This window comes from Pseudoalteromonas sp. P1-30, assembly GCF_001400005.1.
In the GTDB taxonomy this organism is placed as follows: domain Bacteria; phylum Pseudomonadota; class Gammaproteobacteria; order Enterobacterales; family Alteromonadaceae; genus Pseudoalteromonas; species Pseudoalteromonas atlantica.
Genome location: NZ_LKBC01000010.1, coordinates 1 through 57671 on the forward strand (window position 1 = coordinate 1; position 57671 = coordinate 57671).

A 57671-nucleotide genomic window follows, 5' to 3' on the forward strand; every position below is an offset into this window, starting at 1 on the left:
CATGAGAACTGACTCCTAAATAGGTGTCTACTTTTATGGAGTCAGATCAGCTAGCAGTGAAGTGAAGCGCCGTAGCTTGGGTTGAGACTAGAACACTTGAGAAAAAAGCACGCCACGAATACGTAATAGTCCTAATACTAATCGAAAATAATACCAATCGTGTTAAGTGATGAGGCATTTATAGCGACAGATAAAAATTTCGATACACGACTGTATAGATGTTTAAGGTAGAGTAATACTGGAGTAATTGCCAAGAACAACTAAATAACAGCTCTATAATTTACCAAACCTATGCCTTTGCGAGAGTAAAGTTGCAACAATAGATATTAATATGCACACGGCAGAGCCTACCACTAGGAAGCGGTTCTCGATTCGACTGACTTGCCTTTCACCTACAATTTGATAGGTCACATCCCCCTCAATAAAGCGTTCGCCTTGGTATTGCTGAGTGACGTTAAATGCTAAAAAGTCACCTAGTTTTGCTTGATAGGTAAAGTAGGTTTGTGGATAAAAAATTTCATATGTTGCACATAACCACGCTATCAGCCCACATATAAATAAAGCCAAGCTCATAATTAAAGTGATGTTTGAGGGCTTATGTATCGCTGAACTTATAGGTAGGCATTTATCAATACAGCCTGCGCCATAGCAAAGTTTAAGCTTTTCAATTACCTCAGTTGAGGGGATAAACTGTCCATTTTCAAGCTTTGAAAGGTACGACTGTTGAATTCCAATTTCACGCGCTGCATAAGCCTGAGTCCACTTTTTATTTGCTCTAAGGCGTTTTAACTCCATTCCTAACGCTTGCATACCCTCTGCTCTTATTTGATTAGTTAAGCGTTTTATTATCGCTAAAATTAGTATTTATAAATAGTCTAAAAGCGTATATTCATGCTTATTAATATAAAGAATATTATGAATATTAATAGCTTATATTCAATTTAAGAAAATATAAGGTATGCTCAATTCGATTTTAATAAGGAGATATAATATGCCGAATAAATTTACTAGCGCTATTTTAGTGCTTATCAGTTCACTGTTTTTTATAAACCCCAGTTACGCAGAGCCTGTTTTTGCAATTAAGGCCAGTATTTATAAATTACAGAATGAGATTACCGTAGATAGTAAAATAGAGCAGGCTTTAAAAAATCTAAGCCCTACGCATCAACCTCAGCTACTCACGCTATTAAATAAAAGTGCAATGATAGAAATTGGTGATGATACGCAAATGACGGCGCTTGAAGTAAAGCCTAACGCAGAGGGGTCGCACTTTAACGCTAGCTTGAAGCTAAAAGAGCAGGTTGATGGCAAGTGGGAATCTATTTCTTCCTTTATGCCGCAAATACCAAATGGGCAAACAGTGTATTTAAGCCGCACCTTTACAGATAAAGTATGGCTGATAAAAATTACAGGCAAACGCTATGAATCAATAAAGCGTGCAGAGCAGGCCTTAAATCAAAAGTAACGCCTGTTAATTTACCGTACAGTGTGTGGCTGCAAAAAAAGTTTAATATAAGTTTGCTGGTAAAGTGTGGCGGGCACGTTAGTATGCGCTAATAAAGGTACAAGGAGCGTAGTATGGCTAAGCAAACAGTGTTAATTATAGGTAATGGCCCCGTCGAAAAGGATGTAAGTAAAGCCCTAAATAGCTTTGATAGAGTGGTGCGCTTTAATATGTGTGCAAACATGCCTGCATACTTAGGCCGTAAATGTACTGATTTATGGCTAGTAGGAAGAGGTAAGCAAGGCGCAATGCTTTGCGCAGCGTTTCCAGATATAGATATAACGCAGCTGAAAAATGTCATGATCACTGACCCAAAACCTAACTTATTTACTCAACCTTTTTATAAGTTAATTAACCGCAGGGGCTGTATTGACCATGGCGATGAAATAATACGTAAATATAGCCCGCATGCAAACGTGAGTCGAATCGCCCAGCACGATAAAACATTATTATTAAAACACTTATATACGTTTGGCAAACCTGCTTTTAAAGCTAAAACACCCAGTTCGGGAATGTTAGCTATTGAGCACTTTTTAAAGCAGCAAGCACAGGTGCATATTATCGGTTTTGGTTTTAAGGGCTGGAAGCGTCATCCGTGGGATTTAGAAAAGCAGTATGTAGCGTCACTTATTGCCAAACAAAAAGTACAGTTATTAATAAGCCCCAGTTAATGCTGGGGCTAAAAAGTTATAACCAAGCTATTACCAAATCATCTCAACAAATTCAGGGTGATCGATATACGGGTTACGATTACCTTGAAACTCATAAGCTGCTTGGTTACGGTCAAGCTCCATTTGGCTAACAGGGTCGGCGTTATGCCAGTTAAGTAGCATAGCTACCACCCAGTTTTCGAATACTTGATTGCTTGTGCCATTAAGGACTGCATTACTGGCAGTTGTGTTATTTTGCCACGAGCCTATTACATTCTCGTAGCGGGTTGCCATGTAAAAGTAAGCGCGGGCAAAGTCACCTTTAAACTCATCAATTGGCTCAAACACCGTACCTGAGTAATTAATAGAGCTTGCTGCTGAACCGACTTTACTACCGTTTGTTGATGTAAATGATGCGCTAGCCACTTCACCAAAAGGGTAGTTACTACGTTTTGAGTTTACATAACCGTCGGTTGCATAAATGTGGTGCACGTCTGAATTCATTGGCTCATTTGTGCCGCCAAACCAGCTTTTAGGGAACGAATGCTCGCGGTTATAGCAATCTGCTTCACTGTTATAAGTACCACACTGATCGCTCACCGCGGTGTAAGTATAGCTGTCGCTACCATTTGGCTTTTCACTATACATATCTAAAATACTGTTATCGTTTTCAAAGTATTTATCGCGTGCTGAAGAATCGTAAAAGCTCCAAATAGCCGAGTAACCTTGCGAGCTGTGATTTTTGATAATGTTATAAAGCTCAGTTTTTAATGCATAGCCAGATAAACCTTGAGTTGTTACGTAATAACCTGTTGGTGTTGGGTTAGTGCCACCGCCAGTATCACCACCAGAACCATCGCCTAATTCAAAAGTTGTACTATCTGTGTTATTAAAACTTGCGCCACTGGCAAGTGTGGTGCTGCCTTGAGTGAGCGCATAATTACCATTACCTACGTTACAGCACATACCGTCGCCATAGCTGTCACTTATAACTAGGGTGTATGCGCCATCAGTTAAACAGAGTTGCTCATTATATTGTGTGTTAGAGGCATAACCACTACCACTGGCTACGCTGCTACCTTGGCTGTTGTTAACCACCCAGCTGGTTTCGCTGCCGTAGTTATCGGTATTAAGGGTTAAAATAAGGCTATGGTCGTTACAGCTGCCTGAAGCGCCGCCGTCTGTATTAGGCAAAAAATTATCTACATAAACGGTTTCATTGCCATCAAAGCCGCTCATATCGTAAAAACGTAAACCAACATTAATGGTTTTATTACTGGTAGGCGTATAACTGTGGCTAATTGTTTGCCACTGGTTAGTTTGCGCTTGGTTAGAGTACCCTTGGTAGCCATCTACATACAGGCGGGCTCTTATGCTTCCTTCAGTGTGATATACATCCACTGAGAAATCATATGTTTTGCCAGCCTCCACACTAACTTGTTGTAATAAGTCGGTATTGCTTTGCGAGCCGGTGGTCACATTAATAGCCGCCGCGCTGTTTGCTTTATTTACGATACTGGTTGAGCGCGATACATTAATACCGCTATCAATTGTGGTCCACGCGTCAGGCGTATTGCCTGTCCACAGCTCAAATCCGCCATTTGCGACATTGGCCATTGCTGGGGTGGCGGCAATCAGTAATGCCGTGCTAAGTAACTTATTTTTGTATGTCCCGTGTGACATGATTTTTCCTATTTTTTATAGTTGAGTAAATAACATACACTATCTGCACAAGGTTACAAATTTGTTAAATACAAAATTAATAAAATGGCAATAATAAGCCTTTAAGCTGTTTTTGAAGGTCTTTATATAAATTAATAACTAAATGGAATAACAAAGCAGATTCTATTCTTTTTTTCTCACCGCATAGCCCGCTATCCTGCACACTAATAAAACCTCAGCAGAGTTACTCTGGGTGAGGTAAAACTCATTTTGAACAGCGCACCATGTGAGCTGTATGTAATTTTCAGGGTTATGGGGAACAAATTCATGTTGTTAGGTCAACTTAACGCAGCGGCAAGCCCGCTATCGCAAGAGCAAGTACAAAAGCTGCAAGGCTTAGTAGCAGAACTTAATCCGATTCAGCAAGCGTGGGTAAGTGGTTACTTAGCTGCAAATGCTAATTCTGCGGCTCTTGGTGGGCAAGCGCCTACAGCGGCTGCAAGCGATGCTGCGCCACTTACTATTTTGTATGGTTCGCAAACAGGTAATGCAAAAGGTGTGGCGACTAAGCTTAAAGAGCAAGCAGAGTCGCGCGGTTTAGCTGTAAAACTTGTGAGCATGTCTGACTACAAACCTACAGCCCTGAAAAAAGAAAAGTTTTTAACCGTTGTTGTATCTACCTACGGTGAAGGTGAACCACCTGAAGATGCTGAAACACTGTATGAATTTTTAACTACCAAAAAAGCCCCTAAGTTAGATGGCGTTAAAGTCGCGGTACTGGGTTTAGGCGACTCTAGCTATGAGTTTTTCTGCCAAACAGCAAAAGACTTTGAAGAGCGTTTAAACAAACTTGGCGCAGAAACTATTTTCCAACGTGCCGACCTAGATGTTGATTACGATGATGAAGCAGCCACTTGGATCACCGGTGCACTTGATGCATTCGAACCTGATTTAAAAGCGCAACAAGATGCTGCGGGCGGCCAAGTTGTATCAATGCCATTTGGCGCGCCAACAGCGGCAGCAAGCCAATACACTAAGCAAAACCCATTTGCGGCAGAGCTTGTTACCGTACAAAAAATTACAGGGCGCGACTCTACTAAAGATGTACGCCATGTTGAGATTTCGCTTGAAGGCTCAGACATCACCTACTTACCTGGTGATTCATTAGGCGTGTACTTTTTAAATGATGAAGCCCGCGTAGATGAGCTACTAACACACACGCAAATCGATTCAGGCACACTTGTAAAAGTGGGCGAAGAGTCACTGCCTATTCGCGATGCATTAATCGAAAAGTTAGAGCTGACTCAGTCATACCCAGGCTTTGTAGAAAAATACGCAGTTGCAACGGGCACGCCAGAGCTACTAAAGCTTGTAGAAGATAAAGCCGCGATGCGTGAGTACATTGAGCCTCGTCAAATTTTTGATGTAGTGGCACAAAATCCTGCAAAAATAGACGCACAAACCTTAGTTGATTGCCTACGTAAACTACAAGCGCGCTTATACTCAATCGCTTCAAGCCAAAGCGAGGTTGAAGAGGAAGTGCACTTAACGGTAGGTTTAGTTGAGTTTGACGCCTTTGGCAGCGAACATTTAGGTGGCTGCTCTGGTTATTTAGCACGCCGTGCTGAAGAAGGGTGTAAAGTTAAAGTATTTAGTGAGCACAACGACAACTTCCGTTTACCTAGCGATGATAATACCCCCATTATTATGGTTGGCCCAGGTACCGGTATTGCGCCATTCCGTGCATTTTTACAAGAGCGTGACTCGCGAGAAGCACAAGGCAAAAATTGGCTGTTTTTCGGTAACCCACACTTTACACAAGACTTCTTGTATCAAGTAGAAATTCAGGGTTATTTAAAATCAGGCCTATTAAGCAAAGTTGACGTTGCATTTAGCCGTGACCAAGCCGAAAAAGTATACGTACAAGACAAACTACGCAAAAATTCAAAAGAAATTTTTGAATGGCTAGAAGCAGGAGCGCATTTTTATGTGTGTGGTGATGCAAACCGCATGGCAAAAGATGTACACAACGCCTTAGTTGATATCATCAGCGAAAACACCGGTAAAAGCTACGAAGACGCAGAGCAATATTTAAAAGACTTACGTAGCGCTAACCGCTATCAGAAAGACGTGTATTAATCACGTTTCTTATTTTATTAACAGCTAGCAGCCGTCACTGTAACAAATTTAGGATTTAAAATGAGCGAACAAGATAAAAACGTAAAACTTTCTGATAACGAACGTTTGAAAAGAGAAAGTAACTTTTTACGTGGCACCATAGAGCAAGACTTAAAAGATGAAATTACCGGTGGTTTTACAGCCGATAACTTCCAACTTATACGTTTTCACGGTATGTACCAGCAAGATGACCGCGATATACGCCCTGAGCGCGCAAAGCAAAAGCTAGAGCCGCTGCACAATGTAATGCTACGTGCACGTATGCCTGGCGGTATTATCAAGCCTGAGCAATGGCTAGCAATTGATAAATTTGCCGATGAAAAAACAAGCTACGGCAGTATTCGTTTAACAACACGTCAAACGTTTCAATTTCATGGTGTATTAAAGCCAAATATTAAAGGCATGCACCAAATGCTTAATAGCGTTGGTATTGACTCTATTGCCACCGCAGGCGATGTAAACCGTAACGTACTATGTACGACTAACCCTGTTGAGTCAGAGTTACATCAAGAAGCGTATGAGTGGGCTGCAAAAATTTCTGAGCATTTACTTCCAAAAACGAAAGCATACGCTGAAATTTGGTTAAATGGCGAAAAAGCAGAAACCACAGAAGAGCCAATTTTAGGTTCTAACTACTTACCGCGTAAGTTTAAAACCACGGTTACTATTCCGCCTAACAACGAAGTTGATGTGCATGCGAATGACTTAAACTTTGTTGCTATTGCTGAAGATGGCAAGCTTGTTGGTTTTAACGTACTTGTAGGTGGTGGCCTTGCTATGACCCACGGTGATACGGCTACGTATCCGCGTAAAGCTGACGACTTTGGTTTTATTGCCCTAGAAGACACCTTAAAAATTGCTGAGCACGTTGTATCAGTGCAGCGCGATTGGGGTAACCGTTCTAACCGTAAAAATGCAAAAACTAAATACACACTAGACCGTGTTGGGTCTGACGTATTTAAAGCCGAAGTAGAAAAACGTGCCGGTGTAAGCTTTGCACCAAGCCGCCCTTATGAGTTTACTCACCGTGGCGATCGTATCGGTTGGGTAGAAGGCATTGATGGCAAGCACCACCTTACGCTATTTATACAAAGCGGCCGTATTTTAGACTACCCAGGTAAGCCATTAAAAACAGGTTGTCGTAAAATTGCAGAAGTGCACCAAGGCGATATGCGCATGACGGCTAACCAAAACTTAATTATTGCCGGTGTGCCTGCCGATCAAAAAGCTGTCATTGAAGAAATTGCCCGTAACCACGGCCTAATTGATGACAAAGACACTGAGCAACGTAAAAACTCAATGGCGTGTGTAGCATTGCCAACGTGTCCGCTTGCTATGGCCGAAGCTGAGCGTTACTTACCAAGCTTAATTGAAAAAACCGAAGCACTACTTGCTAAGCATGGCATACCTGATGACAGCATTATTATGCGTGTTGTAGGTTGTCCTAACGGTTGTGGCCGCGCAATGCTTGCAGAAGCTGGTTTAGTAGGTAAAGGCCCTGGTAAATACAACGTTTACCTAGGCGGTAATTTAGAAGGTACACGCATTCCTAAACTGTACCTAGAAAACGTAGGTGAAGATGTTTACCTAGACGCGTTTGATAAGCTAATTGGCCAGTGGGCAAGTGAGCGAAACGACGGTGAATGTTTTGGTGACTTTGTTATTCGCAAAGGCATTGTTGCTGAAGTAAAAGTATCAGTAACCGATTTTCACGCTTAATTAAATACCCACGCGGAGCGTGGGTGAGGTTTAAAATTGACCATGAGTGAATTTAAAAACATATTACAGCTTGATAAGCAAAGCCAAGCGGCATTGCTTGCAGATGCAAACGGCATACTTGCACCAATGAGTGCGGAGCAGCGTGTTGCATGGGCACTAGAGAACTTACCCGATACAGCTTTTTTATCATCAAGCTTTGGTATTCAAGCGGCGGTCATGCTGCATTTAGTAACATCTCAGCGTCCTGATATTCCTGTGGTATTAACCGATACGGGTTATTTATTTCCAGAAACGTATCAGTTTATTGAGCAAATGACAGCGCGCCTATCACTTAATTTACAGGTGTATAAAGCTGAGCTAAGCCCTGCATGGCAAGAAGCTAAATACGGTAAATTATGGGAACAAGGCGAGGACGGTATTAAGCAATATAATCAGCTTAATAAAGTAGAGCCCATGACCCGCGCATTAAAAGAAATTGGTGCCGGTACTTGGTTTAGTGGCCTGCGCCGTGACCAATCGTCGACCCGTGCAGATAAACAGTTTGTTGAGATAAGCCGAGGTACGGTAAAAGTGTACCCGATTATTGAATGGTCAAACCGCGATGTATATCAATACCTTACCAAGCATGATTTACCTTACCACCCATTATGGGAGCAAGGTTATGTGTCGATGGGTGATGTGCATACTACGCGTAAACTTGAGCCAGGTATGAGCGAAGAAGAAACGCGCTTTTTTGGTTTAAACCGCGAATGCGGACTGCATATTGACGGCGATGGTATTTAAAAAAAAGCGAATGCTAAACAACTATTTAAACGCAACTTAGGTTGCGTTTTTTATTGCAAAAAAATTGCCTGATTAAGTATTTTTTATTAGACTTGCCTTTCAAGGATTCATTTTTAAGCAGGAACGCTATGAAATACTTCACCTACTTGGCAATATCAGTCATGATCATTGCTGTTATCTCTTTGTTTTACCTAAAAAAGCCAGATGGCCAAACATGGCTTTCTAGTTCATCTATTAGTGCTGAATCTCACAAAATTAAAGAAAAAATGGTCGCGTTATCTACCAATACGCTTAATCAGGCAGTGCAAGGCGCAAAACAAGCGGGCGATAAAATTGCGCAGAGTGTAAACAATGATGCGGCGACAATTAAACCCGGTAGCAAAATTTATAAGTGGCAAGATAAAAACGGCCAATGGCATTTTTCAGATACGCCTAATGCAGATGGCAAAAGTATTGAGGTAAAACTTGATGCCCGCGATGTCACTGTTGTAGCCGCAGAAGACACCTCAATTTTGAGTAGCAGTGCAAGCACCTCAAAAAAGAGTATTCAACCACCTACACCTACCGTTTACAACGCTGAATCTATTCAAAAACTGTTTGAAGATGCCGAAAAGGCAAAGCAAAAATTAGAGCAGCGCAGTAAAGAGATGCAAAGTATAGGTGGGTACTAAATTTTATTGTGCGCTTAGTATTAAAACTTACTCAATATGAGGGGTTTTAATCGTGCGGGGTTTGTAATTAGTGAGCTGAGTTACTGCGCCTTCGTTAGGCTAAGGGCTTATAATCAGTTAAAAGCAATACCAAGCTGCAATACTCGTGAATTATTTAGCGCATAAAAAAGCCTAGCGACTGCTAGGCTTTTTAGTTTTAAGTATATGATTAGTCAAGCATGTTACGTAAAACGTATTGTAGAATACCGCCGTGCTTGTAGTAATCCCACTCTTTAGGGGTGTCTATACGTACATCGGCGCTAAAGCTGACTTTTTTGCCCTCAGCATTCGTGGCAATAATGCTCACTTCATTCGTTTTGTCGTACAAACCTTCAATATCAAACTGCTCTTGGCCAGTTAAATTTAATGATTCGTGGCTCTCACCCTCTTTAAACTGTAAAGGCAGCACACCCATACCAATAAGGTTAGAGCGGTGAATACGCTCATAACTTTGTGCAACCACCGCTTTTACACCTAATAAAAGTGAGCCTTTTGCTGCCCAGTCGCGTGATGAACCGGTACCGTATTCTTTACCAGCTAACACAATTAATGGTGTGTTACTCTTTTCATATTCCATTGCGGCATCGTAAATGCTGGCAAGCTTGTCATCAGGTTGGGTGCGAGTAACGCCACCTTCTGTACCTGGTGCGAGTAAGTTTTTAAGCCTAACGTTAGCAAATGTGCCTCGCATCATCACTTCGTGGTTACCACGGCGTGAACCGTACGAGTTAAACTGCGCTTTTTCTACGCCTTTTTCCTGTAAGTAAATACCGGCTGGCGCTTCAGCTTTAATGGCTCCCGCAGGAGAAATATGGTCAGTGGTTACTGAGTCGCCAAGTTTAGCTAAACAGCGCGCCCCTTCAATTGTTGGCACGCCTGGTGGTTCAACGCTCATGCCCTCAAAGAATGGTGCTTTTTTAATGTAAGTTGAGCCATCATCCCAATCGTAGAGCTTACCATCAGGAATTTGGATTTTTTGCCAACGGCTGTCGCCTTCGTATACGTTGGCATAGCTTTTTTCGAACATTTCTCTGGTTACCGTTTTTTGTACTAGTTCGCTGACTTCGCTCACGCTTGGCCAAATATTTTTTAGGTAAATATCGTTACCGTTTTCATCTTGCGCTAATGGCTCGTTGTATACATCTATGTCTGTACGCCCTGCAATGGCATACGCTACCACAAGTGGAGGCGAGGCTAAAAAGTTCATTTTAACGTCTTGGTGTATACGCCCTTCAAAATTACGGTTACCCGATAAAATAGAGCTTACAACTAGCTTATGCTTTTGAATAGCTTCGCTAATTTCATCTGCAAGCGGGCCTGAGTTACCTATACACGTGGTACAACCATAACCGACCAAGTTAAAGCCTAAGCTTTCTAGGTCATCCATTAGGCCTGCTTTTTCAAGGTAGTCGGTTACCACTTGCGAACCGGGTGCAAGCGATGTTTTAACCCACGGTTTTACATTAATACCCAGCTGTTTAGCTTTTTGAGCCACTAAGCCTGCGGCTAAAATAACACTGGGGTTAGAGGTATTTGTACAGCTTGTAATAGCGGCAATAACACAGGCGCCATCGTTTAGTTCAAATTCTTGGCCTTTAAACTTCACTTTGGCTGCACCCATAAACTGCGCTTCGTCTACCGGTTCATCAGGGTTGGTTGTTGGGCCTTCACTTTCAATGCGCGCTTCTTCAATATCGCTTTTATCACGACGAGCCATACGCTCATCTTGGAAACCTTTTAGGTGCTGGCCTATCACATCACCGGCTTTATCAAGTGTAATTCTGTCTTGTGGGCGTTTAGGACCTGCAAGGCTAGGTACTACATCGTCTAATTTAAGCTCAAGGGTGTCTGTGTAATGCGCTTCGTCGCCTTCATGGCGCCATAAGCCTTGGTGTTTAGCGTAGTCTTCAATCAGTTTGAGATGATCTTCATCGCGGTTCGTTAAACGCAGGTAGTTAATTGTTTCATCATCAATGGGGAAAATACCACATGTTGCACCGTACTCTGGCGCCATGTTGGCAATGGTCGCTCTATCGGCGAGCGGTAAATCAGCTAGGCCGTCACCATAAAACTCAACAAATTTACCCACTACGCCGTGGTTACGTAGCATTTCGGTAACGGTGAGCACTAAATCGGTAGCTGTGGTGCCCTCGGGTAAGCGGCCATTTAATTTAAAGCCCACTACCTGAGGAATAAGCAAGCTAATTGGTTGCCCAAGCATGGCTGCTTCGGCTTCAATACCACCTACGCCCCAGCCTAGCACACCTAAACCATTAATCATGGTGGTGTGCGAATCAGTCCCTACAAGGGTGTCTGGGTAGGCTATTGATTTTCCGTTTTCACTGTCGTTAAAAACAACACGCGCTAAAAACTCTAAGTTTACTTGGTGCACAATACCTGTAGCTGGTGGCACTACTTTTAAATTATCAAAAGCAGTTTGCCCCCAGCGTAAAAATTCGTAGCGCTCTTTATTTCGTTCGTATTCTAGCTTGGCATTTAAATCAAACGCACCGTCGTCACCATAGCCATCTACTTGTACTGAGTGGTCAATTACAAGTTCAGCAGGAGAAAGCGGGTTTATTTTTGCAGGATCGCCACCTAGCTTTTCCATTGCATCACGCATGGCAGCTAAATCAACAATGGCGGGAACACCTGTAAAGTCTTGCATTACCACACGTGCCGGCGTAAAGGCCACCTCAGCTGAGGGCTTTGCTTTAGGGTCCCAGTCAAGAAGGGCTTGAATGTCTTGTTCTTTTATATTTACGCCATCTTCATTGCGTAATAGGTTTTCTAGTAATACTTTGAGAGAAAAGGGCAATCGCTTTGCTTTGTCGCCTAATCCTTTAAGTGAGTGAATATGGTATTGCTCGCCATTAATCGTTAATTGTTGTTGGGTGTCGAAACTATTCATTTTTTGCCCCTTTGATAGTTAGGATTATGTCCTTGATAAAATAACGTGTTTATTTGCCAATAGTTTGCAAAGTGCATACCAGAGATAATAAATATGACAAATCAGGCTAAAAAGCAGGTAGCGCAATGCATGTTTTTTAGACAGTACTAAGTATAGAAGTGCTACCTAAAATTGTTTTTTCAAGTAGCAAAATAATGAGTTTACAAAAGGGGGGGAAGTTAGTTCAACCAACCTTGTTGTTTTCTTTTTATACTTAAATATAAAAGCAAAAACGCAATAACAATCACTAAAATAGGCATAAACACCGCGCTTACCCCCAGCATTTTAATGCTATTTATCACAATGAAATTATAAAATTGCTGAATAAATATCGCTACCAACGATAGCGCAAAGGTAGGCGTTGCAAATGCATTTTTGGCCAATAGTAGTATGCAGCCAAGGGTGCCACCAAATACCGCTACAGCAAACGCAATGGTAGACCATAAAGGCACGTTTGAATATGCAGCTTGTTGATCTAGCGGAAGTTTACTTATCATCTCGGGGGTCATCATAAGGTGCATTATAAATGCAAACACACCTAATAAATTCCAGATAAGTGCTGCCCACAGGGCGGGTTTAAACCAATTGGGTGTGGCTGAGGTTGTCATATTATTACCTTGTTTTTATTGTATTTTACGAGGTAATTAAAGAGCAAAAAGGCTAACTGTTCAAGCTAGCCTATACATATAATAAAAACGGCACAAAGCGCTAAGGGCTAGCCAAATGAGATAGGGCGGCGCCCTGTATTTTCATCAACCTTTGGCTTTTTAGTGCGCTTTCTTTTATTTTTTGCCGGCTTTTGAGCTGTTTCATTAGGTGTTTTTTCTGGCTGCGGCTGGGTTGTTGCCACTGGGCGCTCTACAGGAGTCGCATCTTCACTTAAAGTGAGTTGAAAAAGATCGCCATCAAATTCAAGTACATCGCCACTGTATAATTTTTTCCGTTTTATTGTACATATTTCATGGTTAACCCCAACATAGCCTTGCGCTATTAGGTTTTTAGCTTGGCCGCCACCTTCTACTAAATCGAGTACTTTTAGTAATTTACAAAGCTCTATAGGTTCTTCTTCAAGTTCAATTTCAATGTATTCTTCTGACATGGTTATCTCTGTTGGTGGCGCATAAGCAGCAAGTATAAAGGCTTGCACTGTTTTTTGCACCTAGCAAGCTCGCCCGAGTGGGATAAAAAAGAGTGATAAATATAAAACTTTTTTCAACTTTAAAAAAACTGCAGCATTTGATGCGTATGCTCTAGCAAAAATTTGGTGTGCTATTTGCTATTGCTTTGGCAAATAAAAAATCGTACCTAAAACATGGTAATTATCTCACCGTTTTAATTGTTTAGGTCTGCATATAATTGGAGCAGTAAATGGGCATAAGATTAGCAATGAAAAAAGAGCTAATGGGCTTAGATAATTCAGATATGCTGACAGCAGATGATGTAAGAGCTCACTTAGCTAACTCGGTAAAAACACAAAAAGAGCAAGATGAACGCGGCTTTTCGGTTATTTCTAAGTTTAACGATACGCACAGTCGGCTAATTAGTGGTGATCCACTTAAAAAATCAAAACTGGAATTTGAACGTCATCGCTTATTTAACGAAGTTTTATATACGCGCCAAAGTGTAGATGCCTGGTTAGACAGCCAAACAAATTATACCAACGTACAATAATACTTAATTAAGCACATGAGTATTAAGTTGCTATAGATAGTTTCCTCCAATAGACTACAATTGTAATCATTGGAGGGTCACTATGAAAAATGGCATTTTAATCTGTATGTGGGCGCTATTATTAACTGCGTGCCAACAACCTACCGTTTATGTTTTTAGCGAAAACTTGCAAGATGAGCAGCGCAAGCAGCTCGATGCTGCGCTAAAAGCACAAAATCTTCCTTATGAATACGTAGCGCTAGAAATCCCATCTACCTTTGGTGAGGCTACATTACTCTTATCAAGCGATAAAATTTACCCAAAAGAAACTGAGCAGTTAGCTACTATTATGCAGGGGCTAGGTTACGAGCCACAAGTTAACTATACAACGCGTTCAAATCATTTTTATGGTGATGGCAATATAGGCTTTTATTTAAAGAGCACTGATGGAGAAGACGCTTTTACTATGCCGTCTCGGCTAAGAACAACTCATTGCAGCGAAGACAAGTACAATGATTTACTCGTCACATTTACAGATAAATATGCTGACTTTACCTTACCCAGTGGCGCTGTTGTAAGGTTAGGTTGGGAGTTTTTATATGGTTATGTTGTTATTTATTATAAAACCTACTCGCAAACATATAGCCACTCACAGCCGCTTGTAGCGACGCCCTTTGGCGCTAAGCCATCCGATACGTATACATTTACGGCGCATGTTAATCACCCCAGCTGGCTTGATTGCTCACTACAAATTGTTTATATGGACTGAGGGATAGAGTTAACCGTGGGTTTCTATGTGCTCACTCAGCTTTGCAATGCGCAGACTCATACCTTCTATGATTCTATCTTTAATTTTTTCGCGTATTACATTAGGCAAGCGAGTAAGTGCCTCTGGGGTAATGGCAAGTACTATGGTGTCGGTTTTAGCGCGAGCGCTCGTACTGCGCTCGCGGTTATTAATAAATGCGCCTTCACCGATAAACTCACCGGGCTCTATAGTGCCAAGCTCCAGCAAGTGGTTATGTTTAAAAACAAGTAACGCACCACTTAATACAATGTATAAGCGTTTGTCGTTATCGTATTGTTTAAATAAAAACTGATGCTGGTTAACTAAATACAATAACCCAAACGACTCTAGTAGCACTTGGCGTTCAGCAAGGCTGAAGTCTTTAAAAAAGTGCAATCTATTCACTATTTCCATTTGTTTAAACAATGGAATGTGTTCTATTAATTTCATCCTAGGGCCAACGAGTAACAGTTAGAAACTAGCTAATATTGCGCTCTTTTAATTTGCGGGTCAACGTGTTGCGCCCCCAGCCAATTTTTATGGCTGCATCTTGTTTATGGCCAGAGCAATTAGCCAGTGCTGTTTTTATAAGGCGAGTTTCAAGCTGAGCTTGAATATCAGGCCAAATGTTTTCTTTACCTTGCTTAAGCTCTTGGTTGAGCCATTGCTGAAACGCATCAAGCCAATCACCTTCTTGTTGAACAGGCGCTGCATCAATGATCTCTGGTGGTAGGTCTTGCTCACTTACTAATTCACCAGGGGCCATAACGGTTAACCAGCGACAGGTATTTTCAAGTTGGCGCACATTACCAGGCCAGCTAAATAGCCTAAGCTGCTCTGTGGCTTTTGGGCTTAGCACTTTACTTTCTACTTGTAGGTCTTTTGCGCTTTTGTGTAAAAAGTGCTGCGCTAGGCGCTCAATGTCTTCAGTTCTTTCTCTAAGAGCCGGTAAACGAAGGCGCACAACGTTTAAACGATGAAATAAATCGTCCCTAAATTTACCCTGTTTTACTAAATCTTCTAAATTTTGATGCGTTGCAGCAATAATGCGTACATCAACTTTAATACTTTGGTGCCCGCCCACACGGTAAAATTCACCATCGGCGAGTACACGTAATAAACGTGTTTGCACATCCAGTGGCATATCGCCAATTTCATCTAAAAACAGTGTGCCGCCATTGGCTTGTTCAAAGCGGCCTTTACGAACGCTATCGGCACCAGTAAATGCGCCTTTTTCGTGGCCAAATAGCTCAGACTCCACAAGCTCTTTTGGAATAGCGGCCATGTTTAATGCAATAAACTGGTTTTCTTTACGTGGGCTGTGGTTATGCAAAGCGCTGGCAACAAGCTCTTTACCTGTGCCAGACTCACCATTAATTAGTACGCTCATACTTGAAGCCGACAGTTTACCTATCGCTCTAAACACTTCCTGCATCGCAGGGGCTTCGCCAATAATGTGCGCGCTTTTAGGTGGAACTTGTTTACGCTTAGTTTTTTTAGTTGAATTTGCTCTACAGGCACTTTCGATTAATGCCACGGCTTCGTTTAAATCAAATGGCTTGGCTAAGTACTCAAACGCGCCTTTTTGAAATGCGTTAACCGCTGAGTCTAAATCTGAGTGGGCGGTCATTATAATAACCGGCAGCCCTGGGTTTTGCTCTGCTATGAGTTCAAGCAATGCCATGCCGTCCATGCCTGGCATCCGTACGTCAGATACCAACACGGTTGGCTGGCTAAATTTTAGCGCGCTTAACACGTCTTGCGCATTTGCAAAGCTTTCTGCTTCAAACCCTGCGCGTGTCAGCGCTTTTTCTAATACAAAGCGAATTGATGCGTCATCATCTACAAGCCAAACTGTTTTCATGCCAACTCCAAAACATTAATCTGCAAAAGGCAGATAGATATTAAATTCAGTATGGCCAGGCCAGCTATCGCAGTCTATATAACCGTCGTGCTGATCTATGAGCGTTTGTGCGATTGAAAGCCCTAGCCCTGAGCCACCTTCTTTGTTGGTGATCATCGGGTAAAACAATGTTTCGCGAACGCTTGGGTCTATGCCTGGTCCATTATCAGAAACCTGGATCAACAAGGCTTTTTTAGGGGCTTTTCCGGGGCGGCGATACTGATGATTAATGCGGGTTTTTATTTTTATTTCACCGCCATCAACTAACGCCTGTTGAGCATTGCGTACAATATTAAGTACAACTTGCTGAACCTTGCCTTGGTCAATAAACACATCAGGGATACTTGGGTCGTAATCTTTAACTAGACTAATATTTTTACAATTATCTAATGTGCTTAATTTAACAACCGACTCAAGTGTTTGGTGAATATTGCCATACGACTTTTGCGGAAGCTGATTTGGCCCAAGTAGCCTATCAACTAATTCGCGTAATCGGTCGGCTTGCTCAATTATAAGCTCAGCGCATTCGTCCCTTTCTTGTTGATCTACCTCATACTGCAATAACTGCGCCGCTCCGCGTATTCCCCCTAAAGGATTTTTAATTTCGTGAGCAAGCCCTCTAATTAAATTTCGTGCAGCTTGATATTGATGCATTTGGTTAGAGGCTTTGTCGTGTTTTATTTCTTCATCGGTTTTACGACACTCAAGTAAAATATAGCGTTCGTTTTTAAACTTAACTTGGCGCGATGTAATAGCTATTTTTGCATGGCGAGAATCTATAAAGACCACGTCAGCTCTGTGCTGGCTGCAATCTACACCATCAATAAGTGAGTACTGGGCTATGCGCTCTAAATCCACAGAATGGTAATTAAATAAGCTGTTAAAGGTTTGCCCAATAATGCGCTTTTTACCCAAGCCGAGTAGTTCGCTGGTGCTGGTGTTGGCATAAACAAGGGTAAAACTTTTATCAAGTAACATGACCGATGTAGTTTGATTTTGCCAAATGGCATTGAGAAGTTCAGGGCTAAAATTTTGTTCGTTTGACATCTTTGCACCACTTTAGTGCGTTAATATTTGCAAGCAAGTTTTAATCAGTAAATACTGCTGCGCTAATTTTGCTTCATGAGACATTGTACTTAATTTACAGCCTTTCTTTGCATCACAAAGGTACTGGGCTGACTGATAGCAATGGCTTGATTTTGTTTATTATAAAGTTTGAGATACAAAGTATGAGCTCCGTTTTCTACATCCCGAATGGCAAACGTTGATAAATCGCTTGCGGGCCCATAAGCGTTACCGTTTAAAAATAGCTGTATGGTAAAGCCAGCTTCAAAACGGGGTGTTATGCGGCTTGTTACGTACACCGAGCCGGTGTTTTCGCGTACGGTTTGGTTATGTGTAGGCGACGATATCATAATTTGAAAACGGTTAGGGTGCGTTGGTTGTGGTGAACCAGGGGTGTGTTTATCGGTTTCAGACAGGGTAAGATCTTGGCTGCTTAGTTTTATTTCGTGCGCGCCACTACGTGGTGTATCTGAGAACACTAAAACACCATTTTTATCTTTCCAAGCATAAATTTTCTTATTGCTTGCATAACTATAAATGCTTAATCCTAAAGCAAAAAATAGTAATAATATCCTGTAATTCACATTGCTACCCTGCATATTTTGTAATTACATAACTTTAGTGGAGATAACCCTAATTTACCATAAAAAAAAGCCCGCTAAGCGGGCTTGAGAACACACATTTATTATCTTATCGATAATTTTGTCTACGGCGTATTAAACGCTATAGTACATTTCAAACTCAACTGGGTGAGTTGTCATGTTAAGTTTTTCAACTTCTTGAGATTTAAGTGCAATGTATGCATCGATTAAATCATCAGTAAATACGCCACCTTGTGTTAAGAATTCACGGTCAGCACTAAGTGCTTCTAGCGCTTCATCTAGTGAAGATGCAACTTGTGGAATTTCTGCTGCTTCTTCTGCTGGTAGGTCGTATAAATCCTTGTCCATAGCATCGCCAGGGTGGATCTTGTTTTTGATACCGTCAAGGCCAGCCATAAGCATTGCAGAGAAAGCAAGGTATGGGTTAGCAGTTGGATCTGGGAAGCGTACTTCGATACGACGACCTTTTTCAGATGGTACAACTGGGATACGGATTGATGCAGAACGGTTACGTGCAGAGTATGCAAGCATTACCGGTGCTTCAAAACCTGGTACTAAACGTTTGTACGAGTTAGTTGAGGCATTTGCAAACGCATTGATTGCTTTAGCGTGCTTAATAATACCGCCAATGTAGTAAAGTGCATCTTCAGAAAGACCACCGTACTTATCACCAGCAAAAAGGTTAACACCGTCTTTTGCTAAAGATTGGTGACAGTGCATACCAGAGCCGTTATCGCCTACAACAGGCTTAGGCATAAATGTGGCCGTTTTTCCGTAAAGGTGAGCCATGTTATGAATAACATATTTCATCTCTTGGATTTCATCCGCTTTTAATACCATTGTATTAAAGCGAGTTGCGATTTCGTTTTGACCCGCTGTTGCAACTTCGTGGTGATGCGCTTCTACTACTTGGCCTAGTTCTTCAAGTACTAAACAAGTAGCTGAACGCCAATCTTGTGAAGAGTCAACTGGTGAACATGGGAAGTAACCACCTTTAACACCTGGGCGATGACCTGTGTTACCACCTTCGTAGTCTTTATCTGAGTTCCATGCTGCTTCAACAGCATCAATTTTGTACATAGAACCTGACATATCTGACTTGTATTTAACATCATCAAATAGGAAGAATTCTGGCTCAGGGCCAAATAAAACTGTATCTGCGATACCGGTAGATTTCATGTACTCTTCAGCGCGTTTAGCAACTGAACGAGGGTCACGCTCGTAGCCTTGTAGTGTAGATGGCTCTACAACATCACAACGTACGATTAGCGTAGCTTCTTCTGTGAATGGGTCTAATTTTACTGAATCAGCTACTGGCATAAGTACCATGTCTGATTCGTTAATGCCTTTCCAACCTGCAATTGAAGAGCCGTCGAACATTTTGCCGTCTTCAAAAAAATCTTCATCTACTTGGTGATGAGGAATAGAAACATGTTGTTCTTTACCTCTAGTATCAGTAAAGCGTAAATCAATGAACTTAACGTCATTTTCTTTAATAAAATCTAAAACCGATTGTGACATGTGTCCTCCAACTGTTGGGTTTTATTATTGCTGCATTAAATGCTTTGGTTTTTTAGTAAGCCGATTTTATGCCATTATTTTAACTTGCTGTTTATTAAGTTAAAAATTATGGTTGCACAAAAGTGGTCACGGGCTTTGCACTTTTGTGGTGCGTAAAATATCCACATTGGTGCAAAAATTTCACGCTCGATTCTGCACGTATTTTAATCACCTAAATCAGCTTAACTTAAATAGTAAATAGTGCCAAAGCAATCAACAAATTAGCTAAAAAACGACAATTTATGTAATTTGTCGAAATTTATTTTATATAATTGTCATATAAAAAACAGATACTTAGTAAAAGTATTAAGAAAGTTTTTAAAATTGTATTGGATAAACTTTCATCCATGTCATTAATGAGGGATAATATGCGCCCTTTTAAATCCTATGCTGGGACATCTGGTGAAAACGCAGATGAGTGCGTAGATCTTGCAGGATCAATGAGAATAAACTTCTCTGAGTAAAAATATGAGCATCGAACAGTTAAGAAATATAGCGATTATCGCGCACGTTGACCACGGTAAAACGACATTGGTTGACAAACTACTTGAGCAATCAGGTACATTAGAAACACGCGGCGGTAACGAAGAGCGTGTGATGGACTCAAACGACATTGAGAAAGAACGTGGTATTACCATTTTGGCTAAAAACACAGCCATTTCTTGGAAAGACTACCATATCAATATCGTAGATACCCCGGGACACGCCGATTTTGGTGGTGAAGTTGAACGCGTACTTTCGATGGCTGACTCAGTATTATTACTTGTTGATGCTCAAGAAGGTCCAATGCCGCAAACGCGTTTCGTAACGCAAAAAGCATTCGCGCAAGGCTTAAAGCCAATTGTTGTTATCAACAAAATCGACAAGCCAGGTGCACGTCCTGATTGGGTTATGGATCAAATCTTTGATTTATTCGACAACCTTGGTGCAACTGACGAACAGCTAGACTTTAAAGTAATCTACGCTTCAGCAATCAACGGTTGGGCTACACTAGATTTAGACGAGCCGTCTGACAACATGGAACCTATGTTCCAAATGATCGTTGACGAAGTATCACCACCGGATGCAGATCCTGAAGGTGACTTCCAAATGCAGATTTCTCAGCTTGATTACAACTCTTATAAAGGTGTAATCGGTATCGGCCGTATCAAACGTGGTTCTGTTGTGCCTAACCAGCAAGTAACGATTGTTAGTGCTGATGGCTCTACGCGTAACGGCAAAATCGGTTCAGTACAAAGCTACCTAGGTCTTGAGCGTATCGAAACAGATAAAGCTTACGCTGGTAACATTGTAACGGTAACAGGTCTTGGCGAGCTTAAGATTTCAGACACTGTTTGTTGCCCTAACAACGTTGAAGCATTACCACCACTAAGTGTTGATGAGCCAACAGTAACAATGACGTTCTCTGTAAATAACTCTCCTTTCTGTGGTAAAGAAGGTAAGTTTGTAACATCACGTAATATTCGTGAGCGTTTAGACAAAGAATTAGTACATAACGTTGCACTTCGTGTTGCTGATACTGACAACCCAGATAGCTTCCGCGTATCGGGCCGTGGTGAATTACACCTTGGTATCTTAATCGAAAACATGCGTCGTGAAGGTTATGAGCTAGCTGTATCTCGTCCAGAAGTAATCTTGCGTACTGTTGATGGCGTATTAGAAGAACCGTACGAAACACTAACAATTGACTGTGAAGAAGAGCATCAAGGTTCTATCATGGAGCAAATTGGTCTTCGTAAAGGTGAACTTACTGATATGGCACCAGATGGTAAGGGCCGTATGCGTTTAGACTTTATGATCCCAAGCCGTGGCTTAATCGGTTTCCAAACTGAGTTCATGACGTTAACTTCAGGTTCTGGTTTACTTTACCATACATTCGATCACTACGGTCCGCACAAAGGTGGCGAGCTAGGTGTTCGTAAGAACGGCGTAATGATTGCAAATGCAACAGGTAAAGCACTTACTAACGCATTATTCAACTTACAAGAGCGTGGTAAATTATTCATCGGTCACGGTGTTGAAGTTTACGAAGGTATGGTTATCGGTATTCATAGCCGTGATAACGACCTTACAGTTAACGCCCTTAAAGGTAAGCAACTTACTAACGTTCGTGCATCTGGTACAGATGAAGCACAAACATTGACGCCACCATTGAACTACACACTTGAGCAAGCGCTTGAGTTCATCGATGATGACGAGTTAGTAGAAGTAACACCTGAGAACATTCGTATTCGTAAACGTCACTTAACTGAAAGTGAGCGTAAGCGTGCGGGTCGTGCTCCAAAATCATAATCTATTAATTTAGAAAAATGATTTCAAAAGCCGCTGTATTGCAAAATACAGCGGCTTTTTTGTGGGTTAAAACAAGAGTTGTCAGCTATAAGTTATCAGCGGTCAGTTTAGAACGGCGCAACTAAATAGGCTGGTTTAAGCTGAAAGTCAGTAGGCTATATAAACCTGCAACAATGCATAGTTGTAGTGCGTATTGGTGGGGCATTTTTTCGTTGGGTTTCGCTACGCTCAACCCAACCTACTTCTCAACTATTTATTAGTAGTTACTTTTTGGAAGTAGTGTGATTTTTCCAAATACGTCAATGTTTATAGTCCGTTCTATAGTGAAACTGCCACAATGTATTTATCTCTAAAAGCGCAGCGCCTCTTATTCTCTTTGTGAATAATTTACTTAAAAAATATTTGCACAAGGAGAAGGGAATGAGAAGTACAAGAGTCAAAGCTTAATCAATCGATAACGCAAAGCATCTGTCATTGTTGGTAGGGTGTTTTTTCGTTGGGTTTCGCTGCGCTCAACCCAACCTACTTCTCAACTATTTATTAGTGGTTACTTTTTGGCAGCAGGGTAATTTTGCCAAAGACATCTGCGTCTATAAAACCGCGGTTTCTGTCGCCATTGACTGGTTGTACTTCGTGCGAGCCCATAAAGTGCTCGCGTACTTCGCTGCCATCGTTATCGCAATACGCGAGCATAAAACCAATGACTTGTTTTTCATTAAGCGTAATGGGCGTGTTTATAGTGCCTTCTTGGTAATCGTTAGGGTAGAGCTTTATAGCAACTTCCCAGGTGATGTTATAAGGGGCTTGGGTATTACGTTTCCAGTTGCTTGTTAAGTGGTCGGTGTATAAATGGGCTTTTTTATCGGGGCCGTAATCGGCGGCTTGGTTATCAAGGCCAATATGATATGCCAACGCGGTATGGTTAAACTGGTGAATACCACCTGACGCGTCGCTATCGATAAAAATTTCCAGCGCATCGTCATCCCAATATTTTACGGTCGGGTCTGGGTGCGTATCAATAAGTACATCGTCAGTTATATCGGCTTGTAAATACAGGTAGTTTTTATCCCACAGCAGGCGGTAGCGGCCTTTAAAGTCGGCATCTGATGAGGGCAAGGTGCCATCCATTAAATGCGGCATATCATGCCACGTTGCTTTATCCCATGCGCTTTCAGATACGCCATCAATAGTAATAGGGGTCGATGTGTGCGCTACATCAATGGCCATTACTGGGGCGCTTAATAAACAGCTTAAAGCTAATGCGTGTTTTTTCATTAATTTCTCAATGTTAATATGTATTTAGATATAACAATCATCCTAAAACAGTTCAGCAATGAGTTACAGTGAAATACTTTCGCCTTCGTTTAAAATATATAAAGGTGTGGTTGAAGCCATTTTATTGTGCATATAAAGCAACCTTAACAGTGCTGAATGGCTTGTCCGGTCGCCCATTTTCCAGCTTGAGTTACCATAGCCCCACGGTATCATTACTTTACAGTTAAGGTCACTAGCTGCATTTACAGCATCCTCTGGTGTGGTGTGTACATAACGATACCAAGTAGGGCTATCTTCACTGTAATACGAGGCTATGGGCAGTAGGCATATGTCTATATCGCCATACTTTTGCTGAATGTCTTTAAAGTGTTTTGAGTAGCCGGTATCGCCTGCAAAAAACACGGTACTGCCGTTTTGCTCAAGCAACCAGCCATTCCATAGGTCTTTATCGTTATCTTCGTAAATAAAGGGTACCAATACGCGGCTACTAAAGTGGTGCGCTGGTAGGGCATGAATCGTTAAATCATCAAGTTGTGTTTTTGCATACCAGGCCATTTCGCTAATGTTATAGCCACCAGTAGGGAAGTTGTCGGCCATACCTAATGGCGTTAAGTAGCGAGGTTGATTACCAAGCTCTTCTATATCGGCTTTATTAAAGTGATCGTAATGAATATGCGAGTACATCACTGCACTTAAGTTTTTAAGCTCGTTTTTTGTAAGCCAATCGCCGGGTTGCCTGTAAAACCCTGAGGCTAACCTAAAGGCTAAATCAACAGGTGAGTCGAACTGCTCTTTTACAGGATCAAATAGCACGTGTTGTCCGTTAGGTGTGCGGATCATAAATCCTGCGTGTCCTAGCCAGCGCACGGTAAAGCCCGTATTTAAATTAATTGGCTTTTGCTCAGCAATAAATTGGCAATCTTCAGCATCTTGTTTGCATTGTAATTTAGGACTTGGCGGGTAGCAGCCGGTTTCGCAGGTGGTGGGGTAAGTTTTTTTGCCAGGGTAGAGGTTATAAAAGCGTCCTTTTCGCTCGCCTGTTTGATGCTGCGGGGTAAGCGTGTTTTCCCCTGCTATCACCTCAATGCGATTAGCGGTTTCGCAAGCGCTAAGCAATCCACAAATAAATACAAGGCTGGTGGTTTTTAGGTTCATTGCTGTTATCTATTATTATTTTTATAAAAGTATAACAACATCAAAAGATTAACAAATAGTTCAAAGGTAACAAAACGTAACAACAAAAAAGCCTGCAATATGCAGGCTTTGTTAGGCAGATTTTAATTGATTAGCCAGCGCTATTCATTTGCTCTATAAACTTGTTTGAATCGGCAATTGATTTATTCATGTCGTTCATCAGCACTTGAATATCACGCTTTAAATTAGTGAATTCGCCTTTAATAGCGGCAACCGCTTGTGCGTTTAAGTTATGCTTTAAGTACAGTACGTTATCTTGTAAAGACGATAGCACTGGCTCCATTTTGCTCTCTGCACTGCGCATAGAGCGTAGTAACTGGCTAAATTGGCGTTGTGTAGCCGCTAGCTTTTTACTGCTTTCGCGCTTAAGCGACGCGCTTTTGTATTGCTCAAGCTCATCGCTCCATTCGTCAAATAAAGCTTCTGCTACATCTTCAACTTTATTAATATTGCTCGACACTTCATTAGCGGCTGCTAAGCTCGACTCATAATCATCGTTAAGTTGATTGTAGGCATCTTGTAACTCGCCGCCATCAAAATTAATTAAAGTTGTTAGGCGCTCAAGTGCTGATTGAAATTCTTCTTGCGACTCTTCTTGTGAATCTTTGGTCTCTTCTACGCGGTCAATAAGAATGTCGCGCTTATGTACACCTACTTTTTCCATTGCAGAATAATAGGCCGACTGACAGCCCGATAAAGTAAGCGTAATGGCCAGTACCGAGGCGCTAAGTAATGTTTGTTTTTTCATTTGGATCCCTATTTACCAGTAAGTGCTGTAAATTATGGTGCTGATTGCTATCATAATCAAAATTCGATTAGCACAAGTCAATTGTATGAATGATAAGCTCTCCCTTTATAAACAGCAAGCTATCTCCTTTTTAAGGCAACAGCCAAGCTGGTGGATGCAGTACGTTAACCGCTGTATAGACGATCAAATTACAGTGAATGCAGGCTACCTTGCCTATGTTACTTTGCTTTCTTTAGTGCCTTTGATAGCGGTAGGCGTGGCAATATTTTCGGCCTTCCCGGGGTTTGAGTCGACCCGCATAGCCATAGAAAGCTTTTTGTTTACTAACTTTGTACCTACCTCATCTGATGTGATTAAAGAGCATATAAGCTCCTTTGCTGGCAATGCGAACCAAATGACCGCGGTGGGTATTGGCTTTTTAGCGGCGATTGCATTGCTGCTTATACGTAATGTTGATGCCACGCTTAATCGCATTTGGCGTATTAAGAAAAAACGCCCCATGATGATCTCTTTTGCGGTTTATTGGATGGTATTGAGCTTAGGCCCCGTACTACTGGGCGCAAGTATTGGTGTTACATCGTATATTGTTTCGTTAGTGTCGTTTGCCGATCAGGGCATTCCTGGGTTTAGTGGCTTTTTGTTAAAGCTGGTGCCTTATGGCTTTTCGATGATTGGCTTTTTAATGTTATACACTTTAGTGCCTAACACGCCTGTATCTATTAGGGCTGCGCTACCGGGGGCTCTTTTTGCGGCAGTATTATTTGAGCTGACTAAAAAAGGCTTTGCGCTTTATATTAGCCATTTTCCTTCGTACGAAGTAATTTATGGCGCTGTTGCGACCATTCCTATTTTATTTGTGTGGGTGTATTTGTCGTGGGTGGTGGTGTTATTAGGGGCCGAATTTACCGCCTGTATAAGCCCTAATCATGTACCACAAACACCAGAAATAGACATTGATGAAGAACTAAAAACAGAGGAACGCAGTTAAATGCAAGGCTTAATACAACGTGTAAAAAGTGCCAAAGTAGAAGTTGATAACCAAGTTATAGGTGAAATTGGCCAAGGTATTTTATTGTTACTCGGTGTTGAAAAACCAGATGATGAGCAAGCCGCCGACAAGCTGTTGCATAAGGTAAGTAATTACCGAATATTTACCGATGAAAACGACAAAATGAACTTAAGCCTAAAAGATATAGGCGGTGAGTTACTCGTGGTGTCGCAATTTACATTAGCGGCTGACACTAAAAAAGGCATGCGGCCAAGCTTTTCATCGGCAGCCACACCTAGCCAAGCTAACGCGCTTTACGAGTACTTTGTAACTCAAGCTAAAGCGCAAGGTATTAGTGTTGCCACGGGAGAGTTTGGCGCCGATATGCAAGTGAGCTTGTGTAACGATGGACCTGTTACGTTTAACTTATCGGTTTAATTACCAGCTTTAGTAACAATAATAATATGATTCACAAAGCCCGCAATTTTATGCGGGCTTACTTTTACGCCAAACACATTAAATAGTAATTGCTGTAACTGAATTAACTGCGACTCATGTTGCGACAAAAAGTTAATAAATAACGTGCCACCTGCGTTTAGCGCATCGTATATTTTTTGATAAAAAGCGCGTTCAAACAAAAATCGTGGTGCATCTATCTGGCTAAATAAATCAAGAATAATCCAGTCATGGTTATGTGCCTTGCTAAGTACATTTTGCGCGTCATCACACTGCACGTCACTTTGGTTTTTAAGAGCGAAAAAATCTGTATAGCAGGCAATTATATCTGCATTTTTTTCAACTGATGTTACGCGTGCCTGCGGGTAAGTGTATTGTAAGTAATTACGTATAGCGCCACCGCCAAGGCCAAGTTCTAACACATGATTTGGTGGTGCTAAGGTTTGCCACTGCTTAGCTAAATAGGTTAAATGTGGAAATAGTAAGCGCTGTGGATTGTTAAGCTCTATCACCGATTGCAATGTATCGTTAATTAGCAGCCAGCGAAGCTGCCCGAATTGGCGAACCTGTATGTGATCGCCTGCATATTTATGCCAGTAAACTAGTTGCCCAATATCTTGGCTGTGACTAATAAAGTGGCTACTCACTACACCCGTTAAAGGGTTTATAAAATCGCTCATAACATTAAGGGCCTGTTGACCTTTCAGGATTAAAGTTTGTTCAATCTAGGGGCGATTTAATCGCGGCGCGAGATTTGTAACCTAGTGGGCTAGGTAACTGCTCCTGCGTTACTCTACTGGCTTACACCCATGTAGGCAACAAAGAGTAAATTTCCCCTAGGCAGAACCCTTCGCTCAGTGCATGCTCAATCTCTAAAGGCCCAGCATTAACTAGCTGATGCGATGGGTAAAACAGTTATTTTTTCGCTTGCTTACCAAAGTCGTATTGGCAGTGTTTAAAAGATGGAGTATGGTATTTGCCATAATAATTCCAACCAACTTAATCTTTAATTTTCTAATGTAAAAACCAATGTGCAGGTTAAAGAGTTATTCAGTTGGATTACATGCCGTAGCCTTTATTTTTTATTTACGGCAAAACAACAGGAGTATATATGTTTCAAGTAACTACACCGCAGAGCAGCGAAGACTGGCAAGCGTACTATCAATTACGTTGGGAAGTACTACGTGCGCCTTGGAATGAGCCTCGTGGCTCTGAACAAGATGATATGGAACAAGACTCAGAGCATCGCTTTATAAAAAATAACAACGGTGATGTGCTTGGTGTGGCCCGTTTACACTTTAACAACCATGAGCAAGCGCAAGTACGTTACATGGCCGTAGCCGAAGGCAACCGTAACCAGCATATTGGTAGCCGTTTATTACACGAGCTTGAAAAAATAGCATGGACGCAAAATGCAGGCGAATTAGTGTTATTTGCTCGCGAGCGTGCGCTTGAGTTTTATAAGCGCCACGGCTATGAGCTAAAAGAAAAAGCCCACTTAGCGTATGGCGATGTTCAACATTTCAAAATGATTAAGCAAAAGCCTAGTGAGCCGGGATGGTTTCGCCACCCTGATTGGACGCAAGTACTGCAAAATATTTGGCGTGAATCAATCCCAATTAGTGATGCAATGGGTATAAAAGTAGAAAGCTACACAGATTGGCAGTTTACAACGCGTGCTGATTTAGACGCTAACTTAAACCTACACAACACTATGTTTGCAGGCTCTATATACAGCTTAGCAACCTTAACCGGTTGGGGCGCAACGTACTTAGCGCTTAAAGAGGCAGGGCTTGAGGGCAATATTGTATTAGCCGATGCCACTATAAAATACTTAAAACCACTTAATACCGACCCACGCGGTTGTGTTGATGTGCAAACCTGTAAAGGTAAGCTCAGTGAGCTGGAAACAACAGGCAAAGCAAGCTACGTAGTACCTGTTACTATATTTGATGGCAGCGATGTTGTTGCAGAGTTTGAAGGGGTGTTTGCCGTTAAAAAATAACGAGTAACGCTTTAATAAAAAAGCCAAGCACTTTATAAAAGGGCTTGGCTTTTTTTATGGTGTATTAATAAATTAGAGTAAATCGGTAAGTAATATACCTACACCAATACGCTCTACATCAGCGTTATAATCAATTAGGCTCTCACCGTAACCGTTAAAGTACTGCGCGTAGCCACGTAAACGACCCCAAAGCGGGAATGACCAATCTAGTTGAAGTGCACCACGGTTATCTGAATTTAAATTGTTACGAGTCATAAAGCTAAACTCGTGATCGTGATAACGATACGCCCCGCCAAATTCAAAGTAACCCATGTATTTGTAAATATCTGGATTGTCGTCGCCATCGGCTTCTAATATATTGTCTTTTTCATCCTCGGCAATGCGATACCAAGGTTTAAAGCTAAATACAAAACCGCTCTTTTCCCATATAAAATCGGCGTAAATTCGGTTCCATGAACGAGAGTTTGGCTGGCTGCGGCCATTAGATTGGTGCGAAATACCCAGCGCTATGGCCATTTCGTCGCCCCAAAGTACGTTTTCTTGGTCTAGGTAGTTTACCCAAAATATTTCTGGTTCGTAGTTGGTTTCACGAAACGGAGAAGAAATCTCTGAGTTATAAATCTGCCAATACGACTGCAAAGTAAAGCCAAAAAATATGGCTTGGTCTTCATCTGCAAAATCATCGTACAGTGGCACTTTAATAGAAAGCTGGTATTTAGCCTCTAGGTTATCAAGGGGTTCGCCATTTTCTTCATCTGTTAGCTCGTCAAAGCCATCAAACGGGCGATCGTTAGGGTGCGAGACATACGATAAAGGTAAAATGTAGTTACGTTTATGCGGCGTAATTACGTTACGATTTTTTTTGCTTACCTCTTCGCGAGCCTTGCGTTTATCAAGTGCGGTAAGTTGTTTGTTTTCTTCAAGGGCGGAGCATTTTGTACGCAGCTCGTCTAAGGTTTGCTTACCATCGCCACCAATTACTTCATTTAAAATACATTGCTTAACTAGCTCTATGTCGTTGTCTTGTTCATTTTTTTTAACCTCTTGTTGGGCAAAAGAGGGTGTGCTTAGTAAAGCCGTAACTGCAATCCAATAACGCCAGCTCATTGTTTATTCCTTTGAGAGTAAGGTAGATTTATAAATTATAACGTGTTTTTACATTTGTAACGGTGAACTTTCACTGAATTTACACTTATTTGATTACCTTACGTTTACACCGTTATCACAGATCAAAAAAAGCGGCATATAGCCGCTTATATTGTAAGTTAGTTAACTTACTCTCACGCAATGAGAAGGGGGAGTTATAGCGCGGTGCGTTATAACTCAAATACGTTAGTAAAAAACTTATAAAGTTCAGTGCCTTGGTTTACGCTTGCTGAGGCAAAATGCAAAATAGCAATTGCATCGCAATCAAGGCTTAATGTTTGTAGGGGCTGCTCAGTTAAATAGCGCTCCATGCGTAATATATGGGCTATTGGCTCGCCTGCCTTTATGTGTGCGCCTAACGGAGCAACATACTCAACCATGCCGCCAATCGGCGCATAATAAGCAAAGTAGTCATCTAAATGGCACGCATAACGGGTCATCTGCTTAGGTTGATGCGCTGCATCTACCAATACATTTTTATGGTTCAAATAGCTTAAAATGCTGTTTGCATCATCAAAGGCGGCTGCTAAATCTATTTTTTCTTGGCTGCCTAGCTCTACTGTAAAGGCCTCAACCTGTACATTGAAGTCCCTGCCTTGCGCACTAAGTGCATCACTTAGATGCCACCATGGGCAAAAGCTAGCTTCATCCATTGCGCCATCAAAGTCGCTTGGAATAAGCAGTACGTGTTCAATATTAAAATAACGTGCACTGTCGCTGGCATACGTTGGACAGTACAGATGCTTACTTGAAATAGGCCCCGTGTGTAAGTCGAGCACTATATCTGCTTGATGCGCAAGCTTTTGCAGGTTAAGCGCAATGCGTTTACCGGTATTGAGCAAGTAAGCTGGGCCATTAAGTTTGGCATCTATTTCATCAAGCAGGGCTTTTTTAAAATTACTTTTTAAAGTTGCATCGTCGTACTGGCTATGCTCGTGTGCAAACTGGGTGACTAAATCACTATTGTAGTGATACATACGGTTCCAGTTAGTGCCAGTAATAGGGTCGAATCGGCCAAGGGTAAATTCCCCTGATTTTTGATTACAACCTATAGGGTTAGCATAAGGTACTAAGGTAATGTCGCCTTTTAAATTGAGCTGTTTTAACTGCTCTAGCAGCTGAAAAATAACCGCGTTACCTTGTACCTCGGCGCCATGCATATTGGCTTGAATATACACGCTTGGCCCGTTGCCATCGCCTTTTAAGCGATACACCGGAATAGTTAGGGGTAAGCCGTTTGCTACTTCCCCTACTACAATATTTTCTTGGCTAATGGGTGTTGTTATGCTCATGTTTATTACCTTAAGTAGTGATTGGCATCTTCTGCTTGGCGCACACACGTGAGCTCGCCATTTTGTAACACGTATTCTGCAGCTAGTTCATGGCATAAAAAATAGGGCATGCTTTCGGTAAAACCATAGGCGCCACATTGGCTAAACACCAGCCAGTCTTGCTCGTTTAAATCGCTTGGTAGGGTATGCTCGCCTAGGCAATCAAGGGCAGTACATAATGGGCCGTATAAGCTCATTGCTTGTTCTGGCGCTGTTGATTCGCGCAGTAACGCCGCAGGAAAATCTTGGCTTGTAACAGCAGGGCGTAATAAGTGGTTAATACCACCGGTTAAAATAACTTGCTGTTGCCCGTAGTTTTGTTTGCACTCAACGACGGGGTTAGCGTAATGTCCGCATTCGCCTACAGCGTAACGGCCAAGCTCCATCCAAAGCTCGTCTACACCCGCATCTTTTTTAATTTTTGCCAGCGCGGTGATTAATCCATCCCACTCAAGTGTTGCATCGTTTGGTGTGTAAGGAATACCTAAACCGCCGCCTAAGTCTAAAATTTTCAGGTTTATATTTAAGTTATTAGCCAAGGTGGTAAGCGGTGCAATCATTTGCGACCACAGCTCGCTTAGCTTTTGCGTGCTAAGCATGTTGCCCCACTGAAAAATATGCAGACCATCAAAATTAAGTGCTGGGTAATCGCCAGTATTGAGCGCTTGCCATTCATCGCAACCAAGCCCAAACGGAGTAAGGCTGTCACCCCCTAATGGGTTTTTTTCACCTTCTGGCCAGCGTAATTGCACACGCAGTAATACTTGCAGCTGCGTATTTTGCAGCTGCGCTTGCTGGTTTAACCAACGTACTTGATTGAGGCTTTCGGCAACAAAAATACGCACGCCGCGCTCAATAAAGTGTTTAATTTGTTTAGGGCTCTTTGCAGGCCCTGTGTTGAGCACGCGCTGTGAACTAATACCTTGTGCAAGGACTTGTTCAAGCTCACCTTTACTTGCTACGTCAAAGTTAAATCCGGCGCTGTCTAGGCATTGAATAACCTTAGAAAGCGGATTGGCTTTTACCGCATACCAAAGCTTTACATCGGTTTGCGCAACTAAACGGGTAAGGTGTGCGTTTAGTTTGTCTAAGTCGTAAACAAAAAAAGGTGTATCAAGTTGCTGAGTAAGTGTATTTACGGCGGCCTTGATAGGCGTGCTCAAAAAGCTCATTATCGTAAAACCTCTTCTAGCAATAACGATGCATCGCTTTGCTCGTCGCGGTATTTAACAATGAGTGCACACGACATGCTTAAGCCTTGCTCACGAGCCCATTCGTTAGACGCAGGGCGAGAGCCTGGTATTACAATAGCGTACTCTGGAATTGGCTCGCCTTTATCTAGCTGGCGCTCGTTAACACAGTCGTAAACCGGAATAGTGGCAGATAAACGCACACCTGGGGCAAGTACCGCGCCTTTTTTAACCACTACGCCTTCAACAATGACACAACCTGCGCCAATAAACGCATCGTCTTCAACCACGACTGGGCTTGCCCCAATTGGCTCAAGTACACCACCAAGTTGAACAGCTGCGCTTAAATGTACATTTTTACCAACTTGTGCACATGAACCCACTAATGCGTGGCTATCAACCATAGTACCTTCGTCGATGTATGCGCCAATATTTACGTACGCTGGTGGCATAATAATAGTGCCTTTAGCTACGTAGGCACCGCGGCGAACACTGGTACCACCTGGTACCATACGCACGCCATCTTCAGTGCTAAATTCTTGCGGTGCAAGGTTGTGCTTATCAACAAACCCGCCTGCAAACTCGGTGTTAGTTCCATTTTTAAAGGCTTCTAAAATGCCTTGTTTTACTTCTACGTTAGCTTCCCATTGGCCGCTTTCGTTTTGTGATGCTGCGCGTACTGCGCCCGATTCTAAATTATTTAGTAGTTCTAACCAGCTCATTATAAAAACCTGTGTTTAATGCCAAGATAAAATGGTGTCGTTTGCAGTGGTAATGCAATCGGTTTGCGTTAACTCAAGATGCGTTAAAGGTGGGCGCAACAGTGGGCTATTTAAACGCCCTTGCTGGTGCATTAGCACTTTAACGGGAATAGGGTTTGCTACAGCAAATAGGCTATTGATAGCGCGAGTCCACTGAGCAAATAAATTGGGGTGTTGACCGCTTAGGCTGCGCTTTACAAATTCGTGTGTTTGCAAAGGCCATGCATTGGCCGCAACCGAAACTAAGCCTTTTGCACCTGCTTGGGCAAAGTAGGGCATAAGTGCATCGTCGCCACTGTATAGCGCTAAATTAGGCGCGGCTTGTCGGTATGCTTCAAATTGGGTGATGTTGCCACTGGCTTCTTTTAAAGCCCACAGTTTTGGGTGCGCTTTTAAGTTTTCAATGGTTTCGATAGGAATGCTTACACCGCTGCGCCCAGGTACGTTGTACAACATACACGGATGCGCGCTTTCGTTTAATAAGCTTTCGTACCAATGTGTTTGACCTACAGCCCCTGGTTTTGCATAAAGAGGCGAGCCTAATAAGTAGCTGTGAATAGGTAATTGGTTACAGTAGCTAACCCATTCTTTTTGTTGGGCCAAATTATTACCACCAACAGCAACCATAAGCGGTACACTGGGTTTTAATTGGCACACGTGCTCAACAATGCCTTGCTGCTCTTTAAGCGTAAGGGCTAAGCCTTCACCTGTGCTACCGAGCAGTAAAATACCGTTGTGTGCCGCTTCTTGTTCGCTAACAAGTGCTGTGAGCGTGCCGTAGTCAACATTACCTTGTTGATCAAACGGCGTAACAAGCGCTGTCCACAGTGCGTAGTCGTCTAAATTGAAGTTGTGAATCATCTCTTACGAACCTATAAGGTGTTCGAGATATTAAGGAGGCTGTATGATGTGAGCCGCATTAACGTCGTTCGAACAGTATTCGAAGAGCGAATGGGCTTAAAATAATAGGGCGCACGGCTTTATTATTTAAGACCAGAAGCTCTCCACCAAACTAATAAGCTGCTCTAAAACAGCTATTGGTGACAGTCGCTAGGATTCAACCTAGTCGCCCGAAGTAATTGCTTCGCAAAAGCGTTTACCTCTCGGCGGTATTCCCCTCACATATGCTCACTGGAGTTTGCGCTCCTAACATACGCTACCTGAATAACGCACCTCTTCTAGCCCTTTGTATTTTGTTTAACCGCAAAAGGTTTAACAAAATACAATTTAAATAGGGTAATTGCGGCGATTAAAACATTTTAGCCGTCTAGGTGTCAAGTTGCAGGATACAGATTAGTTCATCGAAAATGTGGGTGGTTACGTATTAGCTGCTTTTCTCGTAAACTAACCCTATGAGCAGTGATGAGGTATTTAATAAGTATGGAAAAATTTAGCGATATTTATAAGCGAGCAGTAGAGCGAAAAGGTTCTGAAAAAATGCTTAAGTTATTACTCGCAAAACCCTTATCTAAAAAAGCATTAAGCGCATTAAGTGACGACGATTGGCTTGAAGAGTTTACCCGTAAAGTATTTCAAAGCGGGTTTTACTGGTCGGTAATAAACAGTAAATGGCCAGGTTTTAGAGAGGTTTTTTGGCAGTTTAGTGTTGATAAATTACTTATGATGCCGCCCGATATGCTCGAGCAAAAAGCAACTGATGAGCGCATTATTCGTAATTATAAAAAGGTAAAAACAATTCCTGAAAATGCATACATGATCCACGAAATAGCACAGCAACATGGCAGTTTTAGCCAATTTGTAGCTAACTGGCCAGGCGATGACATTATTGGTTTATGGGCGCATTTAAAAAAACACGGCGCCCGTTTGGGCGGCAATACAGGCCCGTATGCCTTAAGAGCGCTTGGTAAAGATACTTTTTTACTTTCGCGAGATGTGGAAAGTTACCTAAGAGCGCACAAAATTATAGATGGCGGCCTGCAAACTAAAAAGTCACTCACTGGCGCACAGGCGTTTTTTAACGAAATGCAAAAGCAAAGTGGTTTGAGCCTGCAAGAACTTAGCTTAATTGTGGCTTACAGCGTGGGCGACAATCGCGTAGGCATAAGCCAACAAACAGAGGATTAACCATGAAACTAGTGCCAAGATACACAGACATAGCAGATAACTTTGCAATAGAGGACAGTCCATCAAGCGTTGCTGCTGCGCAATTACTTTTGTGGAACGAAGCGTTAGCACAGCAGTTTAAGATAGATGTTGAGCCTGCGCTGCGCGCCAGTACTTTTGCTGGTAACGAGCCACAACCGGTAAATGCTGTAGCGCTTGGCTATTCTGGGCATCAGTTTGGGCACTTTTCGCCGCGCTTGGGGGATGGGCGAGCGCACTTACTGGGTGCTATCAGCGATGATAAAAATCAGCTGTGGGATATTCAGTTAAAAGGCTCAGGCGCCACGCCTTTTTCAAGAGGAGGCGATGGGCGATGTGCACTAGGCCCCGCTATTCGCGAGTATATTATGAGCGAAGCTATGCATGGCTTAGGGATTAAAACCACGAGGTGTTTGGCTGTTGTAGGCACAGGTGAAGCTGTTTATCGTAATCCGCCGCAACCAGGCGCAATTGTTACCCGCTTAGCAAGTAGCCATATTCGCGTTGGCTCGTTTCAGTATTTAGCAACTCAAGGTGATGTAGAGGGATTAAAAAAATTAGCTGATGTAGCCATTGAGCGTCATTACCCAAGTATTCAATCAGCAGGGGCTCAGCGCTATTTAGACTTTTTAGCAGCCGTTATAAATAGTCAGCTAGCGCTGGTTATTAGCTGGATGCGAGTGGGCTTTATTCATGGCGTTATGAATACTGATAATACCTTGATAAGCGGCGAAACTATCGACTACGGCCCGTGTGCAATGATGAATACCTTTGATTTTGATACCGTGTTTAGCTCAATTGATAAGCAAGGTCGCTATGCCTATGGTAATCAGCCAAATATTGTAAGTTGGAACTGTGCGCGTTTAGCCGAGAGCCTAATACCGCTTATACATGAAGATGACGAACAAGCTGTAAGTTTAATGGCGCCGTTAATTAATCAGTTTTCTACGTTATTTAACGCGCAATATAATCAAATGTGGGCACAAAAATTAGGCTTAGCAGGTTATAAAGAAGACGATGTAGAGCTTGTAAGTAAGTTATTATTGTTATTTCAAGAGCATAAGCTCGATTACACCAACACCTTTGATGCCCTAACCGAGTCATTAAAGGGTGGCAAAGTGCCAGATGAATTAACGCAATGGGCCCAGTTATGGCAAAAAAGATGTGATGAAAACAGCTATAACCTAATGAGAGCGGCTAACCCAAGGGTTATACCGCGTAATCACATCGTCGAAGAAATACTTGCGCAATATAATCAGCACGGCGAGAGCGAGCTGCTAAGCGACTTTTTAACGGTGATGAGTAACCCATATGATAAAACAGCTAACTTAGCCCGCTTTCAAGAGACAGGTAAAGATGACAAGGGCTATCAAACTTTTTGCGGTACTTAAGTATTGTAATTAATTGTAAGTTTTTGATTATAAATAGTCATTTTTAAATAATGCAGTGTACAATGATTGAGCAGTTACTCGCTCGGTGTTATTGTGCGCATTCATAAAAAGTAACTATTTATAAATTACCATAATTTATTAATTGCAGATTAGGTAAAAATTTTTACTTAACCTACAATTGGTGGTTGGAATGCCTGTAGATCGTTGAAAAAATTTATAAACTTTATTTTTCGTTAAGTATCGATTAACAAAAGCTCGGGTAGTGTGTATAAAACTGGTTGAGCTAGTATTGATTAGCTACAATTTTCTAAGTTGTTAAAATGGGAAGAAAACAATGAAATTAAAATCACTTACAATTGCAATTGCGTTAGCTGCAACTAGCGCGTCTACATTCGCTGCCGATAAAGAAGAAGGTTTCTACATTGGTGCATTTGGTGACTACTATGATGCGTCATGGGAAAACATGCGCGCTCAAGCTGGCCTTGACGTAAACGAGTCAACTGGTTGGGGTGTAGAAGCAGGTTACCGTTTCAGCGATTACTGGAGCGCACGCCTTGAGTATGCAGATATGGACTTTAACGCGTTCGATAAAGCTGCGGGCAATCGTAATAATATCGACGGCGAGCGTTACGGTATTGATGCGCTTTACCACCTTGACGGCGGTCCTTTCTACGGTCTATTCGGTATTAAAGAAATGGACGTAGTAGATGACAACACATTCTTAAACGCAGGTGTTGGTTACCAACACTTTATTACTGATGGCTTTTTCGTAAACGCTGAAACTGCGGTATACCAAGGTCTTGATAAAGGTTACACAGATGTAGGTGCTAAAATTGGTATTAACTACTTATTTGGCCAAAACTCTATGCCTGCTCAGCCTGTAGAGCCAGCGCCTACAGCAGTAGTAGAAGTACCTGTAGAACCTAAAGACAGCGACAACGACAACATCCTAGATAAAGATGATAAATGTCCTAACACGCCAATGACAGACGCTGTTGATGGCGATGGCTGTACTTTATACGAAGACCGTGAAGTAACAACAAGCTTATTAGTTACTTTCCCACATGATTCTGCACAAGTTGGTCAACGTTACTTTGACGACATTGCATCAGTATCTGAGTTTTTAAAAGAGCACGAAGATACAACTGTACTACTTGAAGGCCACGCATCAGCTGTAGGTAACGCAAACTACAACAAGATGCTTTCTAAAAAGCGTGCTGATGATGTAGCACAAGAGCTAATTAAAGATGGCATTGCTGAAGATCGCATTACAACTGTTGGTCTAGGTGAAGAACGTCTTAAAAACACAGCTAACACGAAAGAAGCTCACGCTGAAAACCGTCGTGTAGAAGCACATGTAAAATCTATTGAACGTGTAAAAGTTAAGCGTTAATAGTTACTTACTTTATTTTAAAAACCCAGCTTAGTGCTGGGTTTTTTTATGCCTTTAAAACTGCATATGCAGTATTAACCTGATTAAACAAGAATGATTATTACTTAACAAACATTCACGAAAATAGAATTTACGCTTACCACTATTCATAATATTTATAGTCGGTATAATCAGTTGCTTAGCTGGATGGATTTTCATCTATACATAAAAGCTTTATAATCCCGCGTTAGAATACTATAAGTATTGGGTTACTTTTTTTGCGCATGATGCGCTACCGAATACTTTCACGTCACCAAGAGGGCAATATTGTGCTACAAGAATATCGTAAACACGTAGAAGAACGTGCCGCGTTAGGTATCGTACCAGCGCCATTAGATGCTCAGCAAACGGCTGATCTTATTGAACTAATTAAAAACCCACCAGCGGGTGAAGAAGAGTTCATCTTAGATTTACTAATCAACCGCGTACCACCAGGCGTTGATGATGCAGCATACATCAAAGCAGGCTTTTTAGCGGCAGTTGCTAAAGGCGAAGCACAATCTCCATTAGTATCTAAAGAAAAAGCAGCAGAACTATTAGGTACAATGTTAGGTGGTTACAACATCGCCCCAATGATTGAGCTACTTGATGACGAAACCCTTGCGCCTATCGCTGTAAAAGGTCTATCAAACACATTATTAATGTTTGATGCATTTTACGACGTAGAAGAAAAAGCAAAAGCAGGCAACGAGCACGCTAAAAAGATTATTCAATCTTGGGCAGACGCTGAATGGTTTACTAACAAGCCAGCTGTTGCTGAAAAAATCTCTGTTACTGTATTTAAAGTAACCGGCGAGACAAACACTGATGATTTATCACCTGCACCAGATGCATGGTCACGTCCAGATATCCCACTTCATGCTTTAGCAATGCTAAAAAATGAGCGCGACGGTATCACTCCTGACAAAGCGGGTGAAGTAGGTCCAATCACTAAACTTGAAGAATTAAAAACTCAAGGTTTACCGCTTGCATACGTAGGTGACGTTGTAGGTACTGGTTCTTCTCGTAAATCTGCAACTAACTCTGTGCTTTGGTTTATGGGTGATGATATCCCATACGTACCTAATAAGCGCGTTGGTGGTGTATGTTTAGGTAACAAAATTGCGCCTATCTTCTTCAACACAATGGAAGATTCAGGTGCGTTACCAATCGAGTTAAATGTTGATGAGTTCAACATGGGTGATCAAATTGATATTTACCCATACGAAGGTGTAGTTAAGCGCCACGGTACTGATGACGTTATCTCTACTTTTGAGCTTAAATCAGACGTAATTTTAGATGAAGTACGTGCCGGCGGCCGTATTCCTCTAATCATTGGTCGTGGTTTAACAGACAAAGCACGTACCTCTTTAGGTTTAGGTGCTACTGACGTATTTAAAGTACCAGCAGTAACAGAAGTGTCTGATAAAGGCTTTACACTAGCGCAAAAAATGGTTGGTAAAGCATGTAACGTAGCAGGTATTCGCCCTGGCCAATACTGTGAGCCAAAAATGACGACTGTAGGTTCGCAAGATACTACAGGTCCTATGACACGTGATGAGCTTAAAGACTTAGCATGTTTAGGTTTCTCTGCAGATTTAACAATGCAGTCATTCTGTCATACCTCTGCTTACCCTAAACCAATTGACGTAAACACTCACCATACGCTTCCTGATTTCATCATGAACCGTGGCGGTGTTTCACTTCGCCCTGGTGATGGTGTAATTCACTCTTGGTTAAACCGTATGTTATTACCAGATACTGTAGGTACTGGTGGTGATTCACATACACGTTTCCCATTAGGTATTTCGTTCCCAGCGGGTTCAGGTGCAGTAGCGTTCGCAGCAGCAACAGGTGTTATGCCACTTGATATGCCTGAGTCTATTTTGGTTCGCTTTAAAGGTGAAATGCAACCAGGCATCACTTTACGTGACCTAGTACACGCAATCCCTTACTACGGTATTAAGCAAGGCTTATTAACAGTAGAGAAAAAAGGTAAAATCAACGAATTCTCTGGTCGCGTACTAGAAATTGAAGGTGTTGAGCACTTAACTGTTGAACAAGCGTTTGAATTATCAGATGCATCAGCAGAGCGTTCAGCAGCAGGTTGTACTGTTAAGCTTTCTAAAGAGTCTATCAGCGAATACCTTGAGTCTAACATTGTTATGCTTAAGTGGATGATCTCTGAAGGTTACGGCGATGTACGTACAATCGAACGTCGTATTAATGCAATGCAAGAGTGGTTAGCTAACCCAGAACTTATGGAAGCTGACGCTGATGCAGAGTACAAGCACGTTGTAGAAATCGACCTAGCAGAAATTAAAGAGCCAATCCTTTGTGCTCCAAATGACCCAGATGATGCGCGTTTACTTTCTGATGTTACTGGCGAGAAAATCGACGAAGTATTCATCGGTTCTTGTATGACTAACATTGGTCACTTCCGTGCTGCGGGTAAATTACTAGATGGCTTTACTGGTCGTATCCCAACTCAACTTTGGGTAGCTCCACCAACGAAGATGGATAAAGACCAACTAACTGACGAAGGTTACTACGGTATCTTTGGTCGTGTTGGTGCACGTATCGAAACGCCAGGGTGTTCACTGTGTATGGGTAACCAAGCACGTGTTGCTGATAAAGCAACGGTTGTTTCTACTTCAACACGTAACTTCCCTAACCGTTTAGGTACAGGCGCAAATGTATTCTTAGCATCAGCTGAGCTTGCTGCAGTAGCGGCAATTTTAGGTAAATTACCTACACCAGCTGAGTACCAAGAATACGCAGAGAAAATCAATGCAACGGCTGCAGATACATACCGTTACTTGAACTTCCACCGTATGCCTCAGTACACTAAAAAAGCAGACAACGTAATTATTCAGCAAGCTGTATAATTTAAAGCTGTTTTAAAAAAACCCGCTTAGGCGGGTTTTTTATTGGCTAAAATAAATCTTATGCTTTCAATAACTAAGCAATAGAAATAAATAATTAGCATAATAACTAGTAAATTAATTTGAAAGTTAACAAAAAATGAACAATTATAAGTCAAAATAACATTTGTTAATGATTGAGGGAGCAATCAACAAGTATTTTCTTGCTCCGCTTTAAACAACTCACGGAGCACATAATGGAATATAAAAGTAACTACCGATTAAAACTAATAGCGAGTACTGTGAGTGCGTGTTTTTTAGTGTCGGGCTGTAGTTTTGATAAAGATGAGGATAGCGACGAAAGCGTAAACTTAGCTCCCTCTGTAGCAATTTCTGGGCAAGGCGAAATACAAGAAAAAACCAGCTTTTCACTTACTGCCAGCGCATCAGATCAAGATGGAGAAATAGTAAATTATTATTGGCAGCATGACTCGACTTTAAACCTCAGCGCACAAAACCCAAATTCAAATGAAATAACATACCTCTCCCCCGATATTACAGAAGATGTAACTGTCAACTTTACAGTAACTGTAGAAGATGATGATGGCGCAACAACAAGTGCTACTCAGCAAGTATTAATTAAACGCAACTCAACGGCAGTGACTCTTAATGGCTTAATCACCGATAATACAATTAGTTATGCAAGCGTAGAAATAATAATAGGTGATGAAGTTTATTCAGCGACAGCAGATGAAAATGGTGTTTACACAATAGTATTAGATGTCGATGAAGCCTTAGAGCAAACCCTAGTAAAAGTTAAAGCTAAAGGGCGGGATGATTTAAATCCTGGGGTTGAATTTATCTCTCAGCTTAGCTCTGTTAAAAAGTTAGCTACGCAGGCAGGCGATGATGGCATTTTAGACAGTGATGAAAATTTTGGTGTTAACACAACTAATGTGACAACAGCAGAGTATGCACTGATTGTAAGAGATGGTGATGAACCGACAAGTGAAGATGAACTAGATAATGCACTTTTAAATGTTGATGCTGATGAAAAAGTACAACTTGCAAGCTTGATTAAAATTATTGTAGATAATTCTGATTATGAGTTGCCGGAGGGGGTAGAAAGCACCCTTGATTTAGTTACCGATGAAGAAGTTGCACAGCAATTTGAAGAAGAAGTTAACGAGCAAGACCCCGACCTAATAGAGCAAACGAAAACCGAAATTAAAGAAGACGAAGACTTAGTAACAGGCTCAAAAGAGCCGTTGGTTGGTGAGTATATAATTAATTCTCCGCGTTATTATGCAAACCCCGCTAGTCACTTAACCTTAAATGAAAATGGTACTGGTCAATACCATGCAGTGACGGGTAGCCCAGTAACGTGGGAAGAAGTAAGTGGTAAAATCGAAGTTAATTTACAGTCTCCAGTACTTATTAATAAATACTCCCAGATCGAAGAAGATGTTGAAACTATTTATGAGGAGCATTTAAATTCATTTTCGCTACAAGTACTCGGCGAAAACGATGTTTTTAAAACAGTAGATATTAAAAGCGATATTTCAGTTTATGAAAACAGCGTTGAAGCGCAAAACAAGCAAGAAATACAAACCACCAACCTTATTCTTAAAAGTAAAACCTTAAGTTTGACCGTCGGAGATATTGTCGGTGAATGGGAAATGGAGCGTACAGAAAGCCGTAATTTCATTAGCCACCTAGAGACTATTGCTTTCTATGAGGATGGGACCGGCGCTGTTTTAAGTGATAATTCAGCACCGTTTGAGTGGGAGCTGACTAATAATCAATTACAAGTAACCTATGATGAAGACGGTAGCGTTGGAACAACAAATTTTTGGTTTACTAAAAATTTAAAAGCAGGCTATCAGCTAGTTTCATTAGATACTACATCAGCCGACCCAGCTGATAGCCAATATGGCTTAATGATAAAAAGAGAAGCGGTGTCTTTATCAAATGACGATTTAGTTGGGCGTTGGCAGGGCTTTGTTGGCACGTCACAACTTTATGATATGAACGTGTTTGCCGATGGCACAATAATGTTAGGGCTAGGAACTACGTCTTACCAAGGGACTCTTGAGGATGGAAAACTAACTAGACGCCGTTATGAATATAATGACTACACCGTTAGCAGTTGTGAAGGGTTTGATGAAACCTGCTACTTAAGCGCCGAAGTAACCCATGACATCATTGCAGTAGAAGACAGTCAATATTACTTACTAAGAGAGTTTAAATGGTTTTCTCCTGAAGGAGATATTGATGATATCCAAAAAGGTTTACTTATTTATCAGTACAGTAAAGAGCTAAGCTATTCAGAGTTTAACCCCTACTTATTACAAAGCAGTTTTAATCTTTATAAAAGTGCTGGTGAGCAAGTAATAGAGGATCGAATCCGGGTTAATTACGATGACGGCTCATTTACGATAACAATCGATGGCATAGAGTATGAAGCGCAGTTGAATGAAGGTGTCATTGAATATCAAAAAAATGCGCAAACATGGCTTTTTGAAATTGTTAGTGGTGATGGTGAAACATACACTATTTGTAATTACCAACAAGGTAGTAGCTGTACACAGAGCGATAAAACAGTCTATCAATCTAAAAACCCACGAGTGACTTTAACAGCTCTATCTAATGAATTTGGTCAATTACAGCCAGCAGTGCAAGAGGTGCCTTTTGCTCAGTTGGTTGGTTTTAATATAGTGCCTAATGAGGGCTATGAAGTTGATTCAATAGAAGGCTGCGAAGGTTATATTGAGGGGGAATATTATATTGCCTTTAGTGGACACAGTGACTGCGAAATTAATGCTACATTTGTGCAAAAGCCAGAAACAATATCAGGGCAATTTTTAATTAATAATCCTGATTATTTTACCTCTACCTCTTTCAAATTAGAGCTCAACGAAAATGAAGAGGGCGCATTTACTGGCAATAACCAGGTTGCGATCACTTGGTATAAATATTTTGATGAAATTAGAGTTTATTTTTCTGATGAGTATGTTTTAAATGAAAGTGTTGCGTATGAAGTTGAAAATGGCACTCAAGTAGAAGTTAGACGTAAAGATGTAATGACCAGTATGGTACTAAAGGAACGTTTTGATTTAGGTAACGGCTGGTACGAAATGACGCAGAGTATAAGTAAGTTTCGTAACGAGGAACTAGTTGAAGAGTGGCACAGTGATAGCCATGTTAAATTATTTGATTCTGTAGCATCTCAAATTGATTTAACCCCAAGCGATTTGGTTGGTAGCTGGTCTTTGGATATTCCATCTGAGAGTACAGTTAAGGAATTACTGCTAAATGGTGATGGAACAGGTAATGTAGTCGATACTATTGATACAACGCAAGCAGAAAGTTTTACTTGGCAGCAAACAGAAGTAGGGTTTCAAATTACGACTTCTGATAGTGTTGAAGATATCTATATTACTAAGGATATAGACCTTGGCTATCAAATGATAATGCAAGGCCAGTATGAAGATGAAAGACAGGTAAATGTTGCCGTGATGATAAGGCTTGAAGAACAACCTATAACACCGAGTAATTTTGCTGGGCGTCATTTATTTAAACAAGGTCATGACTTAGAGACCATTTGGGATGAGCTACAAGTATATGAAGATGGTCAAGTATTCTTCACTTATTCAACAAGTTCCATTCAAGGTGAGTTTAAAGATGAAAGCTTTAGTCGAAGCCGAAAATATGATCAACTTACAGGAACATACGGCTCCGATTGTGATTTGACTTTAGAAACGTGCTTAATTGATTATACGATGGATTATAGGCTTATTAATCAAAATGATAGTTACCAAGTTGTAGAGCGTGTATCTAGATCATTTGATACTAATTCAGGGGAAGAAAACCTTTCTTACGCGTCACTTTACTTTGAAAACTATATTGAAAATACAAGCGCTGATAAGTTTTATGAGCATGAATTCCCTTTTGAAATTTACGAACACAGTGGTGAAAATTTCGTAAAGTGGGGAATTTACTATATAGATGGGTACGAGCTTTGGAAAAACGATATTAAAGCAGGCTCACTTGAATTAGTTGAAGGTAAGTTTACCTACGAACAAGACGGCCAAAATAAGGTGATTGAATTTATCTCAAATGATCGCGATGAGATAGTGCTTTGTGAGTATTTACAAGGTACAGCATGTCAAAATCAAGAAAAGATGACCTTTACGATTTTTGCGCCAAGGTATGATGTTACGGTTTTTTCAGATGGTAATGGTGTGGTAAATAACGGGGTTGAAAACTACACAAGCTTTCATGGCGATACGTTAACCTTTAATATTTCTGCAAATGCAGGCTATAAATTAGAGTCTATTAGCGGGTGTGATGGCGTTTTAGAAGACAATACATACACGGTTCATTATTTAGCGCAAAGCTGCGATATTAATATCGCATTTGAACTAATGGAGTGAATACGCTCTATAGTTTCGCTCTAAAATTAGAGCGGTGATTAAATTTAATAAATTGGCTACGCAGTGTAGCCAATTTTTTTGAATTAAATTTTCAATAAACTAGAATTTTATATCTTAAAATTTAACTTTTTATCTTTTATGCCTCAATTTATGCTCAGAAAATCCTTTCTACATGCATTAAAATCTCTTTCAATATTCTCATTATTTTAAGCGAGATTTTATGACTGCATTAAACAACCAGAATTTACTGCAACTTCGTTTTATTAACCAAGCAAATATTGATTTGGTTAAGCCTTCTTTTGATAACCTACCTGCTAATCCATATGCAGATGGTGAATTTCGTAAGCGTCGTTACTCGGTAATTAAATTTCAAAATGGTGAGCTAAAACTACAAGCTGCCAAAGCGTTTGTTCAAGACGATTCTATTAATACCTTTCAGGGTAATGTTGAGCGTACTTATGAAAACTTAGAGCAAAGCTTACTTGAGTCAGAAGGTATGAAAAGCATTGTAAGTGAGTTTTGTGAGCTTACCGGCATTGATGAAGGCCGTGATATTGAAATTCACCAATTTAGAATGCTTGCCATTGATAGCGATACGCCCGCAGCACCTGAAGGTGTGCATCAAGATGGGTTTGACCATGTTTGTGTATGTGGTGTTTCTCACGAAAACTTAGAAGGCGGCGAGCTGCTTGTATACGAAAACAAGCAAGCAGAACCGTGTTTTAAAATGGAAATTAAAGACGGAATGTTTGCACTAATAAACGACCGTCAAGTTTGGCACAATGCAACGCCAATGAACAAAGTAGATACAAACAAGCCAGGTTACCTGGATTGTTTTGTACTTACCTCTTAAGGAATGCTCATGAACATAGCGCAACTACGTGAGCAGTTTCCTGCATTAATACAAACCGTTGATGGTAAATCGCCAATATTTTTAGATGGCCCAGGTGGCTCTCAAGTGCCGCAGTCTGTACTAAATGCAATGACTGCTTATTTAGGGCACTACAACTCAAACTTAGGCGGTGCGTTTTTTTCAAGTGATAAAACCGTTGAGCTAATGGCAAATGCGCGCCAAGCAGCAGCCGATTTACTTAATGCGCCAAGTGCACAAAATATAGTGTTTGGCCCTAACATGACCAGCCTTACCTTTAGCTTTAGCCGTGCTATTTCACGCGATTGGCAAGCCGGTGATGAGATTATTGTGACTAACGCTGATCACTTCTCAAATGTATCGTCATGGCAGCAAGCAGCGCAAGATAAAGGCGTTAAAGTTCAAACCGCTTTAATTAACGAGGCTGATTGCAGCTTAGATATGGCGCAGTTTGAAAGCTTATTAAACAGCAATACTAAACTGATTGCGGTAACTTACGCTTCAAATACTACGGGTTCTATTAACGATATAAAACGTATTATAGAGCTTGCCCATGCTGTAGGCGCATTAGTGTACGTTGATGCTGTGCATTATGCACCGCACGAGCTTGTTGATGTTCAAGCCCTTGATTGCGACTTTTTGGCCTGTTCTGCATATAAGTTTTTTGGTCCTCACTTAGGCATGGTGTACGGTAAAACACAGCATCTTGAAGGTTTTACGCCTTACAAAGTAGAACCAGCTAAAGATGTAGCACCAGGCCGATGGGAAACAGGCACGCAAAGCTTCGAAGCCTTAGCGGGTTTTATTGCCGCTGTTGATTACATTTCTGCAATTAGCGGGCTTGATGAAGGCCACACGCGCCGTGAAAAGTTAAGCGTGGCTTTTGCTAAAACAAAGCAGCATGAAATGGCGCTTAGTGAGCACTTTTTAACACGTTTGGTTAATTACCCGCGTATTAAATTGTTTGGTATTGATGATTTTGATCGCTTAAACGAGCGCACACCTACTTTTGCTTTAACGTTTGAAGGTTTAGAGCCGCGTGAGGTGTCTGAGTTTTTAGGCAAACAGCATATTTGTGTATGGGATGGTAATTTTTATGCACAAGGCTTATGTGAGCAGTTAGGCGTACTTGATAAAGGCGGTGTTGTGCGCATTGGTTGTATGCATTACAACACCACCGAAGAGCTAGATAAGTTATTTGATTTGTTTGATCAACTTCTTTGAAACTGACAGTTCATACCAATCCGCATAATTAAGTATTATCGCGGATTGGTATGAATACAAATCTGCGCTTTTGAATAACTCTTATTAAAGCTCAAATGCATTAAAGTAGTCAGCGGTTAGTTAGTTTTTGACCGCTGACTGTTTTAGCTTTTAGGTGTGCCGTATATGTGCTCTGCGCGATTAAATAGCACCCATGAAGTTAATATATATTTATCGTTCGATACCGGCTTATTACCTCGATGGGTATGCGTAAAGTAGCCAGGGGCAATGACCATAGTGCCTTTTTTAGGCGCAATTTTACGTTTTTGATAATAAAACTCTGTTTCGCCACCTTCCTCTACATCGTTTAAATAAAACATAAATAATAATACACGGTGCAGTGCTTCATTGTGTTGTAGCTGTGGATACACTTCACTATGCCAGTAAGGGTAGCCGCCTTTATTTACCTCGTACTTTTGCGCCTGAATGTTCCCAAGTCTAAATATTTGCTGCACCAGCACAGAGAGCTGTGGTTTGCCCACTTCGTCAAAGTTATCCTGTGTTAAATCCACCACATCCCCCGTTTTTGGGTGATACACTTTTAAGCCAAATGCGCCAATTAGCATAAAAAAGTGTGCTTCTACATAGTTAAAAACATGCTGTGCAGTGGTTTGCTGAATATGCTTTAATTGTTGGGCGTATTCTGGGTAACTGTTTAATTGCAGGTCGTGGCTGTCTTTCTTTTTTAAGTCCACACCACCAGAGGTTACACCTTGTTTTACATGCGGGCTGTTAGAGAATGTGGTAATAAAGTTATCGCAAAAATCATCGCTTAACGCGTTATCAATAACGTGGATAAAGTCCGTCATGATTTACCTTTTTATTTAGTTATTATTTGGATTTTTATGTTTATTGAAAAAGTGATGCCGCGCTTTAGCGAAACAGATGCACTCGGACACATCAACAATACCGTACTACCTGTGTGGTTTGAAGCCGCACGCGTCCCTATTTTTAAATTTTTTACCCCCGATCTAAACCCACACGACTGGAAACTGATCATCGCTAAAATAGAAGCATCGTTTGTAGGGGAATTATTTTATGCTCACGAAGTGACGATTAAAACAGCCGTTGAGCATGTAGGAAATAGCTCTTTTACCATTAAGCAAGAGGCGTGGCAGCAAGGTCAATGCTGTGTTGTGGGTAAAACTGTATTAGTGCGTTATAACTTTAAAAACAAAACTAAACAAAATTTAAGCGAAGCAGAAGTCGCAGCACTCAGCGATCACCTAGTTTAAAAAGGTGCATTTACTCCACGCAACGAGGAGCGGTGATGTAAACCACAAGCGACAGCTGTGAATTTTTATAGCGTTATTTTAACGCATTTTGATTGAGTTACGCTTCTCACTTATATACTATTTATATTATATATTGTTGCACCGCTATGACAGGTACTGTTGAGCTGGTAGTTTATGGAGAATGAATGTGACATCTACAACTGGCAATAAACCGTTAGAGGTAATAACGCTTAGCGATGGTAAAAGCTTAACTGCAGAAATATTGCCATTTGGCGCTATTATCAAAAGCATAAAGTTTAATAACCAAGAGATGACACTGTGCGTTAACGAACCTGCTTATTATTTAGAAAACCCATTTTATTTAGGGGCAACAGTTGGGCGCTACGCAAATCGTATTGAAAACGGACGTTTTGTATTATCAGGCACAGAGTACCAACTTAAAGCAAATAATGGCCCAAATAGCCTACACGGCGGCGAAAAAGGTTTTAATAAAGTACTGTGGCAAGTCACTAAGCAAAGCAATAATGAAGTGGAGCTCTATTACTGCTCGGCAGATGGAGAAGAAGGCTTTCCTGGCCAATTACAAGTTTGGCAAACAATTACTGCACGCAATGGCGAGCTAATCCTCAGTTACAAAGCCATTACCGATAAAGAAACTCTCGTTAACTTTACCAACCACTGCTATTTTAATCTTGAAGGCAGTGAGAGCATTAATAATCACCTGCTGCAAATAAATACCGCAACGTATTTACCTATCGATAGTAACAGTATACCGCTTGCCCATCATGAAGATGGCTCGGGCAGCTGCTTTGATTTTACTTACCCTAAGCCCATTGGCGATGCACTGTGCGCACAGCATGCACAGCTTGATGCCGGTAGTGGCTTTGATCATTGCTATATTTTTAGTGATGACAATCGTTTAAAAACAATGGCTACATTAACCTCGCCACACACGGGCGTTAATTTAACCCTTAAAAGTACCCAACCTGGTATGCAGCTTTATACGGCAAATTTTGTAGGTTCTCCTTTTAAAGCACGCCAAGCAGTGTGTTTAGAAGCTCAAAACTGGCCCAATGCAGCAAATAGAAGCGATTATCCAAAAGCTAATTTATTGCCGAATGAAGAATATAATCAGCAAATAATTTTTGCGTTTTCGCAATAACGTACTAATTCCACTGTTAAATTAAAGAAAACAAAAAGAAAAATACACGTAACAAAAAGATAGCCATAATTAAGGAAAAGGTTGCACTTTTGCTCAATTTAAAGTATTTATATTATAAATAGTATTTGAAGCTATACACACCACACAACGACAAAATGACTACACACAATCAGGAGTTTTTAAAAAATGATAATTAACAATAAGTTATCGTTCAACAAGAAAACCGCACTCAGTATTGCTATTACAGGCATATTGGCAAGCGGCCACGTTGCAGCTCAAGGCGCTGAAGGCGACACACCGACAGTAGTAGATAAAGATGTTGAGGTTATCGCAGTAACGGGTATTCGCAGCAGCTTACGTTCATCAATGTTAGATAAAAAAGCATCTAATGTTGTAACCGATGGGATTAAAGCAGAAGATCTTGGTAAATTTCCTGATTTAAACGTAGCAGAGTCTCTGCAACGTATTACAGGTGTAGCCATTGACCGTAGTGGCGGTGAAGGGCAAGCAGTAACAATTCGTGGTTTTGGCCCACAATTTAACACGGTACTTGTAAATGGTCGTCAAATTGCGACTGACAGTGCAGGGCGTGAATTTAATTTTGATGTATTAGCGGCAGACCAAATCACCGGTGCTGATATTTATAAAAGTAACAGTGCAACGCTTCAAGAAGGCGGCATTGGTGGTACGGTTAACGTAACCACAGCTCGTCCATTCGATTTTGGTGGCTTACATGTGATTGGTTCAGTAAAAGGCATGTACGAAAGCCTTTCTGAAGAAGTATCGCCATCGGCTTCATTTTTAGTAAGTAATACGTTTAACGACGACAAGCTCGGTGTGCTTTTTGCCATCACTAACCAACAACGTAAGCTGCAAAACAACCAAATTTTAACGGCTGGTTGGCGCGGTGGACAAACTATTTCAAATCCACAAGACGGCGTATTGTACGACAATGCATACATCCCACGTAACTGGGACCAAGTTGTAGATGAGCAAGACCGTGAACGTACTAATGCAAGCTTAGTATTACAATATGCACCGTCTGACGATATTACTATTACCGTAGATGGTTTAATTTCTAAATTTGAAGTGGACTCATCAGTACGCGATTTAGCTTCTTGGTTTGAACCAGACCGCGTAGGTAGCGCAACAATCGATCCAGAAACGGGCACCTTGCTTACCTTTACGCAAGAAGTAGGTTTAGGTAACGCCAGTGGCAACCCTGCAACCGACTTTGTATCACACACACGTAACTCACGTGATGTAACTAACAAAGCATTTGGTATTAACGTTGACTGGCAAGTAAACGAGTCATTAAAAGCAAAATTTGACGTATCTCGCTCAACAGCTGAAAACGACCGTGCTGGTAATGACCGCTTTAACGTAGTGGGTATTATTAACAGCTACAGCTTTGACGGCACCGGTAGCGTTCCTACCGTACAGCATGATGGTTTTGAAAATGGCTCGCTGCCAGATGCAAGCCTTGCGCGTCTTCACTACAACGAAATTGGTAACCAGTTTACTGATGAAGATGAAATTACCGAAATCAAAGCCGATTTTGAATACGTACCAGATAAAGGCCCAGTTGATCGCATTAACTTTGGTGCTTATCGTCAAGAACGTGAAAAATCAAGCTTCCAAATTTTTGGTAGCCAATGTCAATTTTGTGGTTACGGCACTGAAGCGCCACTTGATGAAATTGATTTTGAAGCTTACTCAGCAAGTAACTACTTCCCAGGTTTAATCGATACATTTTATAGCTACGACGGCGACAAAATGCTTGATTACCTTGCTGACCAAGGTTTCCCTGTAGAGCCAACACTACAAAATAACCGTTACACAATTAACGAAGATATCACTAGCCTTTACATGGACTTTACCATTGGTTTTGACCTAGCTGATATGCCAGTTACGGTTAACATGGGTGCACGTTACTCAGAAACTGATATTGAAGTAGCGGCTGTACAAAGCTTTATCAGCGATGTTATTCCTACCTCTGATGCCACTTTATTCCAAAACGTATTTGGCCCGGCAACAGACATTCAAGAAGGGACGAGCTACTCAAACTTACTTCCTTCTTTTAACGTTAAGCTTGAACTGCAAGACAACATGATTTTACGCTTTGCAGCGTACGACAGTATTACTCGTCCTACTATGTCACAGTTATCACCTGCGACCACGTTTAACGAGCCTCGTCGTCAAAACTTAACAGCAAGTGGTGGTAACCCTGCACTTAAGCCGTTCCAATCTGAAAACTGGGATATCTCTTACGAGTGGTACTACAACGACGCTAACTTATTTAGCTTTGCCGTATTTAGTAAAGAAGTGGATGACTTTATTGTTACTCTAACCGGCGACGAAACATACGACATGACTGACCGTACAGGCCCTGATTTTGCGTGTACAACCTGTACTGACCAAACCGATGCCGAACTTAACGGTAGCTCAGAAGTTTACACTGTAAGTCGCCCGCAAAATGGCGAGTCTGCAACGGTAACTGGTTACGAAATCGGTGTAACTCATATGTTTGAAAACGGCTTTGGTTTTATTGCTAATGCCACGGTAGTAGATAGCGATATTAGTGTTGATGGCGATACAAGCCAAACATTTGCGCTTGAAGGGTTAGGTGATTCACAAAACTTAGTGCTGTTTTACGAGCAAGATAACTGGCAGGCACGTGTTGCATTTAACAACCGTGAGGGCTTTTTACGCTTAGTTGATAACGGCTTTAACGGCGAACCAGTGAACGTAGAAACGTACGGTCAATGGGATATTAGTGCAAGCTACGATATCAACGAAAACTTCACTATTTTTGCCGAAGGCATCAACATTACTGAAGAAGAGCTAGTGCAAACGGGCCGTTTTGCTAATCAAATCTACTCTGTAGAAGATAATGGCTCACGTTACGCGTTTGGTATTCGTGGTACGTTTTAATTGATAGCAGAGGCAGCGATTGCCTCTTAGTTTTCATTGCAGTGCATTATAAGTACTGTTACTAATAAAGTTAGTAGCTAATTTGCACAAAATGAGACTAATTTAAACAAATGCCCGAAAGGGCATTTGTTGTCTAACCGGTTATCAATAAAGTACTCAAAGAGTAGTCCGTTATGAATAAAGCAATAAAAACAATCGCCGTAATTGGTGGCGGCACAGCAGGATGGCTGAGCGCTGCAATTATCGCTTCGTATCACCAAGGTAATAAGGGTGATGGCTTAAAAGTGATGTTGGTAGAATCATCTGATATTCCAACAATTGGTGTAGGTGAAGGTACCTGGCCCACTATGAAAAACACGCTTCAGCAAATTGGTTTGCGAGAAGTGGATGTATTTAAAGCCTGTAATGCCACCTTTAAACAAGGCGGTAAATTTGTAAACTGGACGCATGGCAATAACGATTTTTACTACCATCCCTTTACGGTACCGCTAGGCTACGGCCGTATAGATTTAGCCCCCTATTTAGATAATGTTGAAAACTTTGCTCAGCAAACTAATTTTCAGCACGATATTTGCGAAGCAAACCTAGCACCGAGAGGCATTGCGCAAGGCGAGTATCAAGCAAATTGTAATTACGCATACCATTTAGATGCCGGTGCCTTTGCTGAGCTATTAAAGCAACATTGTAAGAGCAAGCTCGGCATTGAGCACATTATTGGCACCGTTGATCAGGTAAAGCTTGATGAAAGCGGGGCTATAGACACCCTTACCTTAACCGATCAAACCCGCACCATAAACGCCGATTTATACATAGACTGCACGGGTTTTTCATCGCTGTTACTAGGCCAAGCCCTTAACGTGCCATTTAAAAAAATGGATCACGTATTATTTAACGACAGCGCCCTAGCTATGCAAGTCCCCTACGACGAAGGTGATGAGTCACTGGCCAGTCATACCATTGCCACCGCACAAAATGCTGGGTGGATTTGGGATATAGGCCTAACGCATCGCCGTGGTGTAGGGCATGTATATTCAAGCAAGTTTTTATCAGATGAAGAAGCCGAGCAAAACTTACGTAACTATTTAGGTGATGCCGCTAAAGGCTTAACTGCCCGAAAAATAAGTTTTGAGTCAGGCTATCGCGAAAAATTTTGGCACAAAAACTGTGTTGCAGTGGGGATGTCGGCAGGTTTTGTAGAGCCCCTTGAAGCAACTGCCATTATGCTGGTTGAAATTTCGTCTCGCTTTGTTGCAGAGCACATGCCAGCCGATACCCAAGTAATGCCCATTGTTGCAAAGCGCTTTAATGAGCAAATGGATTATCGCTGGCAGCGTATTATCGACTTTTTAAAACTACATTACATGCTAACTAAGCGCCCAGAGCCTTATTGGCAAGCGCACGTACAACCGCAAAGCATTCCGCAAAGTTTACAAGAAGATTTACTGCTTTGGGGGACGCGTGGCCCTCTTATTCAAGATTTTCATGGCGCATTAGAGCTATTTCCTGCCGCCAGTTACCAGTATGTTTTATACGGTATGGGCTTTAAGCCCGACTTTACTAAGCAAGCGTATTTGTACTCAAACGATGCGCAAGCAAATCAAATAATTGAACGTAACAGCCAGCTTACACAGCAGATGTTGCAAACGTTGCCGCCTCACCGTGCTTATATTGAGCAGTGGCTTGCGGCTAACCCAGTTTAAGGATGTGTAACTATGGCAATTAGTGAACTATCAAATACTCAACACCAAGCAATAAAAATTAACCCTAATGCGGGTGTTGAATACGCAAAAACACAGCATTTAGTTAATCTGCGTGCAAACGAAGTAGCAAAAGCGGCCTGCGATTTACCTATTTTTTTAGCGCGTAACGCACACAACGGCAGCCACACTATTTCGGGTTTAACCAGCTTTAGTGCTCAGCAAAGTTTATTTGTGAGTAACAATCAATGGCAAGCGCTGTACATGCCTGTGTGCATGCAAACCCGGCCGCTTTATTTACTCACTCGTGAGGCAAATAGCAGTGATTACTTTATTGCTATTGATGAGCAAAGCTCAGCCGTTAATACCCAGCAAGGCGAGCCGTTATTTGATGCCAAAGGCAACCCAAGCCTGTATTTAAATGCGCAGCAAAAGCTACTAGAAAGCGATTTAAAAAATGATTACCAAACGTACCAATTTACCCAAGAAATTGCCCGCTTAGGGCTTATTAAAAATATAGATATTGTTTTGCAGTTTGAACAAGGCGAGGCGCAAACTATTCAAGGTTTGAGCACTGTTGATGAAGATAAACTGCAAACTTTAGACAGCGATACCATTGCCAATTTACACAAACAAGGTTACCTGAGCGTACTTAACAGCATGCTTATTTCGTTGTTTCAGTTAAATGCGTTAGTAAAGCGTCACAACCAGCATCCTGAACTTATGCCATTAAAGCAAATTAAGTTAGAACTAAGTCGAGATGCACACGCACTGTAAGGTGCAATTTATTAATTAGCCTTTACAGGTTAATACGTTCACATAGACAGACATTGCGTTTAACGCGCTGGAGACACACACATGTCAGACAACATTTTGCAGTTGGTGGTTTTTTTCTTTGTAACCGCTTTAATTGGTGGACTTACATATTGGAAGTGCCGAGGCCAAAACCGTAATAGTGGTGATAATCAAACAAAAGAGTATTTTTTAGCGGGCGGTGGCCTTACTTGGATGTTTGTAGCAGGCTCAATTACGCTCACAAATTTAAGTACCGACCAGCTGGTGGGCATGAATGGCAATCAAATGGCCTTGCTCGTGTGGTGGGAATTGGCGGCTATTTTAGGGCTTATTATTTTAGCCAAAGTATTTATTCCTGTTTATTACAAGTACAACTGTACAACCACCACAGAGCTGTTAGAAAAACGCTACAACAACAAGCACATTCGCGCTGTTATTGGTGGCTTATTCTTTTTAGGTAATGCGCTAATTTACATGCCTGCGGTTATTTATTCTGGTGCGCTATTTATGCAGACCATGTTTAAGGTTGATATTCCGCTAATGTACATAGCGACCGCATTCGCTTTAGTAGGCGCTATTTATGCATTTTTTGGTGGCTTACGAGCGGTTGCGGTATCCGATACCTACAATGGTTTATTAGTGTTAGGTATGGCAATACTGGTCGTATTTTTAGCGCTTAACGCGATTGATTACGACTTTAGCGGCATTCCACAAGAGCGCTTAACATTAATTGGTGATGCTGACTCGCCAATCCCTTGGCCTACGCTTTTAACCGGTATGATCTTTATTCAAATGTATTACTGGGGTACTAACCAAACCATTACCCAGAGAGCAATGGCTGCGCCAAACGTTAAAGAAGCGCAAAAAGGGATATTTGCAGCAGCGGGTATTCGCTTTTTAATTGTACCGGCGATTGTTGTACTACCGGGTATTATTTCGTACAAACTGTATGGCGACATTGGCGATGCAGCTTATGGCCGAATTGTAGGTGATGTAATGCCTGCATGGTTAACGGGCGTGTTTGCCGCAGCAATGGCGGCGGCAGTGCTTTCTACTTATAACAGCTTATTAAACTCGGCTACGGCACTTTACGTGTGTGATATTCACGAGGCTTACTTTAATAAAGAGCCAAGTGTAGTAAAGCTAAGTGGCTACGTTACGTTGTTACTTACTAGTTTAACGCTTGTGCTTGTGCCAATTTATCAGCAAGCCGACAGCATTATTAACTTACTACAACAGTTAAACGGCTTATTAAGTATGCCTATATTCTCAATTTTTGTAGTGGGCTTATTGTTTAAAAATGTGGATGCGCGTGCAGGTATTGCCGCGGTAATTTTAGGCGTGGTTATGTATGGCATGCTGACGTTTGAAAATTCGCCACTACATACTGAACTACACTATATTCACTTAATGCCAATTACACTGATTGTATGTGTAGCCTTTGCGTTAATCGTTAATAAAGTGGTATTTGGTTTAAATGCACAGTGGGCAGGTAAAACACCTGCTATTGAAGATACGCCACCAGTGCACGCACCAAAATAACCAGCAATAAAAAGTTAAGTCACTTTTTATTAGCCAGTTAACACATTACTAAATCGGCCTAAGGTAACTTAGGCCGATTTTTATTTATTCAATTAATCGACACTGTAGATAACACCTATGGGCAATAATACTTAATCATTTTGCGGGGCTAAACGTGTGACTACCTGCTGGGGTTTTACAGACTACCCCAGGCTAAAAGCGCACTAAATATAATATTGCTCAAGGTGGTATTAAATTTTTTAACCGCTGTTTAAGTTAATTACTGGTATAGCCAGTAATAATATTGGCTAAATTACACCGTAAACACTATCTAAAAGTAATTTGTATGATATATACTATTATTCTAAAATCACTGACTGCAATTTGATGCAGTAAGCGGCGAGTAAGCACGCATATAATGTACTCGCGTATTAAACTCATCTTCATTAAAGAGGACAGGAGAATCATGGCTGATATTAAACCATTCTTTCGATTAGACAGCGCAAACAGCACCGTTATTTTCGACTGCCAGAGCAAAACCCCAGCGTTACTTTATTTTGGTAAGCGCCTATCTGAGCAAACAACTGAAACAATGCTAACTCAGCTTGCGACTCGTCAGGAAGTAAAATGTGCCGTGGTTGAAGAAGCACCTATTTCTCTTTCTCCGCTATTAGGTGAAGGCTTTACAGGCGCGCCAGGGCTAGAGCTGTCAAACGACACCATAGCTTGGTCAGTTGGGCCTGCTCTTCAAGATGTTCGTCAGCCAACCCCTTCTAGTTTAGAGTTTGTAAGTGTTGATGAGCTGCGTGGTATTGAAGTAGTGCACAGCATCACACTTGATAGCAACACCGATGTGCTAAGTGCGCATACCGTATTAAC

46 protein-coding genes and 1 riboswitch (1 of these 47 running past the window's edge) are annotated in these 57671 nt (G+C 41.4%); of the genes, 26 read left to right on the plus strand and 20 right to left on the minus strand.

Annotation, left to right across the window (positions count from 1 at the left end):
- Nucleotides 1-273: 273 nt before the first annotated feature.
- The gene (locus AN395_RS14020; RefSeq protein ID WP_054983359.1) at nt 274-810 is read right to left on the minus strand and encodes a helix-turn-helix domain-containing protein; all 537 of its coding nucleotides are present in this window, start codon (nt 808-810) and stop codon (nt 274-276) included.
- 181 nt (nt 811-991) lie between these two features.
- Between AN395_RS14020 and AN395_RS14025 the strand changes: the two genes are divergently transcribed.
- Nucleotides 992-1465, plus strand: a complete 474-nt coding sequence (locus tag AN395_RS14025) for a hypothetical protein (protein ID WP_054983360.1) — start codon at nt 992-994, stop codon at nt 1463-1465.
- A 113-nt stretch (nt 1466-1578) separates the two neighbouring features.
- Nucleotides 1579-2175, plus strand: coding sequence for a hypothetical protein (locus AN395_RS14030; RefSeq protein WP_054983361.1), 597 nt, complete (start codon nt 1579-1581; stop codon nt 2173-2175).
- Between the two features lie 30 nt (nt 2176-2205).
- Here AN395_RS14030 and AN395_RS14035 read toward each other — a convergent pair whose 3' ends face one another.
- Nucleotides 2206-3837 carry an endonuclease gene (locus tag AN395_RS14035; protein WP_054983362.1) on the minus strand — a complete coding sequence of 544 codons (1632 nt, stop codon included), beginning with the start codon at nt 3835-3837 and terminating at the stop codon, nt 2206-2208.
- Nucleotides 3838-4143: 306 nt separating this feature from the next.
- Between AN395_RS14035 and AN395_RS14040 the strand changes: the two genes are divergently transcribed.
- From AN395_RS14040 to AN395_RS14055, 4 genes are all read left to right on the plus strand, one after another.
- Nucleotides 4144-5955: an assimilatory sulfite reductase (NADPH) flavoprotein subunit gene (locus AN395_RS14040; RefSeq protein WP_054983363.1), complete on the plus strand. Its 1812-nt coding sequence runs from the start codon at nt 4144-4146 to the stop codon at nt 5953-5955.
- 60 nt (nt 5956-6015) lie between these two features.
- A complete protein-coding gene (cysI, locus tag AN395_RS14045) occupies nt 6016-7713 on the plus strand; it encodes an assimilatory sulfite reductase (NADPH) hemoprotein subunit (protein WP_024031990.1) in 1698 nt (565 codons plus the stop codon).
- Between the two features lie 42 nt (nt 7714-7755).
- Nucleotides 7756-8496, plus strand: a complete 741-nt coding sequence (locus AN395_RS14050; protein WP_004589442.1) for a phosphoadenylyl-sulfate reductase — start codon at nt 7756-7758, stop codon at nt 8494-8496.
- 128 nt (nt 8497-8624) lie between these two features.
- On the plus strand, nt 8625-9167 hold the full coding sequence (locus AN395_RS14055; RefSeq protein ID WP_004589443.1) for a DUF4124 domain-containing protein: 543 nt from the start codon (nt 8625-8627) through the stop codon (nt 9165-9167).
- Nucleotides 9168-9375: 208 nt separating this feature from the next.
- Here AN395_RS14055 and acnA read toward each other — a convergent pair whose 3' ends face one another.
- The 3 genes from acnA to AN395_RS14070 all read right to left on the minus strand — a co-directional run bounded on the left by acnA (nt 9376) and on the right by AN395_RS14070 (nt 13255).
- Complete coding sequence (gene acnA / locus AN395_RS14060) at nt 9376-12117, minus strand: aconitate hydratase AcnA (RefSeq protein ID WP_024031992.1); 2742 nt, start codon at nt 12115-12117, stop codon at nt 9376-9378.
- A 218-nt stretch (nt 12118-12335) separates the two neighbouring features.
- Nucleotides 12336-12764 carry a hypothetical protein gene (locus AN395_RS14065; protein WP_054983364.1) on the minus strand — a complete coding sequence of 143 codons (429 nt, stop codon included), beginning with the start codon at nt 12762-12764 and terminating at the stop codon, nt 12336-12338.
- Nucleotides 12765-12871: 107 nt separating this feature from the next.
- Nucleotides 12872-13255 (minus strand): RNA-binding S4 domain-containing protein, encoded by a 384-nt coding sequence (locus AN395_RS14070; protein ID WP_054983404.1) that lies wholly within the window; start codon nt 13253-13255, stop codon nt 12872-12874.
- Nucleotides 13256-13524: 269 nt separating this feature from the next.
- On the opposite strand from AN395_RS14070, the gene AN395_RS14075 reads away from it, so the two are divergent.
- Together AN395_RS14075 and AN395_RS14080 are read left to right on the plus strand one after the other, a co-directional pair.
- Nucleotides 13525-13827 carry a hypothetical protein gene (locus AN395_RS14075; RefSeq protein ID WP_004589447.1) on the plus strand — a complete coding sequence of 101 codons (303 nt, stop codon included), beginning with the start codon at nt 13525-13527 and terminating at the stop codon, nt 13825-13827.
- Nucleotides 13828-13909: 82 nt separating this feature from the next.
- Entirely contained in the window at nt 13910-14575 is a 666-nt protein-coding gene (locus AN395_RS14080) for a hypothetical protein (protein WP_054983365.1), read from the plus strand.
- Between the two features lie 9 nt (nt 14576-14584).
- On the opposite strand, the gene AN395_RS14085 is transcribed toward AN395_RS14080, so the two are convergent.
- From AN395_RS14085 to glnA, 5 genes are all read right to left on the minus strand, one after another.
- A complete protein-coding gene (locus AN395_RS14085; RefSeq protein ID WP_054983366.1) occupies nt 14585-15043 on the minus strand; it encodes a Crp/Fnr family transcriptional regulator in 459 nt (152 codons plus the stop codon).
- Between the two features lie 28 nt (nt 15044-15071).
- Nucleotides 15072-16457 carry a nitrogen regulation protein NR(I) gene (gene glnG / locus AN395_RS14090; protein WP_004589451.1) on the minus strand — a complete coding sequence of 462 codons (1386 nt, stop codon included), beginning with the start codon at nt 16455-16457 and terminating at the stop codon, nt 15072-15074.
- Between the two features lie 15 nt (nt 16458-16472).
- Nucleotides 16473-17543, minus strand: a complete 1071-nt coding sequence (gene glnL, locus AN395_RS14095) for a nitrogen regulation protein NR(II) (protein WP_054983367.1) — start codon at nt 17541-17543, stop codon at nt 16473-16475.
- 89 nt (nt 17544-17632) lie between these two features.
- Nucleotides 17633-18145 carry a DUF4124 domain-containing protein gene (locus AN395_RS14100; RefSeq protein WP_095206666.1) on the minus strand — a complete coding sequence of 171 codons (513 nt, stop codon included), beginning with the start codon at nt 18143-18145 and terminating at the stop codon, nt 17633-17635.
- A 132-nt stretch (nt 18146-18277) separates the two neighbouring features.
- Nucleotides 18278-19684 (minus strand): glutamate--ammonia ligase, encoded by a 1407-nt coding sequence (glnA, locus tag AN395_RS14105; RefSeq protein WP_024031998.1) that lies wholly within the window; start codon nt 19682-19684, stop codon nt 18278-18280.
- Between the two features lie 507 nt (nt 19685-20191).
- Between glnA and typA the strand changes: the two genes are divergently transcribed.
- Nucleotides 20192-22015, plus strand: coding sequence for a translational GTPase TypA (gene typA / locus AN395_RS14110; protein ID WP_004589455.1), 1824 nt, complete (start codon nt 20192-20194; stop codon nt 22013-22015).
- Nucleotides 22016-22555: 540 nt separating this feature from the next.
- Here typA and AN395_RS14115 read toward each other — a convergent pair.
- The 3 genes from AN395_RS14115 to AN395_RS14125 all read right to left on the minus strand — a co-directional run bounded on the left by AN395_RS14115 (nt 22556) and on the right by AN395_RS14125 (nt 25232).
- The gene (locus tag AN395_RS14115; protein WP_054983369.1) at nt 22556-23290 is read right to left on the minus strand and encodes a CBM9 family sugar-binding protein; all 735 of its coding nucleotides are present in this window, start codon (nt 23288-23290) and stop codon (nt 22556-22558) included.
- Nucleotides 23291-23353: 63 nt separating this feature from the next.
- Complete coding sequence (locus tag AN395_RS14120) at nt 23354-24445, minus strand: MBL fold metallo-hydrolase (protein WP_054983370.1); 1092 nt, start codon at nt 24443-24445, stop codon at nt 23354-23356.
- 130 nt (nt 24446-24575) lie between these two features.
- Nucleotides 24576-25232 (minus strand): DUF2959 domain-containing protein, encoded by a 657-nt coding sequence (locus AN395_RS14125; protein ID WP_004588426.1) that lies wholly within the window; start codon nt 25230-25232, stop codon nt 24576-24578.
- A gap of 85 nt (nt 25233-25317) precedes the next feature.
- On the opposite strand from AN395_RS14125, the gene AN395_RS14130 reads away from it, so the two are divergent.
- Together AN395_RS14130 and dtd are read left to right on the plus strand one after the other, a co-directional pair.
- Nucleotides 25318-26220, plus strand: a complete 903-nt coding sequence (locus AN395_RS14130) for a virulence factor BrkB family protein (RefSeq protein WP_029773504.1) — start codon at nt 25318-25320, stop codon at nt 26218-26220.
- A complete protein-coding gene (gene dtd, locus AN395_RS14135) occupies nt 26221-26658 on the plus strand; it encodes a D-aminoacyl-tRNA deacylase (protein WP_054983371.1) in 438 nt (145 codons plus the stop codon). It begins immediately after the preceding gene.
- On the opposite strand, the gene AN395_RS14140 is transcribed toward dtd, so the two are convergent.
- Complete coding sequence (locus tag AN395_RS14140) at nt 26655-27356, minus strand: spermidine synthase (RefSeq protein ID WP_054983372.1); 702 nt, start codon at nt 27354-27356, stop codon at nt 26655-26657. The two genes, dtd and AN395_RS14140, sit on opposite strands and share 4 nt — an antisense overlap.
- A gap of 431 nt (nt 27357-27787) precedes the next feature.
- Here AN395_RS14140 and AN395_RS14145 point away from each other — a divergent pair, with 431 nt between their 5' ends.
- Entirely contained in the window at nt 27788-28681 is an 894-nt protein-coding gene (locus AN395_RS14145) for a bifunctional GNAT family N-acetyltransferase/hotdog fold thioesterase (RefSeq protein WP_024032005.1), read from the plus strand.
- 72 nt (nt 28682-28753) lie between these two features.
- Here AN395_RS14145 and AN395_RS14150 read toward each other — a convergent pair whose 3' ends face one another.
- The 5 genes from AN395_RS14150 to dapA form a co-directional block, all read right to left on the minus strand.
- A complete protein-coding gene (locus tag AN395_RS14150) occupies nt 28754-29788 on the minus strand; it encodes a phospholipase A (RefSeq protein WP_024032006.1) in 1035 nt (344 codons plus the stop codon).
- Between the two features lie 209 nt (nt 29789-29997).
- The gene (locus tag AN395_RS14155; RefSeq protein WP_054983373.1) at nt 29998-31119 is read right to left on the minus strand and encodes a succinylglutamate desuccinylase/aspartoacylase family protein; all 1122 of its coding nucleotides are present in this window, start codon (nt 31117-31119) and stop codon (nt 29998-30000) included.
- Between the two features lie 5 nt (nt 31120-31124).
- Nucleotides 31125-32330 (minus strand): PLP-dependent decarboxylase, encoded by a 1206-nt coding sequence (locus AN395_RS14160; protein WP_054983374.1) that lies wholly within the window; start codon nt 32328-32330, stop codon nt 31125-31127.
- Entirely contained in the window at nt 32330-33070 is a 741-nt protein-coding gene (locus AN395_RS14165; protein ID WP_054983375.1) for a 2,3,4,5-tetrahydropyridine-2,6-dicarboxylate N-succinyltransferase, read from the minus strand. Before AN395_RS14165 ends, AN395_RS14160 begins: the two co-directional genes overlap by 1 nt.
- A gap of 15 nt (nt 33071-33085) precedes the next feature.
- Nucleotides 33086-33970, minus strand: a complete 885-nt coding sequence (gene dapA, locus AN395_RS14170; protein ID WP_054983376.1) for a 4-hydroxy-tetrahydrodipicolinate synthase — start codon at nt 33968-33970, stop codon at nt 33086-33088.
- A gap of 128 nt (nt 33971-34098) precedes the next feature.
- Nucleotides 34099-34295: riboswitch (Lysine riboswitch) on the minus strand.
- A 194-nt stretch (nt 34296-34489) separates the two neighbouring features.
- On the opposite strand from dapA, the gene AN395_RS14175 reads away from it, so the two are divergent.
- From AN395_RS14175 to AN395_RS14205, 7 genes are all read left to right on the plus strand, one after another.
- On the plus strand, nt 34490-35194 hold the full coding sequence (locus AN395_RS14175; protein ID WP_054983377.1) for a DNA-3-methyladenine glycosylase I: 705 nt from the start codon (nt 34490-34492) through the stop codon (nt 35192-35194).
- A 2-nt stretch (nt 35195-35196) separates the two neighbouring features.
- Entirely contained in the window at nt 35197-36603 is a 1407-nt protein-coding gene (locus tag AN395_RS14180; RefSeq protein WP_054983378.1) for a YdiU family protein, read from the plus strand.
- A gap of 334 nt (nt 36604-36937) precedes the next feature.
- Entirely contained in the window at nt 36938-37996 is a 1059-nt protein-coding gene (locus tag AN395_RS14185) for an OmpA family protein (protein WP_004588161.1), read from the plus strand.
- Nucleotides 37997-38304: 308 nt separating this feature from the next.
- Entirely contained in the window at nt 38305-40902 is a 2598-nt protein-coding gene (gene acnB / locus AN395_RS14190) for a bifunctional aconitate hydratase 2/2-methylisocitrate dehydratase (protein WP_004588162.1), read from the plus strand.
- 233 nt (nt 40903-41135) lie between these two features.
- Nucleotides 41136-45314, plus strand: a complete 4179-nt coding sequence (locus AN395_RS14195) for a PKD domain-containing protein (protein ID WP_054983379.1) — start codon at nt 41136-41138, stop codon at nt 45312-45314.
- Between the two features lie 220 nt (nt 45315-45534).
- Complete coding sequence (locus tag AN395_RS14200; protein WP_004588163.1) at nt 45535-46167, plus strand: 2OG-Fe dioxygenase family protein; 633 nt, start codon at nt 45535-45537, stop codon at nt 46165-46167.
- Between the two features lie 9 nt (nt 46168-46176).
- Nucleotides 46177-47409 (plus strand): cysteine desulfurase-like protein, encoded by a 1233-nt coding sequence (locus AN395_RS14205; protein WP_054983380.1) that lies wholly within the window; start codon nt 46177-46179, stop codon nt 47407-47409.
- A 143-nt stretch (nt 47410-47552) separates the two neighbouring features.
- On the opposite strand, the gene AN395_RS14210 is transcribed toward AN395_RS14205, so the two are convergent.
- Nucleotides 47553-48257, minus strand: a complete 705-nt coding sequence (locus AN395_RS14210; RefSeq protein WP_004588165.1) for a 2OG-Fe(II) oxygenase — start codon at nt 48255-48257, stop codon at nt 47553-47555.
- 36 nt (nt 48258-48293) lie between these two features.
- On the opposite strand from AN395_RS14210, the gene AN395_RS14215 reads away from it, so the two are divergent.
- The 7 genes from AN395_RS14215 to AN395_RS14245 form a co-directional block, all read left to right on the plus strand.
- Complete coding sequence (locus tag AN395_RS14215; RefSeq protein ID WP_054983381.1) at nt 48294-48683, plus strand: thioesterase family protein; 390 nt, start codon at nt 48294-48296, stop codon at nt 48681-48683.
- A 181-nt stretch (nt 48684-48864) separates the two neighbouring features.
- A complete protein-coding gene (locus AN395_RS14220) occupies nt 48865-49845 on the plus strand; it encodes an aldose epimerase family protein (protein WP_054983382.1) in 981 nt (326 codons plus the stop codon).
- A gap of 186 nt (nt 49846-50031) precedes the next feature.
- Nucleotides 50032-52779: a TonB-dependent receptor gene (locus AN395_RS14225; RefSeq protein ID WP_024032017.1), complete on the plus strand. Its 2748-nt coding sequence runs from the start codon at nt 50032-50034 to the stop codon at nt 52777-52779.
- 173 nt (nt 52780-52952) lie between these two features.
- Nucleotides 52953-54479, plus strand: a complete 1527-nt coding sequence (locus AN395_RS14230; RefSeq protein WP_054983383.1) for a tryptophan halogenase family protein — start codon at nt 52953-52955, stop codon at nt 54477-54479.
- Between the two features lie 12 nt (nt 54480-54491).
- Nucleotides 54492-55253: a SapC family protein gene (locus AN395_RS14235; RefSeq protein ID WP_054983384.1), complete on the plus strand. Its 762-nt coding sequence runs from the start codon at nt 54492-54494 to the stop codon at nt 55251-55253.
- Nucleotides 55254-55334: 81 nt separating this feature from the next.
- On the plus strand, nt 55335-56813 hold the full coding sequence (locus AN395_RS14240) for an SLC5 family protein (protein WP_024032020.1): 1479 nt from the start codon (nt 55335-55337) through the stop codon (nt 56811-56813).
- A 445-nt stretch (nt 56814-57258) separates the two neighbouring features.
- Nucleotides 57259-57671, plus strand: partial view of an alpha-galactosidase gene (locus AN395_RS14245; RefSeq protein WP_054983385.1) — the beginning only. Its footprint extends 1720 nt past the window's final position; the window shows 413 of its 2133 coding nt (coding positions 1-413); it begins with the start codon at nt 57259-57261; the stop codon falls past the right edge of the window.

What these genes read in the sequence shown, in the direction of transcription:
- AN395_RS14080 (WP_054983365.1), top strand. Translation starts at nt 13,910, where the DNA reads ATGAAAAATGGCATTTTAATCTGTATGTGGGCGCTATTATTAACTGCG.
- AN395_RS14180 (WP_054983378.1), top strand. Translation starts at nt 35,197, where the DNA reads ATGAAACTAGTGCCAAGATACACAGACATAGCAGATAACTTTGCAATA.
- AN395_RS14155 (WP_054983373.1), bottom strand. Translation starts at nt 31,119, where the DNA reads ATGAGCATAACAACACCCATTAGCCAAGAAAATATTGTAGTAGGGGAA.
- acnA (WP_024031992.1), bottom strand. Translation starts at nt 12,117, where the DNA reads ATGAATAGTTTCGACACCCAACAACAATTAACGATTAATGGCGAGCAA.
- AN395_RS14160 (WP_054983374.1), bottom strand. Translation starts at nt 32,330, where the DNA reads ATGAGCTTTTTGAGCACGCCTATCAAGGCCGCCGTAAATACACTTACT.
- AN395_RS14140 (WP_054983372.1), bottom strand. Translation starts at nt 27,356, where the DNA reads ATGAGCGATTTTATAAACCCTTTAACGGGTGTAGTGAGTAGCCACTTT.
- AN395_RS14070 (WP_054983404.1), bottom strand. Translation starts at nt 13,255, where the DNA reads ATGTCAGAAGAATACATTGAAATTGAACTTGAAGAAGAACCTATAGAG.
- AN395_RS14150 (WP_024032006.1), bottom strand. Translation starts at nt 29,788, where the DNA reads ATGAGCTGGCGTTATTGGATTGCAGTTACGGCTTTACTAAGCACACCC.
- AN395_RS14200 (WP_004588163.1), top strand. Translation starts at nt 45,535, where the DNA reads ATGACTGCATTAAACAACCAGAATTTACTGCAACTTCGTTTTATTAAC.
- AN395_RS14055 (WP_004589443.1), top strand. Translation starts at nt 8,625, where the DNA reads ATGAAATACTTCACCTACTTGGCAATATCAGTCATGATCATTGCTGTT.
- AN395_RS14025 (WP_054983360.1), top strand. Translation starts at nt 992, where the DNA reads ATGCCGAATAAATTTACTAGCGCTATTTTAGTGCTTATCAGTTCACTG.
- AN395_RS14075 (WP_004589447.1), top strand. Translation starts at nt 13,525, where the DNA reads ATGGGCATAAGATTAGCAATGAAAAAAGAGCTAATGGGCTTAGATAAT.
- AN395_RS14145 (WP_024032005.1), top strand. Translation starts at nt 27,788, where the DNA reads ATGTTTCAAGTAACTACACCGCAGAGCAGCGAAGACTGGCAAGCGTAC.
- AN395_RS14120 (WP_054983370.1), bottom strand. Translation starts at nt 24,445, where the DNA reads ATGAACCTAAAAACCACCAGCCTTGTATTTATTTGTGGATTGCTTAGC.
- AN395_RS14050 (WP_004589442.1), top strand. Translation starts at nt 7,756, where the DNA reads ATGAGTGAATTTAAAAACATATTACAGCTTGATAAGCAAAGCCAAGCG.
- dapA (WP_054983376.1), bottom strand. Translation starts at nt 33,970, where the DNA reads ATGATTCACAACTTCAATTTAGACGACTACGCACTGTGGACAGCGCTT.
- AN395_RS14115 (WP_054983369.1), bottom strand. Translation starts at nt 23,290, where the DNA reads ATGAAAAAACACGCATTAGCTTTAAGCTGTTTATTAAGCGCCCCAGTA.
- typA (WP_004589455.1), top strand. Translation starts at nt 20,192, where the DNA reads ATGAGCATCGAACAGTTAAGAAATATAGCGATTATCGCGCACGTTGAC.
- AN395_RS14240 (WP_024032020.1), top strand. Translation starts at nt 55,335, where the DNA reads ATGTCAGACAACATTTTGCAGTTGGTGGTTTTTTTCTTTGTAACCGCT.
- AN395_RS14185 (WP_004588161.1), top strand. Translation starts at nt 36,938, where the DNA reads ATGAAATTAAAATCACTTACAATTGCAATTGCGTTAGCTGCAACTAGC.
- AN395_RS14035 (WP_054983362.1), bottom strand. Translation starts at nt 3,837, where the DNA reads ATGTCACACGGGACATACAAAAATAAGTTACTTAGCACGGCATTACTG.
- AN395_RS14125 (WP_004588426.1), bottom strand. Translation starts at nt 25,232, where the DNA reads ATGAAAAAACAAACATTACTTAGCGCCTCGGTACTGGCCATTACGCTT.
- AN395_RS14130 (WP_029773504.1), top strand. Translation starts at nt 25,318, where the DNA reads ATGAATGATAAGCTCTCCCTTTATAAACAGCAAGCTATCTCCTTTTTA.
- AN395_RS14210 (WP_004588165.1), bottom strand. Translation starts at nt 48,257, where the DNA reads ATGACGGACTTTATCCACGTTATTGATAACGCGTTAAGCGATGATTTT.
- AN395_RS14205 (WP_054983380.1), top strand. Translation starts at nt 46,177, where the DNA reads ATGAACATAGCGCAACTACGTGAGCAGTTTCCTGCATTAATACAAACC.
- AN395_RS14165 (WP_054983375.1), bottom strand. Translation starts at nt 33,070, where the DNA reads ATGAGCTGGTTAGAACTACTAAATAATTTAGAATCGGGCGCAGTACGC.
- AN395_RS14175 (WP_054983377.1), top strand. Translation starts at nt 34,490, where the DNA reads ATGGAAAAATTTAGCGATATTTATAAGCGAGCAGTAGAGCGAAAAGGT.
- AN395_RS14065 (WP_054983364.1), bottom strand. Translation starts at nt 12,764, where the DNA reads ATGACAACCTCAGCCACACCCAATTGGTTTAAACCCGCCCTGTGGGCA.
- glnA (WP_024031998.1), bottom strand. Translation starts at nt 19,684, where the DNA reads ATGTCACAATCGGTTTTAGATTTTATTAAAGAAAATGACGTTAAGTTC.
- dtd (WP_054983371.1), top strand. Translation starts at nt 26,221, where the DNA reads ATGCAAGGCTTAATACAACGTGTAAAAAGTGCCAAAGTAGAAGTTGAT.
- AN395_RS14220 (WP_054983382.1), top strand. Translation starts at nt 48,865, where the DNA reads ATGAATGTGACATCTACAACTGGCAATAAACCGTTAGAGGTAATAACG.
- glnL (WP_054983367.1), bottom strand. Translation starts at nt 17,543, where the DNA reads ATGTCAAACGAACAAAATTTTAGCCCTGAACTTCTCAATGCCATTTGG.
- glnG (WP_004589451.1), bottom strand. Translation starts at nt 16,457, where the DNA reads ATGAAAACAGTTTGGCTTGTAGATGATGACGCATCAATTCGCTTTGTA.
- AN395_RS14235 (WP_054983384.1), top strand. Translation starts at nt 54,492, where the DNA reads ATGGCAATTAGTGAACTATCAAATACTCAACACCAAGCAATAAAAATT.
- AN395_RS14230 (WP_054983383.1), top strand. Translation starts at nt 52,953, where the DNA reads ATGAATAAAGCAATAAAAACAATCGCCGTAATTGGTGGCGGCACAGCA.
- AN395_RS14085 (WP_054983366.1), bottom strand. Translation starts at nt 15,043, where the DNA reads ATGAAATTAATAGAACACATTCCATTGTTTAAACAAATGGAAATAGTG.
- AN395_RS14195 (WP_054983379.1), top strand. Translation starts at nt 41,136, where the DNA reads ATGGAATATAAAAGTAACTACCGATTAAAACTAATAGCGAGTACTGTG.
- AN395_RS14225 (WP_024032017.1), top strand. Translation starts at nt 50,032, where the DNA reads ATGATAATTAACAATAAGTTATCGTTCAACAAGAAAACCGCACTCAGT.
- AN395_RS14030 (WP_054983361.1), top strand. Translation starts at nt 1,579, where the DNA reads ATGGCTAAGCAAACAGTGTTAATTATAGGTAATGGCCCCGTCGAAAAG.
- AN395_RS14215 (WP_054983381.1), top strand. Translation starts at nt 48,294, where the DNA reads ATGTTTATTGAAAAAGTGATGCCGCGCTTTAGCGAAACAGATGCACTC.
- AN395_RS14040 (WP_054983363.1), top strand. Translation starts at nt 4,144, where the DNA reads ATGTTGTTAGGTCAACTTAACGCAGCGGCAAGCCCGCTATCGCAAGAG.
- cysI (WP_024031990.1), top strand. Translation starts at nt 6,016, where the DNA reads ATGAGCGAACAAGATAAAAACGTAAAACTTTCTGATAACGAACGTTTG.
- AN395_RS14020 (WP_054983359.1), bottom strand. Translation starts at nt 810, where the DNA reads ATGCAAGCGTTAGGAATGGAGTTAAAACGCCTTAGAGCAAATAAAAAG.